The sequence below is a fragment of the Muricoccus vinaceus genome (genome assembly GCF_042433125.1).
Taxonomy (GTDB): domain Bacteria; phylum Pseudomonadota; class Alphaproteobacteria; order Acetobacterales; family Acetobacteraceae; genus Roseomonas; species Roseomonas vinacea.
On the sequence record NZ_JBHLVZ010000113.1, the window covers coordinates 1 to 55,623 of the forward strand.

57 protein-coding genes (1 of these 57 only partly in view) are annotated in these 55,623 nt (G+C 72.5%); 34 read left to right on the plus strand and 23 right to left on the minus strand.

Features of this window, described 5'->3' with window-relative positions; all coding sequences use genetic code 11:
- Together ACFFIC_RS28210 and ACFFIC_RS28215 are read left to right on the plus strand one after the other, a co-directional pair.
- On the plus strand, window positions 1-433 hold a 433-nt coding region (locus tag ACFFIC_RS28210; protein ID WP_377056735.1), incomplete at its 5' end, for a M48 family metalloprotease.
- Between the two features lie 72 nt (window positions 434-505).
- The gene (locus ACFFIC_RS28215) at window positions 506-709 is read left to right on the plus strand and encodes a hypothetical protein (RefSeq protein WP_377056737.1); all 204 of its coding nucleotides are present in this window, start codon (window positions 506-508) and stop codon (window positions 707-709) included.
- Window positions 710-767: 58 nt separating this feature from the next.
- Here the strand turns inward: ACFFIC_RS28215 and ACFFIC_RS28220 are convergent, their stop codons facing one another.
- Complete coding sequence (locus ACFFIC_RS28220) at window positions 768-2,255, minus strand: MATE family efflux transporter (protein WP_377056739.1); 1,488 nt, start codon at window positions 2,253-2,255, stop codon at window positions 768-770.
- Window positions 2,256-2,377: 122 nt separating this feature from the next.
- Here ACFFIC_RS28220 and ACFFIC_RS28225 point away from each other — a divergent pair, with 122 nt between their 5' ends.
- From ACFFIC_RS28225 to ACFFIC_RS28235, 3 genes are read left to right on the plus strand one after another with little or no spacing between them, the layout of a single operon-like run.
- The gene (locus ACFFIC_RS28225) at window positions 2,378-2,842 is read left to right on the plus strand and encodes a (2Fe-2S)-binding protein (RefSeq protein WP_377056741.1); all 465 of its coding nucleotides are present in this window, start codon (window positions 2,378-2,380) and stop codon (window positions 2,840-2,842) included.
- A gap of 11 nt (window positions 2,843-2,853) precedes the next feature.
- On the plus strand, window positions 2,854-5,145 hold the full coding sequence (locus tag ACFFIC_RS28230; RefSeq protein WP_377056743.1) for a xanthine dehydrogenase family protein molybdopterin-binding subunit: 2,292 nt from the start codon (window positions 2,854-2,856) through the stop codon (window positions 5,143-5,145).
- Window positions 5,146-5,161: 16 nt separating this feature from the next.
- Entirely contained in the window at window positions 5,162-5,428 is a 267-nt protein-coding gene (locus ACFFIC_RS28235; protein ID WP_377056745.1) for a hypothetical protein, read from the plus strand.
- 6 nt (window positions 5,429-5,434) lie between these two features.
- Here the strand turns inward: ACFFIC_RS28235 and ACFFIC_RS28240 are convergent, their stop codons facing one another.
- A complete protein-coding gene (locus tag ACFFIC_RS28240) occupies window positions 5,435-6,328 on the minus strand; it encodes a dioxygenase family protein (RefSeq protein ID WP_377056747.1) in 894 nt (297 codons plus the stop codon).
- Window positions 6,329-6,576: 248 nt separating this feature from the next.
- Complete coding sequence (locus ACFFIC_RS28245; protein WP_377056749.1) at window positions 6,577-6,699, minus strand: hypothetical protein; 123 nt, start codon at window positions 6,697-6,699, stop codon at window positions 6,577-6,579.
- A 39-nt stretch (window positions 6,700-6,738) separates the two neighbouring features.
- On the opposite strand from ACFFIC_RS28245, the gene ACFFIC_RS28250 reads away from it, so the two are divergent.
- Window positions 6,739-7,953, plus strand: coding sequence for a tripartite tricarboxylate transporter substrate-binding protein (locus tag ACFFIC_RS28250; RefSeq protein ID WP_377056751.1), 1,215 nt, complete (start codon window positions 6,739-6,741; stop codon window positions 7,951-7,953).
- Window positions 7,954-8,005: 52 nt separating this feature from the next.
- Here the strand turns inward: ACFFIC_RS28250 and pufC are convergent, their stop codons facing one another.
- The 12 genes from pufC to ACFFIC_RS28310 form a co-directional block, all read right to left on the minus strand.
- Window positions 8,006-9,070, minus strand: a complete 1,065-nt coding sequence (pufC, locus tag ACFFIC_RS28255) for a photosynthetic reaction center cytochrome PufC (RefSeq protein WP_377056753.1) — start codon at window positions 9,068-9,070, stop codon at window positions 8,006-8,008.
- Window positions 9,067-10,044 carry a photosynthetic reaction center subunit M gene (pufM, locus tag ACFFIC_RS28260; protein WP_377056755.1) on the minus strand — a complete coding sequence of 326 codons (978 nt, stop codon included), beginning with the start codon at window positions 10,042-10,044 and terminating at the stop codon, window positions 9,067-9,069. The genes pufC and pufM overlap by 4 nt, the downstream gene beginning before the upstream one ends.
- A gap of 13 nt (window positions 10,045-10,057) precedes the next feature.
- Entirely contained in the window at window positions 10,058-10,882 is an 825-nt protein-coding gene (gene pufL, locus ACFFIC_RS28265) for a photosynthetic reaction center subunit L (RefSeq protein ID WP_456306977.1), read from the minus strand.
- Window positions 10,883-10,996: 114 nt separating this feature from the next.
- Complete coding sequence (gene pufA / locus ACFFIC_RS28270) at window positions 10,997-11,203, minus strand: light-harvesting antenna LH1, alpha subunit (protein WP_377056759.1); 207 nt, start codon at window positions 11,201-11,203, stop codon at window positions 10,997-10,999.
- Window positions 11,204-11,216: 13 nt separating this feature from the next.
- Window positions 11,217-11,408 (minus strand): light-harvesting antenna LH1, beta subunit, encoded by a 192-nt coding sequence (pufB, locus tag ACFFIC_RS28275; RefSeq protein WP_377056761.1) that lies wholly within the window; start codon window positions 11,406-11,408, stop codon window positions 11,217-11,219.
- 30 nt (window positions 11,409-11,438) lie between these two features.
- Window positions 11,439-11,600 carry a hypothetical protein gene (locus tag ACFFIC_RS28280; RefSeq protein WP_377056763.1) on the minus strand — a complete coding sequence of 54 codons (162 nt, stop codon included), beginning with the start codon at window positions 11,598-11,600 and terminating at the stop codon, window positions 11,439-11,441.
- On the minus strand, window positions 11,597-13,051 hold the full coding sequence (bchZ, locus tag ACFFIC_RS28285; RefSeq protein ID WP_377056765.1) for a chlorophyllide a reductase subunit Z: 1,455 nt from the start codon (window positions 13,049-13,051) through the stop codon (window positions 11,597-11,599). Before bchZ ends, ACFFIC_RS28280 begins: the two co-directional genes overlap by 4 nt.
- Window positions 13,051-14,556: a chlorophyllide a reductase subunit Y gene (gene bchY / locus ACFFIC_RS28290; RefSeq protein WP_377056767.1), complete on the minus strand. Its 1,506-nt coding sequence runs from the start codon at window positions 14,554-14,556 to the stop codon at window positions 13,051-13,053. The genes bchZ and bchY overlap by 1 nt, the downstream gene beginning before the upstream one ends.
- A 2-nt stretch (window positions 14,557-14,558) precedes the next feature.
- The gene (locus ACFFIC_RS28295) at window positions 14,559-15,572 is read right to left on the minus strand and encodes a chlorophyllide a reductase iron protein subunit X (protein WP_377056769.1); all 1,014 of its coding nucleotides are present in this window, start codon (window positions 15,570-15,572) and stop codon (window positions 14,559-14,561) included.
- A complete protein-coding gene (gene bchC / locus ACFFIC_RS28300) occupies window positions 15,569-16,498 on the minus strand; it encodes a chlorophyll synthesis pathway protein BchC (RefSeq protein ID WP_377056771.1) in 930 nt (309 codons plus the stop codon). Before bchC ends, ACFFIC_RS28295 begins: the two co-directional genes overlap by 4 nt.
- Window positions 16,499-16,562: 64 nt before the next feature.
- Entirely contained in the window at window positions 16,563-17,711 is a 1,149-nt protein-coding gene (locus tag ACFFIC_RS28305; protein WP_377056773.1) for a methyltransferase, read from the minus strand.
- Window positions 17,712-18,581 (minus strand): polyprenyl synthetase family protein, encoded by an 870-nt coding sequence (locus ACFFIC_RS28310; RefSeq protein ID WP_377056775.1) that lies wholly within the window; start codon window positions 18,579-18,581, stop codon window positions 17,712-17,714.
- A gap of 92 nt (window positions 18,582-18,673) precedes the next feature.
- On the opposite strand from ACFFIC_RS28310, the gene crtD reads away from it, so the two are divergent.
- Window positions 18,674-20,161 carry a 1-hydroxycarotenoid 3,4-desaturase CrtD gene (gene crtD, locus ACFFIC_RS28315; protein ID WP_377056938.1) on the plus strand — a complete coding sequence of 496 codons (1,488 nt, stop codon included), beginning with the start codon at window positions 18,674-18,676 and terminating at the stop codon, window positions 20,159-20,161.
- Complete coding sequence (locus ACFFIC_RS28320; RefSeq protein ID WP_377056777.1) at window positions 20,158-21,099, plus strand: carotenoid 1,2-hydratase; 942 nt, start codon at window positions 20,158-20,160, stop codon at window positions 21,097-21,099. Before crtD ends, ACFFIC_RS28320 begins: the two co-directional genes overlap by 4 nt.
- 80 nt (window positions 21,100-21,179) lie before the next feature.
- Here the strand turns inward: ACFFIC_RS28320 and ACFFIC_RS28325 are convergent, their stop codons facing one another.
- Complete coding sequence (locus tag ACFFIC_RS28325; RefSeq protein WP_377056779.1) at window positions 21,180-21,617, minus strand: c-type cytochrome; 438 nt, start codon at window positions 21,615-21,617, stop codon at window positions 21,180-21,182.
- A 155-nt stretch (window positions 21,618-21,772) separates the two neighbouring features.
- Between ACFFIC_RS28325 and ACFFIC_RS28330 the strand changes: the two genes are divergently transcribed.
- A complete protein-coding gene (locus ACFFIC_RS28330) occupies window positions 21,773-22,303 on the plus strand; it encodes a TspO/MBR family protein (protein ID WP_377056781.1) in 531 nt (176 codons plus the stop codon).
- Between the two features lie 35 nt (window positions 22,304-22,338).
- Complete coding sequence (locus tag ACFFIC_RS28335; protein ID WP_377056783.1) at window positions 22,339-22,572, plus strand: hypothetical protein; 234 nt, start codon at window positions 22,339-22,341, stop codon at window positions 22,570-22,572.
- Window positions 22,573-22,584: 12 nt separating this feature from the next.
- Here the strand turns inward: ACFFIC_RS28335 and hemC are convergent, their stop codons facing one another.
- The 6 genes from hemC to ACFFIC_RS28365 all read right to left on the minus strand — a co-directional run bounded on the left by hemC (window position 22,585) and on the right by ACFFIC_RS28365 (window position 29,494).
- On the minus strand, window positions 22,585-23,610 hold the full coding sequence (gene hemC / locus ACFFIC_RS28340) for a hydroxymethylbilane synthase (protein WP_377056785.1): 1,026 nt from the start codon (window positions 23,608-23,610) through the stop codon (window positions 22,585-22,587).
- The gene (locus tag ACFFIC_RS28345) at window positions 23,610-24,791 is read right to left on the minus strand and encodes a geranylgeranyl diphosphate reductase (protein ID WP_377056787.1); all 1,182 of its coding nucleotides are present in this window, start codon (window positions 24,789-24,791) and stop codon (window positions 23,610-23,612) included. The genes hemC and ACFFIC_RS28345 overlap by 1 nt, the downstream gene beginning before the upstream one ends.
- A gap of 10 nt (window positions 24,792-24,801) precedes the next feature.
- Window positions 24,802-26,115, minus strand: coding sequence for a BCD family MFS transporter (locus ACFFIC_RS28350; protein WP_377056789.1), 1,314 nt, complete (start codon window positions 26,113-26,115; stop codon window positions 24,802-24,804).
- Window positions 26,112-27,023, minus strand: coding sequence for a chlorophyll synthase ChlG (gene chlG, locus ACFFIC_RS28355; RefSeq protein ID WP_377056791.1), 912 nt, complete (start codon window positions 27,021-27,023; stop codon window positions 26,112-26,114). Before chlG ends, ACFFIC_RS28350 begins: the two co-directional genes overlap by 4 nt.
- A 4-nt stretch (window positions 27,024-27,027) precedes the next feature.
- Window positions 27,028-28,458 carry a transcriptional regulator PpsR gene (gene ppsR, locus ACFFIC_RS28360; protein WP_377056793.1) on the minus strand — a complete coding sequence of 477 codons (1,431 nt, stop codon included), beginning with the start codon at window positions 28,456-28,458 and terminating at the stop codon, window positions 27,028-27,030.
- A 100-nt stretch (window positions 28,459-28,558) separates the two neighbouring features.
- Window positions 28,559-29,494, minus strand: coding sequence for a cobalamin B12-binding domain-containing protein (locus tag ACFFIC_RS28365; protein ID WP_377056795.1), 936 nt, complete (start codon window positions 29,492-29,494; stop codon window positions 28,559-28,561).
- A 261-nt stretch (window positions 29,495-29,755) separates the two neighbouring features.
- Between ACFFIC_RS28365 and bchF the strand changes: the two genes are divergently transcribed.
- Genes bchF through ACFFIC_RS28475 form a run of 22 tightly spaced genes read left to right on the plus strand, consistent with a single transcriptional unit; the run spans window position 29,756 to window position 53,847 of the window.
- On the plus strand, window positions 29,756-30,331 hold the full coding sequence (gene bchF, locus ACFFIC_RS28370; RefSeq protein ID WP_377056797.1) for a 2-vinyl bacteriochlorophyllide hydratase: 576 nt from the start codon (window positions 29,756-29,758) through the stop codon (window positions 30,329-30,331).
- Window positions 30,328-31,617, plus strand: coding sequence for a ferredoxin:protochlorophyllide reductase (ATP-dependent) subunit N (locus ACFFIC_RS28375; protein ID WP_377056799.1), 1,290 nt, complete (start codon window positions 30,328-30,330; stop codon window positions 31,615-31,617). Before bchF ends, ACFFIC_RS28375 begins: the two co-directional genes overlap by 4 nt.
- 2 nt (window positions 31,618-31,619) lie before the next feature.
- Window positions 31,620-33,155: a ferredoxin:protochlorophyllide reductase (ATP-dependent) subunit B gene (gene bchB / locus ACFFIC_RS28380; protein ID WP_377056800.1), complete on the plus strand. Its 1,536-nt coding sequence runs from the start codon at window positions 31,620-31,622 to the stop codon at window positions 33,153-33,155.
- Entirely contained in the window at window positions 33,145-36,732 is a 3,588-nt protein-coding gene (locus ACFFIC_RS28385) for a magnesium chelatase subunit H (RefSeq protein ID WP_377056801.1), read from the plus strand. Before bchB ends, ACFFIC_RS28385 begins: the two co-directional genes overlap by 11 nt.
- Entirely contained in the window at window positions 36,729-37,652 is a 924-nt protein-coding gene (gene bchL, locus ACFFIC_RS28390; protein ID WP_377056802.1) for a ferredoxin:protochlorophyllide reductase (ATP-dependent) iron-sulfur ATP-binding protein, read from the plus strand. Before ACFFIC_RS28385 ends, bchL begins: the two co-directional genes overlap by 4 nt.
- The gene (gene bchM, locus ACFFIC_RS28395; protein ID WP_377056803.1) at window positions 37,652-38,350 is read left to right on the plus strand and encodes a magnesium protoporphyrin IX methyltransferase; all 699 of its coding nucleotides are present in this window, start codon (window positions 37,652-37,654) and stop codon (window positions 38,348-38,350) included. The genes bchL and bchM overlap by 1 nt, the downstream gene beginning before the upstream one ends.
- Entirely contained in the window at window positions 38,347-39,771 is a 1,425-nt protein-coding gene (locus ACFFIC_RS28400; protein ID WP_377056804.1) for a BCD family MFS transporter, read from the plus strand. Before bchM ends, ACFFIC_RS28400 begins: the two co-directional genes overlap by 4 nt.
- Before the next feature lie 15 nt (window positions 39,772-39,786).
- On the plus strand, window positions 39,787-40,689 hold the full coding sequence (puhA, locus tag ACFFIC_RS28405) for a photosynthetic reaction center subunit H (RefSeq protein WP_377056805.1): 903 nt from the start codon (window positions 39,787-39,789) through the stop codon (window positions 40,687-40,689).
- Window positions 40,686-41,366 (plus strand): photosynthetic complex putative assembly protein PuhB, encoded by a 681-nt coding sequence (puhB, locus tag ACFFIC_RS28410; RefSeq protein ID WP_377056806.1) that lies wholly within the window; start codon window positions 40,686-40,688, stop codon window positions 41,364-41,366. Before puhA ends, puhB begins: the two co-directional genes overlap by 4 nt.
- A 7-nt stretch (window positions 41,367-41,373) precedes the next feature.
- Complete coding sequence (gene puhC / locus ACFFIC_RS28415) at window positions 41,374-41,814, plus strand: photosynthetic complex assembly protein PuhC (RefSeq protein WP_377056808.1); 441 nt, start codon at window positions 41,374-41,376, stop codon at window positions 41,812-41,814.
- Window positions 41,811-42,134 carry a hypothetical protein gene (locus ACFFIC_RS28420; protein ID WP_377056810.1) on the plus strand — a complete coding sequence of 108 codons (324 nt, stop codon included), beginning with the start codon at window positions 41,811-41,813 and terminating at the stop codon, window positions 42,132-42,134. The genes puhC and ACFFIC_RS28420 overlap by 4 nt, the downstream gene beginning before the upstream one ends.
- A complete protein-coding gene (gene acsF / locus ACFFIC_RS28425; protein ID WP_377056812.1) occupies window positions 42,131-43,207 on the plus strand; it encodes a magnesium-protoporphyrin IX monomethyl ester (oxidative) cyclase in 1,077 nt (358 codons plus the stop codon). Before ACFFIC_RS28420 ends, acsF begins: the two co-directional genes overlap by 4 nt.
- A gap of 2 nt (window positions 43,208-43,209) precedes the next feature.
- On the plus strand, window positions 43,210-44,235 hold the full coding sequence (puhE, locus tag ACFFIC_RS28430; RefSeq protein WP_377056814.1) for a putative photosynthetic complex assembly protein PuhE: 1,026 nt from the start codon (window positions 43,210-43,212) through the stop codon (window positions 44,233-44,235).
- A 51-nt stretch (window positions 44,236-44,286) separates the two neighbouring features.
- Entirely contained in the window at window positions 44,287-45,498 is a 1,212-nt protein-coding gene (gene hemA / locus ACFFIC_RS28435; RefSeq protein ID WP_377056816.1) for a 5-aminolevulinate synthase, read from the plus strand.
- Window positions 45,498-46,586, plus strand: a complete 1,089-nt coding sequence (bchI, locus tag ACFFIC_RS28440; protein WP_377056818.1) for a magnesium chelatase ATPase subunit I — start codon at window positions 45,498-45,500, stop codon at window positions 46,584-46,586. Before hemA ends, bchI begins: the two co-directional genes overlap by 1 nt.
- Window positions 46,583-48,328, plus strand: coding sequence for a magnesium chelatase subunit D (locus tag ACFFIC_RS28445; RefSeq protein ID WP_377056820.1), 1,746 nt, complete (start codon window positions 46,583-46,585; stop codon window positions 48,326-48,328). Before bchI ends, ACFFIC_RS28445 begins: the two co-directional genes overlap by 4 nt.
- A complete protein-coding gene (gene bchO / locus ACFFIC_RS28450) occupies window positions 48,325-49,209 on the plus strand; it encodes an alpha/beta fold hydrolase BchO (RefSeq protein WP_377056822.1) in 885 nt (294 codons plus the stop codon). The genes ACFFIC_RS28445 and bchO overlap by 4 nt, the downstream gene beginning before the upstream one ends.
- A complete protein-coding gene (locus ACFFIC_RS28455; RefSeq protein WP_377056824.1) occupies window positions 49,196-50,536 on the plus strand; it encodes a DUF3422 family protein in 1,341 nt (446 codons plus the stop codon). The genes bchO and ACFFIC_RS28455 overlap by 14 nt, the downstream gene beginning before the upstream one ends.
- Before the next feature lie 21 nt (window positions 50,537-50,557).
- Window positions 50,558-52,084: a phytoene desaturase family protein gene (crtI, locus tag ACFFIC_RS28460; protein WP_377056826.1), complete on the plus strand. Its 1,527-nt coding sequence runs from the start codon at window positions 50,558-50,560 to the stop codon at window positions 52,082-52,084.
- Entirely contained in the window at window positions 52,065-53,186 is a 1,122-nt protein-coding gene (locus tag ACFFIC_RS28465; RefSeq protein WP_377056828.1) for a phytoene/squalene synthase family protein, read from the plus strand. Before crtI ends, ACFFIC_RS28465 begins: the two co-directional genes overlap by 20 nt.
- Before the next feature lie 45 nt (window positions 53,187-53,231).
- Window positions 53,232-53,648, plus strand: coding sequence for a hypothetical protein (locus tag ACFFIC_RS28470; RefSeq protein WP_377056830.1), 417 nt, complete (start codon window positions 53,232-53,234; stop codon window positions 53,646-53,648).
- A gap of 22 nt (window positions 53,649-53,670) precedes the next feature.
- Window positions 53,671-53,847 carry a hypothetical protein gene (locus tag ACFFIC_RS28475; RefSeq protein ID WP_377056832.1) on the plus strand — a complete coding sequence of 59 codons (177 nt, stop codon included), beginning with the start codon at window positions 53,671-53,673 and terminating at the stop codon, window positions 53,845-53,847.
- Between the two features lie 57 nt (window positions 53,848-53,904).
- Here the strand turns inward: ACFFIC_RS28475 and ACFFIC_RS28480 are convergent, their stop codons facing one another.
- Window positions 53,905-54,696 (minus strand): DUF2189 domain-containing protein, encoded by a 792-nt coding sequence (locus ACFFIC_RS28480; protein WP_377056834.1) that lies wholly within the window; start codon window positions 54,694-54,696, stop codon window positions 53,905-53,907.
- Between the two features lie 357 nt (window positions 54,697-55,053).
- Here ACFFIC_RS28480 and ACFFIC_RS28485 point away from each other — a divergent pair, with 357 nt between their 5' ends.
- Window positions 55,054-55,254, plus strand: a complete 201-nt coding sequence (locus ACFFIC_RS28485; protein ID WP_377056836.1) for a hypothetical protein — start codon at window positions 55,054-55,056, stop codon at window positions 55,252-55,254.
- 295 nt (window positions 55,255-55,549) lie between these two features.
- Window positions 55,550-55,623: the 5' portion of a fumarylacetoacetate hydrolase family protein gene (locus ACFFIC_RS28490; RefSeq protein ID WP_377056838.1), read on the plus strand. 781 nt of this gene lie beyond the right edge of the window; only the first 74 of its 855 coding nucleotides appear in the window; it begins with the start codon at window positions 55,550-55,552; its stop codon lies off the right edge, out of view.

Genomic DNA, 55,623 nt, shown 5'->3' on the forward strand with positions numbered 1-55,623 from the left:
TGGCCACCCAAGCCCTACACACCGGACCGTGCCGGATTTTCCACCACCTCCGCGGACGCTACCTGGCACGGCGGCAGGTGTCGCGGTGGGCGCGCTGGCCGGAGCCCTGATCCCCTTCGGTGGGCTGGCCGCCTGGGCCATCGGGCAAGGGGCGGCGGAACTGGGTGCGGGCGCAGCCCAGCTGGCCTATTCCCGCGAGGAAGAGCGCGAGGCGGATTACCTGGCCGTCTTCCTCCTGGCCCGGGCCGCCTACGATCCGGCACAGGCTGGGGAGGTCTGGATCAGGCTTGCGCCGCGCGGCCGCGCGCAAACGGCGTCCGGCGTGCTGGATCGCCATCCCAGCGAGGCGGAGCGGCTGGCGGCATGGCGCCGCACCGTGCAGGAGGTGCGGACATCCCCCGGCCTGGTTCCCCGGCGCGACGTGGCGGGCTGACGAGGCCCATCGGTGGAAACCAGCGTTGCCTCGGGCGTTGCGGGGAAGCATCGTGAACGTGGGGGAGAGGCGATGAACGATCGTGACCTGCCGGCCCGGCAGCGCCACCCGGAGGAGATGCGGGCCAGCGTGCATCTCCGGGCGGGAGCGCTGGCCATCCGCGCGAGGGCAAGCGCCACCCCGGCCGGACTGGTGAGCATCGGAATTCTCGTCTCGACGATCCTGCTTTCCACGGCGGTGCTGGTCCGGGCAGCCCGCCAGCCGGTGCGGCGATAGGGGCGGAGGCTTCCGGGGCCGCTTTCGCGGCGTCGGTTGCGCCGACGCCGCGTCGGCGTCAGGTGCCGAGCCGGCCGGGTGCCATCGCGGCATCCGGGGCCTCTTCCAGCTTCCCGCCGGGCTGCGCGCTCAGCGCCGCCACGGCGGGGGTGCCGGACCCGGCCGGGGAAAGCTCGATGCCTTCCGTGCCTGCCGCTCCAGGCCGGCTGCCCAACCGCCCGACCACGCGGAAGGCGACCAGGGCCGCGGCGCTGCCGAACAGCGCGGCGGCCGCAACCTGGGCCACCAGCACGCCGCCGGGCCCGTGGGCCGAGCCCAGCATAACAAAGGGTATCGTCCCCAGCGTGGCCCTTCCCCAGTTGAACAGGGTGGAAAGCAGCGGCCGGCCGAGGTTGTTGAAGGCCGCATTCGCCACGAACAGCGCGCCGGTGAACAGAAAGCCTCCGGCCAGCCAGGTGCAGAACAGCCGGATCAGCGCCGCCGTCTCCCCCGCCGCCGAGAAGGCCGTCACCACGAGGTCCTGGCAGGCCCAGAGCGCCGCCCAGGCCAGCAGCACGGCGCCGACCACCACCGCCATGCTGTCACGCAAAACCGCCCGCACGCGGTCCGGACGCCCCGCGCCCATGTTCTGCGCCATGATCGGCCCCACCGCACCGCTCAGGGCATAGACGATGCCGAAGGCCACCGGAGAAAGGCGTTCGATGGTCGCCTGGCCGGCGATGGCGGCCGGGCCGAAGGCGGCGATGGCCTGCGTCACCCAGGCCGATCCCACGGGGGTGGCGAGGTTGGTCAGCACCGCCGGCGCCGCCACCGCCATCACCTGCCGGGCATCGGCCAGCAGCGCGCCGGGCTCGATCCGGCCCACCAGCCTGTGCCGCCGCGCCGCCCCGTGCCAGGCCAGCCCCACCAGCACGACGCGCGAGGCCAGCGCCCCGATCGCGGCACCATCCAGACCGAGGCCCATCGCGAAGATCAGCAGCGGGTCCAGCGCCGCCGTGGTGACGGCGGCGAACAGCGTCACGTTCATCGCCCGCCGTGCGTCGCCCACCGAACGCAGCAGCGCCGAGAGTCCCATTCCCGCAGCCAGCAGCGGCACCGAGGGCACGACGATCACGAGGTAGCGCGCGGCCAGGCGGTGCGTCTCCCCGGTGGCGCCCAGCCAGTTCAGCAGCGGATGCAGGGCCGCCACGGTTGCCATGGCGATCAGCACCATCACCAGCACCATCAGCGCGAGGCCGCTGGCGCCGAGCCGCCGCGCCGCCGCACGGTCCCCGGCCCCGATGGCGCGCGACACCACGGCGCCGAGCCCGATCGACATGCCGATCGCCACCGCGATCTGAAAGAAGCCCACCGCCCCCGCGAAGCCCACCGCCGCCGCCACAGGCTGCTCGCCCAGCCTGGAGATGTAGAAGAGGCCGAGCAGGTCCACGGCGAAGACCGCCACCAGCCCCACCGCGCCGGTGGAGGCCATCACCAGCACGTGCCGCAGGGTGGAGCCCGTGACAAAGCGCGGCGCAGCGGTCGTGGTCGTTCTTGATGGCTTCATGCCCGCCCATACCACGTCGCGCCCCGGTGGCCTCCCGGCCGAAGCGGCTTGTGCGCGGGCGAGGGCCGGTCCAGGCTTTGCCGAACAGGCGTGCCCAACGCGCCGGGACGGAGGAGAGGACCATGAGCACCCGGATCACGTTCCGCGTGGATGGGCAGGACCAGACCGTCACGGTCGATCCGGACATGCCGCTGCTCTACGCCCTCCGCGACGACCTCGGCATGAGCAACCCGCATTTCGGCTGCGGCCTGGCGCAGTGCGGGGCCTGCACCGTGCACCTCGACGGCGCGCCGATCCGCTCCTGCGTCACCCCCACCTCGGCCGCCGAGGGACGTCAGGTGACCACCCTCGCGGGGCTGGGCACGCCCGAGCACCCGCATCCGGTGCAGCAGGCCTATATCGACGAGCAGGTGCCGCAATGCGGCTACTGCATCAATGGCTGGATCATGACGGCAGCCGCCTTTCTGCGGGACAACAGGAACCCCAGCGAGGACCAGATCCGCGAGGCCCTGACCGGGCTGAAATGCCGCTGCGGCACGCACATGGCCATCCTCCGCGCCGTGAAGCGCGCGGCGGCGATCGGGTGAGGGGGCGGGCCATGGGCATCCAGCTTTCCCGCCGCGGGGCGCTCCGCTCCGCTGGCGTCCTTATCGTCTCGGCCGGGCTGCCCGTCTCGCTCGACGCCGTGCTCGCGGTGCGCGAGGCCGCGGCGCAGGGCGTGCCCGTGCCCCCGCTGCCGGGCCAGCTCGATTCCTACATCGCCGTGCACGCCGATGGCGGCGTCACCGCGTTCTTCGGCAAGATCGACGGCGGGCAGGGCCTGGACGTCGCGATCGCGCAGATCGTGGCCGAGGAACTCGACCTGCCGGCGGAGCGCGTGCAGGTCGTCATGGGCGACACGGCGCGGACGGTGAACCAGGGCGGGGCCAGCAACGCCTCGGGCGTGTCACAGGGTTCCATCCCGCTCCGCAACGCGGCGGCGGAGGCGCGGCTGCTTCTGGTGGAGATGGCCGCCGGGCGCCTGGGGGTGCCGGTCGCGGCGCTGTCCGTGGGCGATGGCGCGGTGTTCGTCGCGGCCGAACCCGCGCGGCGCCTCCCCTTCGCCGAGCTCGTCGGTGGCCGCACCTTCAACGCCGAGGTGAAGTGGAACGGCCGGTACGGCAACGACCTGAACGTGGAGGGCCGCGCGCGCCCGAAGGCCATCGCGGACTACAAGGTGGTCGGCACCGCCGTCCCCCGGCGTGACATCGCCGACAAGGTCTTCGCCCGCCACGATTACGTCACCGACATCAAGGTGCCGGGCATGCTGCACGCCCGCATGCTGCGCGCGCCGGTGGCCGGCGCCCAGCCCGTCTCCGTGGACGAAGCCTCGGTGCGCGACATTCCGGGGGCGCGCGTGGTCCGGAAGGGCGGCTTTCTGGCCGTCGCGGCGCCGCGCGAATGGGATGCCATCCGCGCCGCGCAGGCGCTGAAGGTGGAGTGGTCCGCCGCCCCGGCGCCCTTCCCGGACCAGGCCGGGCTGTACGACCACATCCGCGCCGCGCCCGTGACCAAGCGCGCGGTGGCGATGCAACAGGGCGACGCACCCGCCGCCATCGCCGGCGCCGCGCGCGTGATCGCGGCCGAATACGAGTGGCCCTTTCATTCCCACAGCAGCATGGGCCCGGGCTGCGCGGTCGCCGACGTGCGCGCGAACGGCGCGCGCATCTGGACGGGATCGCAGAAGCCCCATGCCGTGCGCGACGGCGTGGCGAAGTTCCTGGGCCTCCGGCCCGAAGCGGTGCACACGGTCTGGGTCACCGGCCCCGGCTCCTATGGCCGCAACGACGCCGGCGACACGCCCTTCGACGCCGCCTTCCTGTCGCGCGAACTCGGGGCGCCCGTGCGCGTGCAGTACATGCGCAACGAAGGGCATGGCTGGGACACGAAAAGCCCTGCCTCCGTGCAGCGCGTCCGCGCCGGGCTGGACGCCGGGGGGCGCGTCGTCGGCATCCAGTTCGAATCCAAGTCCTTCTCCCGCACCAACATCGCGACCAGCGAGGCCGACCCGCGCGACAGCCTGGCCAGCCAGCTCATGGGTGGCGGGCTGAACCCGCAGGACACCTACCTGTTTCCCGGCGACTTCGTGCCGACGGAACCCTATGCCTTCCCCGCCCGCCTGATGGCCTGGGAAACCATCCCGCCGCTGCTGGACCGTGCCTCGCCGCTCCGCACCTCCCACCTGCGCGACCCGCTGGGGCCGGAGCTGATCTTCGCGGCCGAAAGCTTCGTGGACGAACTGGCCTCCGCGACCGGCGCCGATCCTGTCGACTTCCGCCTGCGCCACCTGCGGGAGGAGCGCGACATCGCGGTGCTGCGCGCGATCACGGAAAAGGCCGGCTGGCAGCCCCGCCCCGCCGGCCCGCGCGGCATGCCCGGCGACGTGGCCAGCGGGCGCGGCGTTTCCCTGGCCCGGCGCGACGGCACGGTGGTCGGACTGGTGGCCGAGGTGGAGGTGGACCGCCGCTCCGGCAACATCCGCGTCAAGCGCATGGTTGTGGGCCAGGACTGCGGCCTGATCATCAACCCCGACGGGCTGCGCCGCTGCGTGGAGAACGCCCTGGTCTACGGCACCAGCCGCGCCCTGCGGGAGGAAGTGACCTTTGACCGCAACAACGTCACCAGCGTGGACTGGGCCACCTATCCCATTCTCGACATCACCGAGGCGCCGGAGATGGTGGAGGTCGTGCTGATCAACCGCCCGGACATCCGCCCGACCGGCGCGGGGGAGCCCGCCGTCCGCACCGCCGGCGCCGCCATCGCCAACGCCGTGTTCGATGCGACCGGGGTGCGCCTGCGCCGCGGTCCCTTCACGCCGGAGCGGGTGAAGGCCGCCATGGCCGGTGCTTAGGGCCAGGATGCACGCGATGCGCGCCGCCCTCGTCCTCCTGGCCGTCCTCCTGCCGGCGGTGGGCGCGGGCGCGCAGACCGCCGCGCGGCTGGGGGAGGGCGGGCCGCCAACCACCATCCTCACCCCAGGGCGCGAGACCCGCAGCATGGGCACCGGCGCCGCACCGACGACGCGCAGCCCGGTTTCCACCCCCGCCGCCTCCGCGCCCTCAGCGGGTGGGGAACGCGCGCCGGGCCGCGACCCCGGCACGGCACAGCGCCCGACGCCGGACCAGTCGCGCTAGGCGTCGCTACTTGATCGGCGGCTTCGGCAGCACCGCCTCGCCGGGCTCCATGGTGAAGGTGTGGTCGAGCGAGAACCACGGTGCCGTCACGTCGGGCCTGGTGGGATGCGGCTCTTCGTGGCGGCGGTAGTCGCCGATCAGCGCGCGCGTGACGCCGAACTGCACGTCCGTTTCCAGGTAGGGATCGTCGCCGACATAGACCTGCGAGGTGAGCGTCTTGAACCCTTCCTTGAACACCAGCGCGTGCACATGCGCGGGACGGAAGGGATGGCGGTCCTGCGCCTCCAGCAGCCGCCCGACCACGCCGTTCGTCGGGATGGGATAGCCGGCCGGCTTGATTGAGCGGAACCAGAACCGCCCTGACGCATCCGTGGTGAACTTGCCCCGCAGGTTCATGTCCGCCTGCTCCGGATCCTGGTTCTCATAGAGTCCGACAGGGGAGGAGTGCCACACGTCCACCTCCGCCCCGGGAATGGGCGCGCCCTTCGCATCCTGCACGCGCCCCGTCATGAACAGCGCCTCCCCGGGCGTGGGCGAGCGCAGAAGCGATCCGCCGTTCTCCATCCGCGGCGAGTTGAGCCGCCAGAAGGGCCCGAGCAGCGACTGCGAGGTTTCGGTGTTTCCGCGGTCGCCGTTGTTCAGCAGGCAGACCAGCGACGACACGCCGAGCGAGCCCGACATCAGCACCATCTCGTTGTGCGTGTCCGTGGTCAGCTGCCCGATCTCGTTCAGGATCGCGTTGGCCTGGCGGAACTCGGCCTCGCTCAGCCGCACGTCGCGCACGAAGCTGTGCAGGTGCCGCACGAGGGAGAGCATGATCTCACGCATGCGTGGGTCATGGGTGCGCTCCATGACCGCGAGGACGGCCGGGGTCACGTCCTCCTGGCGTTGCAGGATCATCGTTGCGTCTCCTCGCCCAGCGCGCCGCCCTGCGCCCGCGCTGGCATTGATACAGCGGTCGGCGAGAGCCGTGTAGCGTCGGGCTTCCCCCTGACGTTGCGCAGAGCGGAGGAAACGATGCAGCACGGCGCCACTGACCCCATGCCGGCCTGCCGTCCCGCCCACCTCCGGTGCGGTGAGGGGCGCCGTTCGTTGCTCGGCGCCGCGGCTGGGCTTCTGCTTCCGCGCCTGGCCGGTGCGCAAACCGCCTAGCCCAGCCGCCCCGTCAGCATCGTGGTGCCCTTCCCGCCGGGCGGCACGCTCGACACCCTGGCGCGCACGCTCGCGGAGAAGCTTCGCTCCGCGCTCGGCCAGCCCGTGCTGGTGGACAACCGCGCGGGCGCCCCGCGGGCAATGTGGGCGCGAGCCAGGTGGCGCGCGCGCAGCCCGATGGCCATACGCTGCTCTGCGCACCGCAGATGAGCTTCAACGCGGACCTGCTCTATTCCGACATCAACGACGACCCGCGGGGCTTCGAGCCCATGAGCGTGCTCGCCACCTATCCCAACGTGATCGTCGGCCGCCAGGACCTGCCCTTCTCCGGCGTGCCGGATCTGCTGGACGCCGCGCGCGCCCGGCCGGACGGCATCACCTACGGCTCGCAGGGCAACGGGCAGATCGCGCATCTCACCTTCAAGATGCTGGATGCCATGACGGGCGTGCGCATGGTGCACGCGCCCTATCGCGGCAGCGCGCCGCTGCTGACGGCCCTGCTTTCGGGAGAGGTGGACATCAGCGCCGACAACCTGCTTCTGATGAACCCGCAGGTCGCGGCCGGGATGCTGGCGGAGGGCCGCCTGCACCATATCGCCTTCGAGCTGCGTGACTGGGGAGCGGTGGAGGAAGCCTGCGACACCCTGGGCGCACGGCGCATCCCGTTGATCTGGGGCCCTGGCCGCCACACGGTGGGCCACAACGTCCACATTTGCCGCCTGGACCCGGACGGCCAGATTCTAGTTCTACACCGAACTGGACCCGATGAGCGACGAGGCCGCGGGTCAACGGGATCGGCGCCCATGGCACCAGGAAACACCCTTGCGCCCGCGGCGCTGGGAGATAGGCCCCTTCACCTCGAACGCCTCGGGCATCCCGACACCTTCGGGAGTCCGCGATGCGTGAAGGGCGGGGGCGAGGCCCCCGTCCGGGGTTCAGCGCGCCTCGATGCCGCTGCGTGTCGCCACGATCTCGGAGGTTTCGCAGATGTTCACGCGCATGATCTCCGCGCGCTCACCATTGGCCCAGACCACCTTGAAGTCGTAGTTGCCGCCACGACCACCGGGATTGTAGGTCACCGAACGGCCGGCGGGGACGACGTTTTCGCCCAGCCGGTCCCGGCCCCAATCCGACTGGGAGGAAGGTCCGAAGTAGAACTCGTTCACGGCTGCGCCGGAGCTGTTGCGCAGCGTGAAGCGGGTGTCGCATCCCTGTGCGAAGGCCGGGCCGGAGGCGACCGCCAGCAGGGTGGCAGCGATAGCAAAGCGACGGAACATCTGACATCCCTTGTCCATGATGCTGACGCGCTCTCCGGGAGGCGGGCGTCAGGTTGGCCACGTTACGACCTGCTCCTTAACAAATTGTTGCACTAAAAAAATAGTCTTAACGGGCCGCACCCGGCAGCGCTGACTTCCCCCTTGCGGGTCAGGGGGCGCGCATCTCGGTCGGATTTTGCGTCACGCGGTTGAGCTCCGGGTAGTCCCGCAGCATCGGGGCGCCGTAGAGCGGCTTGTAGGCGCCCTGATGGCAGGTGGTGCAGTTCGCCTTCAGCGGGTCTCCTTCCGGTCCGAGCCGGTGGGCGGGGAACACGGGCTGCAGCGTCTGGATGTAGTTCCTGTTGATGTCGCGCAACATGCCGATGCCGTGCCAGGCCGTCACCCGCTGCGGCGTGCTTTCCTCCCAGGACGAGAATTGCTGGCTGTTGTGGCAATTGACGCAGCCGACGCCGAGCGAGTTGGAGAAATGCATCATCAACGCATAGGTCCACTCCGTCTGCTTGGTGGATTGGTTGTTTCCCGAAGGCAGCGGCGTGCGGCCCTGGATGCGGATGGGCTGGTCGTCCAGCAGGAAAGGCGTGAAGGGATCGAAGGGCAGGGACGACAGGCCCGCCGCGCGGGATGGCCGGTTTTGCCCCGTCGCCACCTCGGCGAAGCCGCCCGCCCAGCTGGTGTTGGCGGGCTGCGTGGACCACACATTCTGCGGCACGGGATTGCCGCGATGGCAGGTGTAGCAGGTCACGCCGGTGAGACCGACATGGTTCGCGTACTGCGCGTTGATCTGCTGCGTCATCTGCAGCATCCGCCGCGCCACCACCTTGGTGTAGACCGAGTCCTCGGCGAAGTTCTCGAGGTCGTGGCAGTAACCGCAGCCGCCGCCCTCCACCTTGTCCTCCGGCGAAACCCAGGCCGTCATGGCCTGCATGATGCGCCCGAACTGCCCGGCGCTGAGGTTCCCCAGCACCTGCACGTTCTGGTAGATCTCGGATGCGCGCGGGTCCTCGTCGTCCGCGGGCTCGAGCACCTCCGGCAGCACCTGCAGGGCGGCCTGCACCTCCAGCATGCGCGGGTTGTAGACCAGCTCCATGCCCGTGCCGCGGAATCCCCGCTGCACGGTGAGGACGGGGGGGCGCTCGAAGGTCAGCAGCACCACCGTGGCGGCCACGAGGAAGGCCGCGCCCACCCCGATGCCCACGACCTGCCGGGAGTTCATCGACCGGCTCCCAGGACGGAGGCCGGGTCCGCCATCGGCGGATAGACGGCGGGATAGGAGGGCGCGTAGCCCTGCTTGATGGCCCAGAGATACCAGTTGTCGACCACCGTGCCGGTGAGCAGGATGCCGATCCCGCCCGCGATGGGGCAGAGGACGGCGAACCACCAGGCCCAGCGATGGACGGATTCGAAGGTGGCGTTGAAGCCCATGGTCCAACGCCAGAAGAGGGCGCAGCGCTCATGCGCCGTGCCGCGGTCGATCACCTGCTCCACCTCGCGCTCCGACCCGAAGCGCCCGGCCGCGAGGATGGTCGCGCCGTGCATGGCGAAAAGCAGCGTCGAGCCATAGAGGAAGACGATCGAGAGCGCGTGGAACGGGTTGTAGAACAGGTTCCCGTACCGGATCGAAAGCGCGGCCGTCCAGTCGAGGTGCGGGAAGATGCCGAAGGGCACCGCCTCGCCCCAGGAACGCATGAGCAGCGGGCGGAAGAAGCCGAGCACCAGGTAGAGCCAGATGGCCGCGCCGAAGGCCCAGGCCGTGTGCGTGCCGAGGCCCAGCTGGCGCGAGCGCCGGTAGATGCGGACCCACCACATGATGACGGAGGTGGTCAGGAAGAATCCCGCCAGCAGCCACCAGCCTCCCTCCGCCAGCGGCGGGAAGCTCAGTCCATAGCCCGGCGCCGGCGGCTCGAGCGCGAGCCAGGGTAGCAGCCGGATGAACTGAATGGGATCCCATCCCACCGAGGCCCACATGTTGAGCCCGATGATCTCGAAGGCGACGAAGCCGCAGATCAGCGAGACGAGGCCGCTCCAGCCGAGATAGATCGGCCCCACCTGCGCATCGCCCAGGATGCCCGCGAGGTGGGAGAAGATCGGCTTGCCCTCGCGCGGGCCGTCGCCCCTGGCGAAGGGCACGCCGGCATAGGCGGGTCCGCGCACCTGCACGCGGGTGAAGAGGTTCTGGTACTCGATCATGGTGTGTCCTCCCTCAGCCCTGGCGCCAGATCGGCAGGTTCAGCCACCAGCCCCACCATTCCGGCCAGCCGCGGGTCCAGAAGGGGCCGCTGATGACGATGCAGACCGCGCTCCAGAACCCCGCGCTGAGCGCCGCGAAAAGGCCGAGGCGGTGGATGCCGAGCGTACCGATCGAGTAGCCGATGATGTCCCGGTAGAAGGTGTTCTCGTGCTCCGCGGTCTTCACCGCCTGGCCCTTGCCCGGGTTGAGCGCGGCCAGCACCAGCGAGGCGTGCAGCGAGAGCGCGAGCGTGGTGGTGAAGAAGAAGGTCACCCCCAGCATGTGCGCGGGATTGTAGTGGAAGTGCAGGTACTGGTAGCCGACGTTCGACACCCAATCGAGGTGGCTCCAGATGCCGTAGGGAAAGCCGTGCCCCCAGGCGCCCATCAGCACGGGCCTGACGACCACGAGCGTGACATAGGCCAGGATCGCGAAGGAGAAGGCGACGGGGATGTGCAGCCCCATGCCGAGCTTGCGCGCGATCTCCGCCTGCCGCAGCGCCCATGAGGTGAAGGCACCGATCGCGCAGATCGTGATGATCTGCCAGAGCCCGCCCTCCTTGATGGGCGCCAGCGCGAGGCCGTAGGCCAGGTCGGGCGGGGCGATGCTGATCAGCCAGATGTTGAAGGTGCCCTGCAGCGCCGCGCCGTAAAGGATCAGCAGCGTGCCGAGCAGGCTGAAGAAGGCGGTCGTGACCCCGAAGAACCCGACATAGAAGGGCCCGACCCAGAAGTCGAAGAGGTCGCCGCCGACCAGCGTGCCACCCCTGACCCGGTATTTCTGTTCGTAGCTCAGCATGGCCATCGCCGAACCCTTCTCCCCGACACATCCCGCGGGCGCGGTGGCGCGCGTCGCGGCCGATGGGGCGGCGGGTGGGGACCATCGGCCCATCCGCCGCCCGGTCTCCGGCCCTCAGCGGGCCGGCGCAACGCCCGGCGCGGGCGCCGGGATAGGTGACATCTGCCCGATCGGGGCAGCCGCCCGCCGCGGGCCTTCCAGCCAGTTGAACCGGTCGGTGCTGAGCAGGATGAAGTGGATCAGCAGCGCCAGCGTCAGCAGGAAGGTCGCGAGCGCGACCAGCGCCCGGCGAGGATCGAAGAGCAGCCAGATGCGCCACATGGTGCTGGCCTCCTCAAACGATGAACGAGGTGAGCGTCGTCACCCCGTCGATCATGGCGCGGGCGTAGCCGTTCGGCCCGGGCAGCCAGGGCCGCCACTGCCAAACCAGGAAATGCGCCACGACGGCGATGACGGTGAAGATAAGGAAGCTCATCACGAAGATGCTGTGGAACTCCCTCGCCTCCGGCTCCGTCAGCCCGGACACGGACACATCCCTTCTTTCCATTTCGGCCATTCAGGCTCCCCTAGCTTTGGCGGACTTTCGGCCGCTCGCGCCGCGCAGCTCCCGCGCGGCCAGGATCGCCTTGGCATCGCTGCCGACGACGAGTGTGGGCCCGGCGCTCGCGCCCGGCATCGTTCCCCTGGCCGCGGCCGGGGAAGGCTCGTGGTCGCTCACGCGACCGTCTCCATCGCGGCCTCGGCCAGACAGCGTGCCGCGCGCGCCGCCGTGACGCGGGCCTCGCCCTCACGCCGTGCCGCGGCCTCAACGCGCTCGCGCCAGCGCTTGGCGGCTGAGATGCGGAGAAGGAAGGGCTCCTGCTCGACGCGCGCCTGCACGAGCGCGAGCGCGTCCGGGTCCCATGAATCGACCTGGGCCGCGCGGGCTGGCGTGGCGTCCACGCGATCGAGTTCGGTGCCCAGCGGCAGGATGTGGAAAAGCGCGTCGAACAGCGCGTTGCAGTATTCCTGCATGAGGTAGGTCGCGCCCGCATAGCCCATGAACGGCGTGCCGGTGGCGCGGCGGATCACCGCGCCGGGGAAGGAGGCCGGGATGTAGACGGCACGGCTTCGTGCTTCCGCCGCGTACATGCGCTCGTTGTAGGAACCGAACAGCACGAGTGCGGGCTTGCTCCGCACGGCATCGCGCACCGCGGCGTTGTCGGTCTTCTCGCCGGGCCTGCGGGCGAATGAGAAGGCGCAGGGCACGCCCATCTCCTCCTCCAGGAAGCGCCGGATCCCCCTTGCATAGGTTTCGGTCGCAACCACCGCGAAGGGCGCGGAGCCGAAGAAATCCTGCGTGACGCTGCGCCAGAGATCCCAGAGCGGCTTCAGCGTCGCGTGCTTCTCGCGCTCGATGAAGGGCTCGGGATCGACGCCCGCGAGTTCTCCCAGCGCGCGCAGGAAGCTGGTGGTGGCGAAGACCCCGATCGGCGCCTGGAGGTAGGGCTGCCCCAGTTCCTCGCAGAGCTTGCGGCCGAACTCGCGGTAAAGGCAGACATTCACCTCAGCGTCACCCAGGCGCGGGATGTCCTCCAGGTGCGAGCCGAGCGGAAAGGTGAGGTTCACCTCGCAGCCTATGCCCTCCACGAGCCGCCGGATCTCCGCGAGGTCGGAGGGCATGTTGAAGGTGCCGTAGATCGGCCCGATGATGTTGACGCGCGGCGTCGTCCCCTCCGGCCGCGGCTTTCTCACCTTCGGGCGCTTCTTGGCTCCGAATTCCGACCAGAGCCAGTTGATGGCCCGGTCCGCGCACTGCCACTGGTCCTCGTCGATCGTGCGCGGGATGAATCGCAGCAGGTTGCTGCCCTGCGGCGTCACGCCGCCGCCTATCATCTCGGCGATGCTGCCTGTCACCACCACGGCCGGAAGGTCAGGATCCTGCGTCGCGTTGGCGCGCCGCAGCGGGCCCTCGGTACCGGTCTTGGAGAGCGCGTCCTCGTCCAGCCCCGTCACCACCACCGGCAGCTCATGCGGCGGCAGCGCGTCGGTGTAGTGCAGCACGGCGGTCACGGGCAGGTTCTCGCAGCCCACGGGGCCATCGATCACCGTGCGCAGGCCGCGCACCGCGGTGAAGGCATAGACGGCGCCCCAGTAGCCGCCGGCCCGGTCATGATCGAGGACGAGCATCAGCTTCCCGTTGCCTCCTCGGCCTTGGCGCGGAGGACCCGCGCGCGCTTCATGCGGTCGCGGAATCCCGGCGGGTCCTGCGGCGGGGTTTCCCAGCCATAGCCGGCGCCTTCCTTCGTGCCGACGCCGCCGAAGAACGACACCATGCGCGAGAAGCGTTCGGCCCCGCGCGTCTGCGCGGTGACGATCCCCGCGAGCGCCCCAGCCCCCGCTGCGCCGAAGAGCGGCCGCGCGGAAACCATGTTGGTGAAGTAGAGCGCGGGCCTCCCTGCCTCCTTCGCCGCCTGCACCAGCGGCGTGGTGCCGAGCGCGAGGTCCGGGCGGACCTCGCGCATCGCCGCCATGTCCTGCTCCAGCGAGGCGCGGTACTGCACGTGCGCGCCGTGCGCCTCCAGCCATTCGCGGTCCGGGTCGCTCCACTCGGTGCGCGGGCAGGCGCTGCCGACATAGGGCACCTCCGCCCCCGCCTCGATCAGCAGCCGCGCGACGAGAAGTTCCGAGCCCTCGTAGCCGGATACCGTGATGCGTGCCTTGATCGGGCTGGCCTCCAGCGCCGCCCGGATGCCCGGCAGCGCGCGCGCCCTGGCATTGCCGATCGCCTCCGCGGGCACGTTCGCCGCGCGCCCGACCGCCTCCAGCCAGGCATCCGTGCCATCCACGCCGACGGGCCCGGACCCGACCACGGGGCGCCCCGCCGTCCGGAACTCCCGCACGGAGGCCGTGTAGAAGGGGTGCAGCGCCGCCGCGACGGTGCAGTCCAGCGCCCCGTAAAGGTCGCGCCACTCGCGCGCCGGCGTTTGCGGCGCGAGCGCCAGTCCCATGGGCGCCAGCAGCGCCCCGATCCCCGGGGGGTCGCCCGGAAACAATTCCCCGACCGGCGCCACCGTGGGCAGGCCCGGCACCTCCCCGCGCGGCCGCGCCACCGGCCCGGCCTCGGCCTCGGACCGCGCCCAGCGCAGCATGGCGGCGGCCAGCACGTCCTTTGCCTCCGCGTGCGTCGGCACGCCGAAGCCGGGCACGTCGATGCCGATCACCCGCACGCCGTCCACCTGCTTCGGCAGCAGGTCGAGCGGCACGCCGGAAGCGGTGGGAACGCAAAGGTTGATCACGACGATCGCGTCCAGCTCCTCCAGCCTCGCCGTGGCCATGACGGCATCGCGGATGTCCTCGAAGAGCTTGCCGGTCACCAGCGTCTCGGAGTTGAAGGGCACATAGCCCACGCTCCGCCGCGCGCCGTAGAAGTGCGAGGTGAAGGTCAGCCCATAGACGCAGCAGGCCGAGCCCGAGAGGATCGTCGCGACGCGCCGCATGCGGAGCCCCACGCGCAGGCTTCCGAAGGCCGGGCACATGGATTGCGGCTGGTCGTGCGGCCCGCGCGGGTAGTCCGCGAGCAGCCGGTCCATCGTGCCGCCCTTGCCGGCCGCGCGCGCCGCATTCTGGAAGGTCTCGCGACCTCCGTGGCAGGCGCCTTCATCGGGTGGGGCGGAGGAGGGGAGGGCGTCCATCGTCAGGCCCCCTCGTAGATCACTTCGAGGGAAGGCTTGATGAGCAGCTCCGTGCCGCACATGTCCTCCATCGTCGCCGGTTGCAGAACGACGCCGCGGCCGACCGCCTCGCCCTTGAACAGGCCGAGCAGCGCGTCCTGGGTGAGGGGCGCCGGCCGGATCGGCGGCGCATCCGCCACCTGCCGGGCCAGTTCCTCGAACACGCCAGCCCATGGACTGCCGGGGGTGCCGATGATCTCGTAATTCGCGCTCTTGCGGCGGATGTCGTCGTCGGCCGGAATGGCCGCGAGGACGGGGATGCCGACCGCGTCCGCGAAGGCCTGTGCCTCCCCCGTGCCGTCGTCCTTGTTGATCACGAGGCCGGCAACGCCGACATTGCCGCCCAGCTTGCGGAAATAGTCCACCGCCGAGCAGACGTTGTTCGCGACATAAAGGGATTGCAGGTCGTTCGAGCCGACCACGATCACCTTCTGGCACATGTCGCGCGCGATCGGCAGGCCGAAGCCGCCGCAGACCACGTCGCCCAGGAAGTCCAGCAACACGTAGTCGAAGCCCCAGGAATGGAAGCCGAGCTTCTCCAGCAGCTCGAAGCCGTGGATGATGCCGCGGCCGCCGCAGCCCCGCCCGACCTCCGGCCCGCCCAGCTCCATGGCGTAGACGCCGTCGCGCTTGAAGCAGACGTCGCCGATCCGCACGGTCTCCCCGGCCGCCTTCTTGCGCGACGAGGTCTCGATGATCGTCGGGCAGGCGCGCCCGCCGAACAGCAGGCTTGTCGTGTCGCTCTTGGGGTCGCAGCCGATCAGCAGCACGCGCTTGCCCTGCTGCGCCATCATGTAGCTCAGGTTCGCCAGGGTGAAGGACTTGCCGATGCCGCCCTTGCCGTAGATCGCGATGATCTGCGTCTGCTTCTTCGGCGGTTCCGTGGAGGGGGCGTCCGGCCCGATCGCCGCTTCGAGGCGCAGCGCTTCCGTCATGTCCACGGCCGTTGTGCCGGCGGGGCGCGTCTGGGCGTTCATGCGGCGTCTCTCCAGTCGAGGACCATCTTCAGGCAGGCAGCGTCTTCAAAGGCGGTGCGGTAGGCATCGGCGGTGTCGGCGGCATCCCGCCGATGCGTCACGAGCCCATCCAGCGAGAGGCGGCCCGAGGCGACCAGCGAGACCGCGGCGGCGAGGTCCTCCGGCTTCCATTCGGCCGAGACGCGCAGCCGCGCCTCGCGCAGGAAGGCGGGGGCGAAGGCGAAGGAGAGCGGCTTCGCGTAGAAGCCCGCCAGCACCACCTCACCTTGCGGCCGAAGCCGGCCGATGAGGTCGCCCAGCCCATCCGCGTCGCCGCTCGCCTCGTGGATCCGGCCGTAGTCCCGGCAGGTGTCTTCGTCGGGGTGCAGGACGGCGTAGCCCTGCGCCCCCCCGAGGCGGCGGGCGCTCCGCTCCCAGACCGTCGGCGTGCCCCCGGCAAGCACCGTCATGCGTGCCAGGAGGCGGCCGAGCACGCCGTGCCCGACGATCAGCTCCGGCAATCCGCCGGCCAGGGCATGCCGCGCGGTCGCGGCCAGCGCGAGCAGCACGCCGCGCTCCCCCAACCCCTCCGGCAACGGCACGGCACGCGGGCCGGGAACCACCAGCCGCGCCGCGGTGCCGCCGAAGAGGCTCCGCACGGCGCCGAAGCAGCGTGCGCCCGCGACGAACACGCTTTCGCCGGCACGGCGGCCGGAAAGCGGTCCCGCCCGCACGACACGGCCGACCGATTCGTAGCCGGGAACCAGCGGATAGCCCATGCCCGGAAAGTCCGGCATCGCGCCCGACCACAGCAGCCGCTCCGTGCCGCTGCTGATGCCGCTGAAGGCCACGTCCACGACCACGTCGGCCTCCACGGGCCCGGAGAGTTCGAGGCGTTGGACCCCGATCCGGTGCGGGCTGTTGAGGATGACGGCTACGGTGTCCACGTGGGGACGCCCCTCCTGGCTTGGCCGTAAGTTCAAACTTACATTTACAAATGTCAACCAAAAATTACAGTGGAGACTCCCGCTCCGCCACCACCGCGCGCACCAGCAGGGGCAGGCGTGTTCGCCGCGCGGTGACGCGCGCGAAGCCTGCCTGGGCAAGGAACCCGCGCAGCTCTGCCTCGCTTCGCGGCCGCCCCGATCCCATGGCGAGAAGGTAGAAGCCGAAATACGCATCCCCCATGGGCTCGGCGCCCGGCGTACCGGCCATGGGTTCCGCAAGCAGCAGCCGGCCCCCCGCGGGCAGGGCGCGGTGCGCCGCGCGCAACAAATCCATGGCGGCCGCGTCGTCGTGGTCGTGCAGCACGCGGATCAGCGAAATCAGGTCCGCACCCGATGGCAGCGGGTCCGCCCGGAAGTCGCCGCCCACCGCCGTCGCGCGCCGGCCCAGCCCTGCCAGCCGTGCTTCGGCGCGCGCCGCGACCTCCGGCAGGTCGAACAGTATGAGTTGCAGCGAGGCGGCGCGCGCGGCAGCGGCGGCCAGGAAGGCACCATCTCCGCCACCCACATCCAGGAGGCACCGGTGGCGCACGACCTCGGGGAAGGCGTCCAGCACCTCCTCCGCGATCATCTCCTGCGACGCGGCCATGAGCACGGAGTAATCGGCCACCTGGTCGCCGCGCAGCGTTGCGGGGAAGGGCGCGCGCGCGTAGGCCCAGTAGCGGGACAGCGCCGTCTCCTCGCCACTGCCGCGCAGCAGCGCCACGGGATCCGACAGGTCCGCGTAGAGCATCGCGTGATGCTCGATCATGGCGGCGAGCCCTGCGTTGCCGGGCATCGCGGCGCCCAGCGGCCCCAGCCCGAAGCGCCCGCCCCCGCGCCGGTCCAGCAGCCGCAGCGACACCGCGGCGCCGAGCAGGCGCGCGGTGGCCTCCTCCGGCAGCCGTGTCCGCGCCGCGATGTCGGCCAAGGGAAGGGGGCCCTCGCGGAGCATGTCGAACAGCTTCAGCCGGACGCAGGCCAGCAGCACCTGCGAGTAGACGAAGCCCGCGCAAAGATCGAAGAGCGCGCCGGCCCTACGCCGCGCCAGCGCGCGGGTGGGCGGGAAGCGCGCCGCCCAGCGGCGGAAGCGCGGCTCCGCCACCAGCCGGTCCCGGAGCGCCAGCGCCCGGTCGCGCCAGGAGGCCCGCCCGGCAGCAGCCATGGCGAAGTCCATTCAGGCCGCCACCCGAGGCACGCGCAGCGGCATCAGGCGTTTCACCTCCTGCCGCACCAGGGCGCGCAGGGAAGCGGCCCCCGGACAGGCGGGCACAGCCTCCGCCGCCAGCGCCGCCATGTGCTGCAGCCGTGCGACCGCGCCGTCCACACCGAAGGAGCGAACCGCGTTGGGCCGCCCCAGCGCCGCGTCGCGGCCGACGGGTTTGCCAAGCTCCTCCTCCTCCGACAGTGCGTCCCGCAGGTCGTCCGCCACCTGATAGGCCTCGCCCAGCGCGGCGCCGAAGGGCCGCCAGACCTCCTCCGGAACCCCGCAGGCGGCCGCGCCGGCGACGGCGGCCGCCGCAAAGAGCGAACCGGTCTTCTGCTGCTCGTAGACGGACAAGTCCGCCTCGGGCTCGCATTCCCATGCCTGCCCCGCGGCGATGCCAAACGGGACGCCGGAGGCGCCGCAAACCACGTCCAGCAGCACCGGCAGGCGCGCGGGCGCCGCCGCCGCCCCCTGGAGCAGCGCCTGGAACGCCAGCACGATCAGGGCATCGCCCGCCAGCACCGCCAGCGGCTCCCCGAAAGCGCGGTGCACGGAGGGGCGCCCGCGCCGCGTGGCCGCGTCGTCGAAGCAGGGAAGGTCGTCATGCACGAGGGAGGCGCAGTGCAGCAGCTCGATCGCGGCCGCGGCGGCCTCGGCCAGGCCGGGCACCGCCCCGCCATTGGCATCGGCCACGGCGAGGCAGAGCCGTGGCCGCACGCGCGCGCCGCCCGGAAACACCGCGTGGTGCATGGCCTGCGCCAGCCCCGGCGGGCAGCCGCGCGCCCGCGAAAGCCCAACCGCCGAGGCCAGGCTGCGCTCGATCCGGTTCGCTGCGTCCAAGGTCGCCTCCTCCTGCCACAATCGTCCAAACGAGTTGTCAATATGAGTGTCAATCTGTATTGACGGCGTGGTCAACAAGGATCGGTGGCTTGGTGGATCGCGTCGCGGTGATCGGGGCAGGGATCGGCGGGCTCTCGGCCGCCGCGCTGCTCGCGCGGCAGGGCCTCGCGGTCACGGTGCTGGAACGCGCGGCCGCCCCCGGCGGCAAGCTGCGCGAGGAGCATGTCGGTGGTCGCCGCCTGGATGCCGGGCCGACGGTCTTCACCATGCGCTGGGTGTTCGACGAGCTGTTCGAGGCGCTCGGCACCGCGCTCGATTCCCACGTCACCCTCGCGCGCGCCGATGTGCTGGCCCGCCATGCCTGGAGCGCCGCCGAGCGCCTCGATCTCTTCGCCGGACCTGCGCGCACGGCCGAGGCGATCGCCGCCTTCGCCGGTCCCGCCGAGGCGCGCGGCTTCCGCGAGTTCTGCGCGCGCGCGCGCAGCACATACCGTACGCTGGAGGGCCCCTTCATCCGGGGGATGCGCCCCACCCCGCTTTCCCTCGCCGCCTCCGCGGGCCTGTCGGGCCTGGGCGGGCTCTGGCGCATCGCTCCCTTCACGACGCTGTGGAAGGCGCTGGGCGAGCACTTCACCGATCCACGCCTGCGACAGCTCTTCGGCCGCTATGCCACCTATGTCGGCGCATCCCCCTTCCTGGCGCCCGCGACGCTGATGCTGATCGCCCATGTGGAACAGGAGGGCGTCTGGCTCGTGAAAGGCGGCATGCACCGCATCGCCGCCGCACTGGCCGCGCTGGCCGAGGCGGAGGGCGCCACCTTCCGCTACGGCGCCGAGGTGGCGGAGGTGACCGTGCGGGGCGGCCGCGCCGCCGGGGTCCGGCTGTTAAACGGCGAGGCGGTCCCGGCGAATGCCGTGGTCGCCAATGCCGATGCCGCGGCGCTCTCGGCCGGCCTGTTCGGCGCGGGCGCGGCCCGGGCCGTGCCGCGCCCGGGCGGGCGCTCCCTTTCCGCCGTGACCTGGGCCATGGTGGCGGAGGCCGGGGGCTTTCCGCTGGCCCGCCACACCGTGTTCTTCTCCGCCGATTACGCCGCCGAGTTCCAGGACCTCCTCGGGCGCGCGCGCCTGCCCGCCGCCCCGACCGTCTATGTCTGTGCCCAGGACCGAGGCGACGACGCTGCGCCGCCCGCGGGGCCGGAGCGCCTGCTGGTGTTGGTGAACGCGCCGCCGACCGGCGATGCGAACCCATTTCCCCCCTCGGAGATCGCACCGTGCGAGACAGCCGCCTTTGGCCTGATGGAGCGCTGCGGCCTCACGCTGCGGCGCAGCGGCTGCACGGTGACGACCCCGGCCGGCTGGGCGAGCCGCTTCCCGGGCACGGGCGGGGCGCTCTACGGGGCGCCGCCGCATGGCTGGGCGGCGAGCTTCAGCCGGCCGGGTGCCCGGACGGCCCTGCCGGGCCTCTACCTGGCGGGGGGCAGCACGCATCCGGGGGCGGGGGTGCCCATGGCCGCGATGTCCGGCCGGCTGGCGGCCGCGAGCCTGCTGTCGGACAGGGCGGCGGGGGGCAAGGCCCGGTGACGCCCCTCGACGGTCTGGACTTCGGCCGCCCCGTCGCGCCTGGCGGCTATGCCTGGTGGTACATGGACGCCCTCAGCGACGACGGCCTGCACGGGATCACGGTCATCGCCTTCCTCGGCAGCGTCTTCTCGCCTTGGTACGCGCTGGCCCGGCGCCGCGGCCTCCTGGCCGACCCGCTGAACCACGCCGCGGTGAACGTCGCGCTTTACGGCACGAAGCGGCGCTGGGCGATGACGGAGCGCCCGCGCCGGGCGGTGCAACGCGATGCGCAACACCTTTCCATCGGCCCCAGCAGCCTGGAATGGGACGGCACCGCCCTGATGATCCGGATCAACGAGGTCGCGGCGCCCATCCCATCCCGCCTGCGCGGGACGCTGCGCGTTCTTCCGGCCGCGCTGAACCGCCGGGCCTTCCACCTGGACCCCCGGGGCTGCCACCGGTGGTCTCCCCTCGCGGCCGTCGCGCGCGTGGAGGTGGAGCTGGAACGGCCTGCCCTCCGCTGGTCGGGGGCGGCCTATTTCGACACCAACGAGGGCGATGCTCCGCTGGAGCGGGACTTCGTCGAATGGGACTGGTGCCGTGCGCCCGGGCCGGACGGCACCGCCATCCTCTACGAGGCGCTGCGGCGCGACGGGAGCCGGCGCTGCCTGGCGCTGCAAACCTCGCCATCGGGCGAGGTGGCCGAGGTGCCGGCGCCGGAACCGGTCGCGCTTCCACCCACCCGCATCTGGCGCATGCCCCGCCGCACCCGCTCGGAGAGCGAGGCGCGGCTTGCCGGAACGCTTGAGGACACGCCCTTCTACGCCCGCTCCGTTCTTTCCACGCGACTGCTTGGGATGGAACGGATGGCGGTGCACGAGAGCCTGTCGCTGGACCGCTTCCGCATGCCCATCGTGCAGGCCATGCTGCCCTTCCGGGTGCCCCGGGCCAGGCGGTAGTTCCAGGGCGCTGCGCCGTGCGCGACGAGCGGCGCGAACCGGGGCGCACGAGCAGCGCGCCCCGGCGGCCCGGGGATGGTTCAGCCGCCGGCGGGTGCGGCCGGTGCCGCGCCGGCCGGGGCGGCGGCCGAAGCGGACTTCAGGTAGGCGATCACGTCGGTGAGCTGCTGCTCCTGGCGAAGGCCCGGAAAGGCCATGCTGCCCTGCGGGGCGACCGCCTTGGGGTTGGCGAGATAGGCGCGCAGGTTCTCTTCCGTCCAGGTGTACCCCTCTCCGCCCAGCTGCTTGAGGTTCGCGGAATAGCGCGTGAAGCTCTCGCGGGATGCGGCCCGGCGGCCCACCACCCCATACAGGTTCGGCCCCACCCCGTTGCGGTCGGTGGCATCGACGATGTGGCAGGCCCGGCACTGGCCGAACACGCGCTGCCCGGCCGCGACGTCCTGCGCCTGGGCGCCTCCGAGCGGAAGGGCCGTCAGGCCGAGGAGCAGCGAACCTGCGATAAGCGGAAGGCGAGTCATTCTTGCGGATCCTTTGTCCTGGACGAAGCCGAGCCCCGGTTGCCCGACCGGCGTGGCCGAAGCATGGCGCTGCGCCTGAGCGCGGCCACGCCCCGCAACCTGGGTGTGGTTAAAAAACTTGGTAGGCGAGCGGCACAACCGAACGAGGCGACGGAATGAAGAACAAAACGGGCAGCCCGGCGGAGAGCCGGTACCCCCATGCCTACCGTAAGGACCGCCGGCCCGTCATGGTTGCCAGCGCCGCGGCGGTCGGGGTGGGGCTCGCCGGCGGGCTCGCGACCGAGATCGGCCCCTGGTACGTCTCGCTCCGCAAGCCGTCCTGGCAGCCGCCGAACTGGCTCTTCGCCCCGGCCTGGACGATCATCTTCGCGCTCACCGCCGCCGCCGCCGTCCGCACCTGGCGCGCGACACCGGATCCCGCCGGGCGCCGCGGCCTCCTGGCGGCCTTCGCCACCAACGGCGCGCTGAACATCGCCTGGAGCGTCCTGTTCTTCCGCCTGCGCCGCCCCGACTGGGCGCTGGCGGAGGTCGTCGCGCTCTGGCTCTCGATCCTGGGCCTGATCGTGTCCTGCGGCCGGCGCTCCCGCCTCGCGGGGTGGATGCTCTCGCCCTACCTGGCCTGGGTGACCTTCGCCTCGGCGCTGAACCTCAAGATCGTGCAACTCAACCGGCCCTTCGGCCGCTGAGCCTGCTCCAGTCCCTCTTTGCCAGCGGGCGGATCGTGGATCTGCTGCTGGCGCTGATGCTGGCCGAGGGCCTGTGGCTGGCGGCCCGGCGCCGCGCCGGCCGGTCCTCGCCAGGGAATTGCTGGCCCTTCCTGGCGGCGGGGGCGGCCATGCTGCTCGCCCTCCGCCTTGCCCTGACCGGGGCGTGGTGGGGTTGGATCGCGGCCTGCCTCGCGCTGTCCGGCGTCGCCCACGTCCTTGATCTCGCGGTGCGCTGGAGGCGCGGGTGAACCGCCCGTCCTTCAGCCGAGAACATCGGCCGGAGCGTCTCGCCAGAGGCTTTCGCCCAATGCCCGGCCAAGCGCCGCGGCATCGTCCGAGGTGCCGGTGAGGGACCGCCGGAGAAGGAAGGTGCCATCGGCGCGCGCGATCAGCCCCTCCACCTGCAACCGCCCGTCCGCCAGCCGCCGCGCATGGCCGCCCACGGGTGTCCGGCAGGATCCGTCGAGCGCGCCGAGCAGGGCGCGCTCCGCGGTGGCGACGGCGCGGGACTCCTGGTCCTCGATCGCGCCGAGCAGCTCATGCAGCTCCACGTCGTCCGCGCGGCAGGTGACGCCGACGATGCCCTGGCAGGCGGCCGGCAGCATGGCGTCCGTGCCGATCACCACGCCCGCGCGATCCTCGAGCCCCAGCCGCCGCAGCCCGGCGAGCGCCAGGAGGGAGGACGAGAACCGCCCGCCCGCGACCTGCGCCAGCCGTGTCTGCACGTTGCCGCGGATCGGCCGCACCCGCAGGTCCGGCCGCGCGTGCAGAAGCTGCGCCTGCCGCCGGACGGAGGCGCTGCCGACCAGCGCGCCGCGCGGCAGGCAGGCCCATGGATCCGCCTCCGCAGCGCCGCCGCATCCCTCGCCCAGAACCAGCGCGTCACGGTTGTCCTCCCGCCGCAGGACGCAGGCCAGCACGATGCCGGGCGGCAACTGCGTTTCCAGGTCCTTCAGGCTGTGCACGGCAAAGTCCACGCGCCGGTCCAGCAGCGCCTCGTGGATCTCCTTCGCGAAAAGTCCCTTGCCGCCGATCTCAGCCAGCGGCCGGTCCTGCACGAGGTCCCCCGTGGTGGCGATGACCTCCTCGCGGAAGGCCTCGAAGTGGCGCAGCACCGGGCAGAAGCGTGTGATCAGCGCGATGAAGTCGCGCGTCTGCCACAAAGCCAGCGGCGAACCGCGCGTGCCCACGCGCAGCGGCAGGGCGCGCCCGTGCCGGTGGACCATCGCGCCATCGGGCGGGGCAGGTCGGGCGACGGCATGCCGCAAGGGGGCCAGGGTGTCCATCAGGCTCGCGCCAGGCCCAGAAGATGGGCCAGGTCCTTGAAGAAGATCTTCACGTGCGCCACCGGCTTCGCGCGCACCAGTTCCTTGTTCATGTAGGACTCCCAGGTCAGCCGCTGCACGTCGGGGTCGCCGCACATCTTCACGAAGCGCTCCCGGGTCCAGTCGCTGCGGTACCAGAACCATTGCATGATCCCGAGGATCAGGAAGACGCGGCCGTGCTCGCGCATGAAGCGCTTTCGCGCGCCGGCCAGCGCGCGCGCGTCGCCCGTCGCGAGAAGCGCCTCCACGGCGTCCGCCGCCAGCCGGCCACCGAGCATGGCATAGTAGATTCCCTCGCCGGATGCGGGCGCGACCACGCCCGCGGCGTCGCCCGCCAGCACAACATCGCGTCCGTTGTCCCAGCGCCGGTGGGGGCGCATCGGAATCGGCGCACCCTCCCTTCGAACCGTTTCCGCACCCTCCAGGCCGATCCTGCGGCGAAGCGCGGCCACGGCCTCGCGCGGCGCATAGCCCTTGCGCGCGGAGCCGGTGCCGATGCTCGCGGTGTCGCCATGCGGGAAGACCCAGGCATAGAAGTCCGGCGAAAGCCGCCCGTCGTAATGCACGTCGCAGCGGGCGCCGTCGTAATCCGGCGTGCCCGGGCGCACGCGGACGATCTCGTGGTAAGCGGAAACGAGCGGCGTCCTGCGCGTCTCCGGCACGCACTGCCTGCCGACCGCCGAGAGCGCGCCATCCGCGCCGACCACGCTCCGCGCGCGAAGCCGCGCCAGGGTGCCGTCGGGCGGCGTGAACTCCACCACGGCCATGCCGTCCGTGTCGCGCGACACCCGCTCGAACCGCCCCGTGCGGCGCGCCGCCCCGGCGCCGGCGGCGCGCCCGCGCAGCCATTCGTCGAAGGCCTCGCGATCCACCATGCCGACATAGCCATCCCCCTCGATCGGCATCGGCACCTGACGGCCGGAAGGCGCCACGATCCGGGCGGAGCGGATGCGCGCCACGATCAGGTGGTCGGGAATGGCGAAATCCCGAATGGCACGGGGAGGAACCGCGCCGCCGCAGGGCTTGATCCGCCCGGCCCGGTCCAGCAGCACCACGGATCGCCCACGCCGGGCCAGGTCGTCGGCCGCCGTGGCGCCGGCCGGTCCGCCGCCCACCACCACCACGTCAAAGGTCGGGTCCATCTGTCCCTCCTCAACCATGAGCGGGCGCCAGCCCGCGGCGACCGGTGGCGCGGCCGATCCCGGCGGCCAGCAGCGCCGAGCCGAGGAACAGCGCCGCGTCGGCCGCGAAGACGACGGCATAGGCCAGGGGCGCCGAGCCCAGCGCCCAGCGGGCCGCATCCACGCCCAGCGTTCCCGCCAGCCCGCCCAGGGCAAAGGCGATGGACTGCGCCGCCCCCCAGAGACCCAGCCGCACGCCCTCGCGCGATGCGCGTCCCTGGCCGGCCAGTTGCATCATCGAGGCGATGGCCGAGGCCGCGAAAACCCCGTTCGCCAGCCCCAGCAGGAAGCAGGCGGGCCCGATCGGGAAGCCTGCCCCCGCGAAGGGCGCCGCCACCAGCACCAGCATCCCCGCCGCCGCGGCCACGCATCCGCCCACGGTCAGGCCGCGCGGCGGTCCCTCGAAGCGGCCACCGACCAGCGCGACCATCACCATGCCCGCCAGCACCCCCGCGTGCTGCACCGAGGAAAGCCGCGTGGTCTCGCCCAGCGAAAGCCCGAACACCGCGCCCGCGAAGGGCTCCAGGATCAGGTCCTGCGCGGAATAGGCGAGCATGGAAACAAAGACAAAGACCGTGAACCGCCGCGCCTCCGGCTCCGCCCACACCTGCGTCAGCGCCTCGTAGAAGGCGGGCTTCGCCGCGGCCGGCAACGCGGCACCCGGCGGCGCGGCGGCGGGCTCCATGCCCCGGACCGCCAACAGGGCAACAAGAAAGGCCAGCGCCGAAACCAGGGCCGAGACAGCGACCAGCCGCCCCGGCGAATAGGGATCGAGCAGCCGCCCCGCGCCCGCCGTGGTGGCCACGAAGCCCGCGATCATCATGATCCAGACCACCGACGCCGCCGCCGGGCGCCGCTGCGGCGCCGTCCGCGCCGCCAGCAGCGCCAGCAGGGAGGTTCCCGCCGATCCCACCCCGAGCCCGATCATCAGAAAGGCCGCCACCGCCGCCACGGTCCCGGCCAGGACGCTCGCGTGCATCAGCGCCGTGGCGCCCGCCGCACCCACACCGCCGAGGGCCAGGAGCGCCATGCCCCCGGCGATCCAGGGCGTCCGGCGCCCGCCCTGGTCGGAGCCGTGGCCCATCCGGGGCCGCATCATCTGCACGGCGTGGTGCAGCCCCACCAGGAACCCCGGCAGCGCCGCCGGCAGCGCAAGCTCGATGACCATCACGCGGTTGATGGCGGAGGTGGTCAACACCACCACCGCGCCCAGCGCCGCCTGCACCAGCCCGAGGCGGACGATGCCCCACCACCCCAGCAAGGGCGCGGCGGGGCCGGGGGTCACGCCCCCGCTCCCGCCCGGAGCGCCAGCGCCGCGGCCATCATCCCCGCGACGTAAAGGGTCACGCCCGTGCCGTTGTACCAGGGTGCCAGCCCGCGCGGATCGCCCAGCATCCGCCGCATCAGCACCACCTGGGCGGCGAGCAGAACGGCCACCACCACGCCCTGCCAGGCCGCTCCCCAGAACAGCAGCAGCCCGGCCACCGCCACCTGCGGCGCCGCCATGAACAGGCAGGCGGCCCGCGCCGCCCGTGCCGGCCCGAGTTGCACCGGCAGGGTGTGGATGCCGAAGCGCCGGTCGCCCTCGATCGACTTGAAGTCGTTCAGCGTCATGATGCCGTGGGCGCCGAGGCTGTAGAGCCCGGCGATCGCGAGCGTCGCGGCCGAGGGCGCCCCGCCGGCCATGATGGCCGCCGCCGTGACCCAGGGCAGCCCCTCGTAGCAGGCGGCGCAGGCGAGGTTCCCCCACCAGCCGTTCCGCTTGAGCCGCAGCGGCGGTGCGCTGTAGGCCCAGGCCAGCGCGATCCCCGCCACCCCCGCGGCGAAGCCCCACGCGCCCAGCGCGGCCGCGACGGCGAGGGACAGCACGGTCCAGGCGGACGCGATCCAGAGCCCCCACCGCCCGGGCACCCGGCCGGAGGGGATCGGCCGCCCTGGCTCGTTCACCGCGTCCACATGGCGGTCGAACCAGTCGTTCACCGCCTGGCTCATGCCGCAGACCAGCGGCCCTGCCAGCAGCAGCCCCAGCAGCGCGGGCGGCCAGCGATCCGCCGGCTGCGCGCCAGCCGAGACGATGCCGCAGCCAAAGGCGAAGCAGGGCGGAAACCAGGTGAGGGGCTTCAGCAACTCCAGCACCGCGCCGGCCTCCGGCAGGCGCCGGGAAACAGGGGCGGTGAGGAGCGCGTCGCCCATCGGATCAGTCCTCGCCGTCGCCGTCGCCGTCACCGTCGCTGCCCAGCCCGTAGCGGCGGAGCTTCACGTAGAGGCTCTGGCGCGACAGGCCGAGCATTTCGGCCGCCTGCGCGCGGTTGTCGTCCGTCAGCTGAAGGGCCGCCTCGATCGCCATGCGCTCGATGACGTCGGTGGTCTCGCGGACCAGCTCCTTGAGGGGAACCCGGCCGACCAGTTCCGTCAGCTGCTCCACGGGGCGGGGCAGGGGAGGGCCCCCGGCCGCCCTTGGGGCGAGCCGCGCCCCGACATCGCGGATGGCAAAGCCGTAGCCCAGGTTCCCACGATGCGCGAGCGGCACGGCGGAAACCTCCACCTCCACCGCGGTGCCGTGCTCGCCCTGCAATGTCGTGCCGAAGAGGCGGACGGCGCCGCGGGTGCGCAGCGTCGCCACCAACACCTCGAATTCGAGCCCGGGCCGGCCGAGCCACCGCTCCAGCGGCTGGCCCGCCGCCTGTTCCTCGGCGTCCAGCTGCGCCAGTTCCAGGAAGGCGGCGTTGGCCGAGATCACCCGGCCGTCCTGCCCCGTCACCACCATCGCGTCGGGCGCATCCTCGGCGAAGCGCAGCATGCCGGCGCGGGAGGGCTGCATGGCGGCGGCCCGGCCGGCGCCCTCACCCGGCAGCAGCCGAACGAGCAGCAGCGCCGCCCTGTCCTGGCGGAAGGGGGAGGCGGAGACCGTCAGCATCTGGGCGGAACCCACCCCGAGCCGCGCCTGCACCTGGCTGGTCCGCCCGGCGAAGCGCACCTCCGCGAGCATGGAGCCCACCGCGGCCGCGTCAGCCCCATGGAAGCTGTCCAGCAGGGACTGGCCTGCCAAGGACTTGCCGCCACAAAGCTGCTCGGCCGCCGGGTTGGCCTCGACCACCGCGTGGCTGATCGCGTCGATGATTGCGACCGCCTCGGCGGAAAGCTGGAACAGCACGCGGTAGCGCGCCTCCGCATGGCGCAGGCGGGCATATTCCCGCTCCATCGAGTGCTGCGTGTCGATCAGGCGCTGGTGCAGGGATGATACGAGGCGCTGGTCGCGGCCGATCACCGCGACGCGGCCGTCGCCATCGAGCAGAAGGGTGCTGTAGAGCACGGGCAGGGCCGCCTCCGCCACCGTCCGCTGGTTCACGTGCCGCCACCGCGTTGCCTCGCCCGACCTGGCGTCGTGCAGCAGGGCCTCCACCTTGGGGCGGCTGTCGGTCATCACCGTGTCGATCCAGGGTCGCCCCGGCCAGCCGCTGACGTCGCCGAGGTCGGCGGCCAGTGCGTCGTTTCCGATGGCCATGTCGCGGACCACGCCGGTTGCATCCAGAATCAGGGTGATGTCAGCGGCCGTCGCGAGAAGGGTGCCGATCGCCTTGGCGTCGAGCCCTCCCAGCGACTTCCTTGCTGTCTTGAACAGCTTCACGTGAGACAGGTTCCCTCAATTCAAACGCTCCCCATAGCTCCACTTCTTCCAGGCCCCAATGCCTGCAGCCGATTTCCCGCGGCCATCCGCCCGGGCCTGCTCAGTGCCCCGCCCCGAGAAGGCCCAGGAGGCTTTCCGCTTGGCGGACCGCATGGCGGGCATCGAGGGCAACCGCGTCGGCGCCCACGCGCAGCGCGCCCTGCGGCTGCTGCGTGAAGACGTATCCGCCCACCATCACGCCGATCGCCTGGCCCCCAGCCGCGCGCCGGATGCCCGCGATCAGCGCGGCCATGGCCGTCAGGTCGTCGGAGCAGCCGGCGGAAAGGCCGACAATGGCGAAGCGCTCGCGCCGGACGCGGCGCGAAAGCTCCCCGCCCGTCGCCGCGGGCTCGTTGCACACCTCCCAGCCGGAAAGGCGGAGAAGGCCGGCCACGATGTCGGTGCCGAAGGAATGGTCCTCCCCCGGCATCGCGACGATGAGGGCGCGGCGATGCTCGCCGCGCGCCGGATCCGATTGCGGCTGGAACACCGGGCTCAGGCCGCGCAGCAACTGTTGCAGCCGCCAGACGCCGAGCGTCACGTCCGTATAGGTGCAGTCGTCGTCCGCCCACATCTCGCCCAGCCGCCGCGCGACCGGGGCCATGAGGTCCAGGCTGACATGCTCCAGCGTCGCGCCACGGCTGCGCACCTCCTCGACCCGGGCGGCGGCGGCCTCCGTGTCATGGGCCAGGAGGCTCGCCGCCAGGCGCGTGATGTCCTTGGCACGGACCGGCGGCGTGCGCGCCCGGGAAAGCGAAGGCGGCGCCCGGTGCACGAGCACGAGCCGCGGCACCACCTCCGTCTCGATCGTGCGCGCCAGCAGGACCAGCCGCTGGCCGAGCGCAACGGCCGCGTCGCGAACCACGCCGCGGGCGGGCGCTTCCCCTGCTTCCGTGTCGGAGGCGTAAAACGCCGCATCGTCCGGAGCGTGGTGCCGGCCGCCGCCGGTTTTCCCGGCGATCTCTGCTGTGCCCGGTTCCATTGGCTTTTCACCCATGTCCGTTCCCCCCCGACCGATTAATGCGCTCAGCCGTCACTGTCAACTTCAGATGACGTCAATCTCCATTGACATTCAGTTTCGCGGCCTTCTACCGTTCGGGAACAAGGCCGCCACCAGAGCGGCCTCGAACCAGGAAACGGGATCGGCCCCGCCAAACACGCGCTGAAACCGGGAACTCTTCCGAAAGGACCGCGCCCGGACACGGCCGTGACGACACCGGGCGATAGCCGGCCCGCCGCAAGGGGAGCTTGTCAAGAAATGAGTGCCTCCAGCCTCATCGACCGCTTCGTCGGCCGCTTCGACTGCTGCCCGTGGGGGACCGTTGCAGGCCGCCGTGCCCTGCGGGACGCGCCGCCCCGCCCGCTCTACACCGCCGAGGAAAGGCGGCGCCGCGACGCCTCGGGCTGGACAACCGTCCAGGGCGTGCTTGCCCCCGTCCAGTTCCTCGTCTTCCTCGTCAGCCTCACCCTCGTGCTCCACACGCTCGCCACCGGCGAAGGCCTCGCGGCCGCCACGGCCTCCGTCGTCCTCAAGACGCTCACGCTCTATGCGATCATGGTCACCGGCGCGATCTGGGAAAAGCAGGTCTTCGGCCGCTATCTCTTCGCTCCCGCCTTCTTCTGGGAAGACGCCTTCAGCATTCTCGTTCTTGCGCTGCACACCGCCTATCTGGCGGCTGTCGCGGCCGGATGGGGCAGCCCGCGCGCCCAACTCCTCCTCGCGCTGCTCGCCTACGCCGCCTACGTCATCAACGCCGCCCAGTTCCTGGTGAAGCTGCGCGCTGCCCGCCTGCAGGCTGCCCGGCACGACACCCGGTTCGGGGCCGCAAGGTGAACGCCCTCTCAGCCGCCCCCCGTGCCGGCGATGCCGGCTGCACGGTGGCGTCCGTCCTGCGGGAGCGCGGGCAGCGCGAGGTCTTCTGCGGCCTCACCGGCATCGTCTGGCTCCACCGCAAGATCCAGGACGCTTTCTTTCTGGTCGTTGGCAGCCGCACCTGCGCGCACCTCATCCAGTCCGCCGCCGGTGTCATGATCTTCGCGGAACCACGCTTCGCGACCGCCATCATCGAGGAGCGCGACCTCGCCGGCCTTGCCGACGCGAATGAGGAACTGGACCGCGTGGTGGCGCGCCTGCTGGAGCGGCGCCCCGACATCCGCCTTCTCTTTCTCGTCGGATCCTGCCCGTCCGAGGTCATCAAGCTCGACCTTTCCCGTGCCGCCCAGCGCCTGTCGCGCCGCATCCACCCCGACGTCCGGGTGCTGAACTACTCGGGCAGCGGAATCGAGACGACCTTCACCCAGGGCGAGGACGCCTGCCTCGCCGCCCTGGTGCCGGTGATGCCGGCGGAGCCCGCCACGGCGCCGCCCTCCCTGCTCGTGGTGGGCGCCATGGCCGAGGTGGTCGAGGACCAGATGCGGCGCCTCCTGGACGCCATGGGCATCGCCCGCGTCCATTTCCTGCCGCCCCGCCGCGCGGGCGAACTCGCCCCGGTCGGGCCCAACACCCTCATGCTGCTGGCCCAGCCGTTCCTGGCGGAAACCGCCCGCACCCTGGCCGGGCGCGGCGCCCGCCGCCTTCCCGCGCCCTTCCCACTCGGCGCCGAGGGCACGACCCTGTGGCTGCGCGCCGCAGCGGAGGCCTTCGGCGTGCCCCCCGCCCGCTTCGCAGCCGCCACCGACGCGGGGGAGGCCCGCGCCAGGGAGGCGGTCGCCCGCCACCGCGAGCGCCTCGCCGGGCGCCGGATCTTCTTCTTCCCGGACTCCCAGCTCGAAGTCCCGCTCGCCCGCTTCCTGTCGCGCGAGCTGGGCATGGAACTCAGCGAGGTCGGCTCCCCCTACCTCCACCGCGAGCACCTGGCGGAAGAGCTCGCGCTGCTTCCCGAGGGCACCTCGCTCAGCGAGGGCCAGCACCTCGACCGCCAGCTCGACCGTTGCCGCGCCGCCCGCCCCGACCTCGTCGTCTGCGGGCTCGGCCTCGCCAATCCGCTGGAGGCCGAGGGAACGGCCACCAAGTGGTCCATCGAGCTCGTCTTCACGCCCATCCAGGGCTACGAGCAGGCCGGCGACCTGGCCGCCCTCTTCTCCCGCCCGCTCACGCGCCGCGCGAAGCTGGAGGTCTGACGATGAAGCTCGCCGTCTGGACCTATGAGGGACCGCCCCATGTGGGCGCCATGCGCGTCGCAACGGCGATGGAGGGCCTGCACTACGTCCTCCACGCGCCCCAGGGCGACACCTATGCGGACCTGCTCTTCACGATGATCGAGCGGCGCGACCGCCGCCCGCCCGTCACCTACACGACCTTCCAGGCCCGCGACCTCGGCGGCGACACCGCCGAACTCTTCAAGACCGCCGCGCGCGAGGCGGTCGAGCGCTTCCGGCCCCAGGCCCTCCTCGTCGGCGCCTCCTGCACCGCCGAGCTCATCCAGGACGATCCCGGCGGCCTCGCACGCGCTCTCGGCCTGCCGATCCCCGTGATCGCCGTGGAGCTTCCCTCCTACCAGAAGAAGGAGAACTGGGGCGCCGCCGAGACCTTCTACCAGCTCGTCCGCGCCATGGCCGGCCCCAGCGTCCCGCCGCCCGGCACCGCCCGCGCGCCGCGCGCCCCCCACCAGCCGCCCCGCTGCAACATCCTCGGTCCCACGGCCCTGGGCTTCCGCCACCGGGACGACCTCCGCGAGGTCCGCGCCCTTCTCGCCCGCATGGGCGTCGAGGTTCTCGTCACGGCCCCGGAGGGCGCCGCCCCTGCCGATCTCGCCCGCCTCGGCGAGGCCGACTTCAACGTCGTCCTCTACCCGGAAACAGCGGGGCTGGCCGCCGCCTGGCTGTCGCGCAGCTTCGCCCAGCCCGCAACAAGGGTCGTTCCCATCGGGGTCGGCGCCACGCGGGACTTCATCGCGGAAGTCGCCGCGCTCGCCGGCATCGACGCGGCGCCGCTGCTGGACCGGGAATCCTCGCGCCTCCCGTGGTACTCGCGCTCCGTCGACTCGACCTATCTCACGGGCAAGCGGGTCTTCATCTTCGGTGACGCCACCCACGCCATCGCGGCCGGCCGCATCGCGGCGGAGGAGCTCGGCCTCGAGGTTGTCTGCCTGGGCACCTATTCCTGCGAGTTCGCCCGCGACATCCGCGATGCGGCCGCGCGGCTGGGCTGCGCGGCGCTGGTCACCGATGACTACCTCGAGGTGGAAGCCAAGGTCGCGGACCTCCGCCCCGAACTCGTCCTGGGCACGCAGATGGAGCGCCACGTCGCGAAGAAGCACGGCATTCCCTGCGCCGTCATCTCCGCGCCCGTCCACGTGCAGGATTTTCCCGCCCGCTTCTCGCCGCAGATGGGCTTCGAGGGCGCGAACGTCATCTTCGACACCTGGGTCCACCCGCTCATGATGGGCCTGGAGGAACACCTCGTCGCGATGTTCCGCGACGACTTCGAATTCAACGACACCGCTCCCTCGCATCTCGGCCACGCGGCGACGCCGCGCGCGACGGTCGCGCCGGATGCCGTCGCCTGGGCCGCCGGCGCCGAGCGCGAGCTGCAGCGGATCCCCTTCTTCGTGCGCGGAAAGGCCCGGCGCAACACCGAGGCCTTCGCGCGTGAACGTGGCCTGTCCAGCATCACGGTGGAGGCGCTCTATGACGCGAAGGCCCATTATGCCCGCTAGCGCCATCCCCATCCGGGTCGTCGTCGTGACGATGGACAGCCACCTGGCGGGCGCCGCCGCCGCGGCCCAGGCGGGCCTGCACCGCGAGCTGCCGGGCCTCCGCCTCGACGTCCATTCCGCCGATGAATGGGCGGAAGACCCCGCGGCCCTCGCCCTCTGCACCGGCGACATCGCCCGCGCCGACATCGTGGTCGCCACCATGCTCTTCATGGAGGACCACATCCGCCCCGTCCTCCCCGCCCTCGCCGCGCGGCACGACCAGTGCGACGCCATGCTCTGCATGCTCTCCGCCGGCGAGGTCATGCGCCTGACCCGCCTCGGCCGCTTCAGCATGAGCGGTGAGGCGCACGGCCCCCTGGCCCTGCTCAGGCGCCTGCGCGGCGGCAAGGGCAGGGGGGGCGGTGTTTCCTCCGGCCAGAAGCAGATGCGGATGCTGCGCGAGCTGCCGCGCCTGCTCCGCTTCATCCCCGGCGCCGCGCAGGATGTCCGCGCCTACTTCCTCGCGTTGCAATACTGGCTCGCCGGCTCCGAGGAGAACCTGGCCAGCCTGCTCCGGATGCTGGTGCAGCGCTACGCCGCCGGCCCGCGCGCCCTGCCGGCCAACACGCTGCGCGCCGCGCCTCCGATCCACTACCCCGAGGTCGGCCTTTACCACCCCCGCGCCCTTCGCCGCATCACGGAGCGCGCGCAGGATCTTCCGGCAGCCGGTGCCGCCGGCACCGTGGGCCTGCTCATCATGCGCGCCTATGCCCTCGCCGGAAACGCCGCCCACTATGACGGCGTGATCGAGGCGCTCGAAGCGCGCGGCCTCCGGGTCATCCCCGCCTTCGCGAGCGGGCTGGACCAGCGCCCGGCGATCGACCGCTTTTTCCGCCGCAACGGCACCGCCTGCGTCGATGCCGTCGTCTCGCTCACCGGCTTCTCCCTTGTGGGCGGCCCGGCCTACAACGATGCCCGCGCGGCCGAGGAAGCGCTCGCCTCGCTCGACGTCCCCTATCTCGCCGCCCACCCCCTCGAGTTCCAGACCATCGAGCAGTGGAGCGGCGATGCGCGGGGCCTCACTCCGGTGGAAGCCACGATGATGGTCGCCATCCCGGAACTGGACGGCGCCACCGGCCCGATGACCTTCGGCGGCCGCTCCTCCGCGGCGCCCGGCAACGGCCGCCGCGACATGGCGGCGCATCCGGAACGCGCCGCGACGCTGGCCGCCCGCGTCCTGAAGCTGGTCACGCTCCGCCGCAGCGCCCGCGCCGGGCGCCGCGTCGGCATCGTGCTCTTCAATTTCCCGCCCAATGCCGGCAGCGTCGGCACCGCCGCCTATCTTTCGGTCTTCGCCTCCCTGCACAACACGCTGCGTGCGATGAAGCAGGCCGGCTACGACGTCGCCCTTCCCGAAACCCCCGCGGATCTCCGCCACGCCATCCTCGATGGCAACGCGGCCCGGCACGGCACCCTCGCCAACGTCGCCGCGAAGATCCCCGCGGACGCGCATGTCCGCCGCGAGCCCCACCTGGCGGAGATCGAGCGCCAGTGGGGCCCGGCGCCCGGGCGCCACAACAGCGATGGCGCCAACCTCCTCGTCCTCGGGGCGCATTTCGGCAACGTCTTCGTCGGCGTCCAGCCCGCCTTCGGCTACGAGGGCGATCCGATGCGCCTGCTCTTCGAGCAAGGCTTCGCCCCCACCCACGCCTTCTCTGCCTTCTACCGCTGGCTGCGCGAGGACTTCCGCGCCGACGCCGTGCTCCATTTCGGCACACACGGCGCGCTCGAGTTCATGCCGGGCAAGCAGGCCGGCCTGTCCGCCGCCTGCTGGCCCGACCGTCTGATCGGCGACCTGCCCAACGTCTATCTCTACGCCTCCAACAATCCTTCCGAGGGCGCGCTGGCCAAGCGCCGCGCCAATGCCACCCTGGTCAGCCACCTGACCCCGCCCGTCGCCAGCGCCGGCCTTTACCGTGGCCTGCTGGACCTCAAGGCCTCGCTCGACCGCTGGCGCAGCCTTGGACCGGACACCTGCGGCCGCACCGATCTCGGCGCTCTCATCCAGGCCCAGGCCGCGGCCGTGGACCTCGTGCCGGCCGAGCCCGCTTGGCAGGCGGATGCGGTGGACGCGGAGATCCTGCAACTCGGCGCCGCCCTGCTGGAGCTCGAATACACGCTCATCCCGCACGGCCTGCACATCGTTGGCCAGCCGCCCGATGCCGGACAGCGCTCCGCGACGCTCGACGCGGCTGGCGTGACCGACCCCGGGCGACGGGCCGCGCTCGACGCGCTTCTCGCCATCGACCACGAAACGCCCGCCCTCATCCGCGCCCTGGACGGCCGCTACATCCGCCCTGCCCCCGGAGGCGACCTCCTTCGCACGCCGGAGGTCCTTCCCACGGGGCGCAACCTGCACGGCTTCGACCCTTTCCGCCTGCCCAGCGCCTTCGCCGTTCAGGACGGTGCCCGCCAGGCCGAGCGCCTGTTGGCCCGCCACCTCGCCGAGCGCGGCACCCTGCCCGAGACCATCGCCGTTGTTCTCTGGGGCACTGACAACCTCAAGACGGAGGGTGGCCCCATCGCCCAGGCGCTGTGGCTCATGGGCGCCGAACCCCGCCACGACAGCTACGGCCGCCTCTGCGGCGCGAGCCTTGTTCCGTTGGAGAGGCTGGGCCGCCCCCGCATCGACGTGGTGGTCACCCTGTCCGGCATCTTCCGCGATCTGCTCCCGCTGCAAACCCGCCTGCTGGCCGAGGCCGCGCTGCTGGCGGCGATGGCCGATGAACCCCCCGGGCTCAACCATGTCCGCGCCCATGCCCTCGCCTTTGTCGCGGTGAACGGTGGCACGATGGAAGGCGCCGCGCTCCGCGTCTTCGGCAACGCGGAAGGCGCTTATGGCGCCAACGTGAACCACCTGCTGGAGAATGGCGGATGGGAGGGCGAAGACGAGCTCGCCGACACGTATCTCCGCCGCAAGGGCTTCGCCTATGGCGTCGACGGCCGCGCGAAGCCGGCCGGCACCGTTCTCGGCCACGCTCTCTCCAGTGTCGAGGCCACCTATCAGAACCTCGACTCCGTGGAGCTCGGCATCACCACGGTGGACCATTACTTCGACACGCTCGGCGGCATCAGCCGCGCCGTCAGCCGCGCCCGTGGCCAGGACGCGGACGTCTACATCGGCGACCAGACGCGCGGGGAAGGCTCGGTGCGCACGATCTCGGAGCAGGTCGCGATCGAGAGCCGAACCCGCACGCTGAACCCCAAGTGGTACGAGGCCATGCTCGCCCATGGTGCGGAGGGCGTACGCCACATCGAGGCCCAGGTGACCAACACCATGGGCTGGTCGGCGACCACCGGCGCGGTTGCCCCCTGGGTGTACCAGCACGCCGCGCAGACCTTCATGCTGGACCCGGAAATGCGCGAGCGCCTGGCGGCGCTGAACCCCGCCGCGTCGTCCCGCATCGCGAACCGCCTGATCGAGGCGCATGAGCGGCGATACTGGCAACCCAGCCCCGATGTGATCGAGCGCCTCCGCCAGGCCGGCGAGCAGCTCGAGGACCGGATCGAGGGCATCGGCGCGGAGCTGGCGGCATGAGCGAAGCGCCCACGATCACCCGGACCAGCCACATCCGTGGCGCCTTGCCACGCCCGGACGGGGAGGGGAGCGTGCAGGTGAAGCCCGACCCCGCGCTGCGCATCGGCAACGCGAAGGTCTTCGCCGTCTACGGCAAGGGCGGCATCGGGAAGAGCACCACCTCCTCCAACCTTTCGGTCGCCTTCTCCAAGCTCGGCAAGCGCGTGCTCCAGATCGGCTGCGACCCCAAGCACGACAGCACCTTCACCCTGACCAAGTGCCTGGTGCCCACCGTGATCGACGTGTTGGAGACGGTGGAGTTCCATTCCGAGGAGCTGCGCGCCGAGGACTTCGTCTTCCCCGGCTACAACGGCGTCATGTGCGTCGAGGCCGGCGGCCCGCCCGCCGGCACGGGATGCGGCGGCTATGTCGTCGGCCAGACCGTCAAGCTGCTGAAGGAGCACCACCTGCTGGAGGACACGGACGTCGTGATCTTCGACGTCCTCGGCGACGTCGTCTGCGGCGGCTTCGCGGCTCCCCTCCAGCATGCCGACCGCGCGCTGATCGTCACGGCGAACGACTTCGACAGCATCTTCGCCATGAACCGCATTGTCGCGGCCATCCTGGCCAAGTCCAGGAACTACCCGGTGCGGATGGGCGGCGTGATCGTCAACCGCAGCGAGGGCCGGGAACAGGTGGACCGCTTCAACGGCCGCGTCGGCCTCGACGTTCTCGCCCATTTCCCCGACCTCGACGATATCCGCCGCTCCCGCCTCAAGAAGGCCACCCTGTTCGAGATGGACGACACCCCCGCGCTTGCCACGGTGAAGGAGGAATACCTCCGCCTCGCCGCCCGCCTCTGGGCCGGCGCCGATGGGCCGGGCGTGGCGCCGACGCCGCTCAGGGACCGGGACATCTTCGACCTGCTGGGCTTCGACTGATGAGCGACACCACCTACAGCCGTCGCCGCGGCGAACTCGAGACCTACTTCGACCGCACGGCCGTCCAGGCCTGGATGCGCCTGACCTCGGATGCTCCCGTTGGCCGCATCCGCGCCACGGTCCGTGCGGGGCGGGACGCCATGCGCGCCCATCTCCTTTCGCTGCTGCCGGTGAACCTTCTCGGGGCGCGCATTCTCGATGCCGGCTGTGGCACCGGGGCACTCGCCCTCGAGGCCGCCGCGCGCGGCGCGACCGTGGTCGCGACCGACCTCTCCCCCACCCTCGTCGGCCTCGCGCGGGAACGCGCCGCCGGCATGCCCGGAGCCACCCGGGTTGCCTTCCATGTGGGCGACATGCTCTCGGCCGATCTCGGCGCGTTCGACCACGTCGTCGCCATGGACAGCCTGATCCATTACCACGCCGCCGACGCGGTCCGCGCGCTCGCCGCCTTCGCGCCGCGCACCGGGCGATCCATCCTCTTCACCTTCGCGCCCTGGAACCCGGCTCTCGCGGTCATGCACGCCGCCGGGCGCCTCTTTCCCCGCGCGGACCGCGCGCCGGCGGTGGAGCCGGTGCGCGAGGCAACCCTCCGCCGCCGCATCGGCGGCGAAGCCGCGCTGGCGGGCTGGCAGCCCGGTTCTGGCCGCCGCGTCAGCACGGGCTTCTACATCTCCCAGGCCATGGAGCTGCGGCGGTGAGCCGCCTCGCGCAGGCCTGGATGCGACTTGGCCCGGGGCTGCTGCCCTTCGCCGACGCCACGACCGCCGAGCTTCCGCTCGGCCGCCTACTCCGGCTTTCCCTGTTCCAGGTCACGGTCGGCATGTCGGCGGTGCTCATGATCGGCACGCTGAACCGGGTGATGATCGTGGAGCTGGGCGTCGCCGCCGGCCTCGTCGCGGCCATGGTCGCGCTTCCGCTGGTCTTCGCCCCGCTTCGCGCGCTGATCGGCTTCCGCTCGGACCATCACCGCTCCGCGCTGGGCTGGCGCCGGGTTCCCTATCTCTGGATGGGCACGCTGCTGCAGTTCGGCGGCCTTTCCATCATGCCCTTCGCCCTCATCCTCCTGTCCGGCGACACGGACGGGCCCGCCTGGATCGGCCAGCTCGCCGCCGCCGCTGCCTTCCTCCTGGTGGGGGCCGGCCTGCACACGGTGCAGACCGTGGGCCTCGCGCTCGCCGCCGACCTCGCTCCGCCCCGCGCCCTGCCGCACGTGGCCGCGCTGCTCTCGGTCATGCTGATGCTGGGCATGGTTGGCGCGGCGCTGGGGCTCGGCGCCGCGCTGCGCGACTTTTCCCAGATCCGCCTGATCCAGGTGATCCAGGGCACGGCGCTGGCCACCATGGTGCTCAACTGCATCGCCCTTTGGCGGCAGGAGAGCCGTGTTCCCGGTGGACGCCGCGGCGACACGCCAGGCTTCCGCGAGAGCTGGCGCGCCCTGCGCACGCAAGGTCCCTGGACGCGCCGGCTCGTGGCCACCGGCCTCGGCACGGCCGCCTTCTCCATGCAGGACATCCTGCTTGAACCCTATGGCGCCGAAATCCTCGGCCTGTCCGTTTCCTCCACCACCCTGCTGACGGCGCTGGTCGCCGGTGCCGGGATCCTCGGTTTCGTGCTGGCCGCGCGCGCCATCGGCCGGGGGGTGGAGGCGCACCGGGTCGCCGCATCCGGGTTGCTGGCGGGCATCGTCGCCTTCACCGCCGTGATCGCCGCCGCGCCCGCTGCCTCCGCCGCCGTCTTCGCGGGCGGCGTCGCCCTGATCGGCTTCGGCGGCGGCCTCTTTGCCCACGCCACGCTCACCGCCTGCATGCAGCTCGCGCCGGCCGGGCAGGCCGGCCTGGCCCTTGGCGCCTGGGGCGCGGCCCAGGCCACGGCCGCGGGCTTCGCCATCGCCCTCGGCGGCCTGCTGCGGGACCTCCTCATGCGCCCGGCCACGGCCGGCGCCCTGGGCGAGGCCCTGGCCAGCCCCGCCACGCCCTACGGCGCCGTCTACCTGATCGAGATCGCGCTGCTCTTCGCCACCCTCGCCGCCCTCGGTCCCCTGGCGCAGCACGCCGCCGGGGCCGCACGGCGCGCGGCAACCAGCACCGGGCTCGGCACCGCCGCGCCCGGCCAGGCCTGAACGGAAGGGAACCCCATGCCCACCGCCGCCTTCACCAGCACCTTCGATGTCGCGGAGCTGGTGCTCTACGCCTTTTTCCCCTTCTTCGCGGGGCTCGTCGTCTGGCTCCGCCGCGAGGACAAGAGGGACGGCTACCCGCTCGTCTCCGACCGCAGCCCGCATGTGAAGGTCCAGGGCTGGCCCTCCATCCCCAGCCCCAAGGTCTTCATCCTGCCCCATGTCGGGCCCGAGATCGTGCCGCGCACGGAGCGCGACCTCACGGGCATCATGGAACCCGCCGCGCGCTGGCCGGGCGCGCCGATGGAGCCGCTGGGCGACCCCATGCGCGACGGCGTCGGCCCCGCCTCCTACGCCCAGCGCGCGGAGGAACCCGACCTCACCTTCGACCAGATGCTGCCCAAGATCGTGCCGCTTCGCGCCGCGCCGGGTTACTACCTCGCTCCCGAAGACCCGGACCCCCGCGGCATGGAGGTCTTCACCGCCGACGGCGTCATGGCCGGCGTGGTGAACGAGGCTTGGGTGGACCGCTCCGAAACCTTCGTCCGCTACCTCGAGGTCACCGTCGCCGCCCCCCGCGAATGGCCCGTCGTGCCGCCCGTGGCCGACCGCGCGGAACTCGTGCCCACCATGCCCATCGCCCCCGGCGCGGGCGGCCAGCCCGCCACCCCGAAGGCCGTGCCGATCGAGGACGCGCTGAGCACCGGCTCCCGCCGCGTGCTGGTCCCCATGCAGCTCGTCCGCATCGATCCCGAGCGCCGCCGCATCCGCATCAAGTCCGTCCTCTCGCACCACCTAGCCGCCGCGCCCGGCATCGCGAGCCCCGACGTGATCACGCTCCGCGAGGAGGACCGCATCTCCGGCTACTTCGCCGGCGGCCACATCTACGCCACCCCCGGCCGCTTCGGACCCGTGCTGTGAGGCCCGCCGCGATCCGCCCGGAGGTCCGGGAACACGAGGGCGAGCCCATCCCCGGCCTGCCCGAGGCCCTGCCCCCCGGCGAAACCATCCTCTGGCAGGGAGCGCCGGACTGGCGCCTCCTGGCCCGCCGTGCCTTTCACCTGCGGGGCCTCGCGGCCTATTTCGCCGTCCTTGCCGCCTTCCGCGCGGGCACCACGCTCTCGGAGGGCGCGGGCATCGTCTCGGCTTTCGGCGGCGGCTCCCTCACGCTCCTGATCGGCGCGGCGCCGATCGCGATCCTCGCCGCCGTCGCCGTGCTTTCGGCGCGCTCCACCCTTTACACCCTCACGGACCGCCGCTTGGTGATGCGCGTCGGGATCGCCCTTCCGATGACGCTGAACATCCCCTTCGACGTCGTGGCCAGCGCGGGCGCGAAGATCCAACCGAACGGCGCGGGAGACATCATGCTCTCGGTGCTGCCGCCACACCGCATCTCCTGGGTGGCGCTCTGGCCGCACGCGCGGCCCTGGCGCTTCGCCCGGCCCGAGCCGATGCTCCGCTCGGTCCCCGATGCCCGCGCGGCCGCCACCCTGTTGTCGCGCGCCCTGGCCGCGCAGGCCGCCCAGCCCGTCCCCTCCCTTGCCGCCGCGGGAGCCACGAAGGCGGGTTCCGCCGGCCCCGCCGTGGCGGCGGCCTGAGGCGGCCATGGCACAGCGCGCCTCCCTCCACGGCCCCTTCATCGGCCTCGTGCTGCTGCTCGGCCTCACCATGGCAGGCGCCGCTACGGCGCGCCTCTGGTCCGTGCCCGACCCCGCGCCGCGGACGCCCGTCGCCATGGCCCGCGACCTCCTGTTCACCGACCGGGACGACGGCGCGGTGGCCGTGCACGATCCCGCGGGCGCGCTGGTCGCGATCCTGCCGCCCGGCACGAACGGCTTCGTCCGCGGGGCGCTGCGGGGCCTCGCGCGGGAGCGCCGGCGGGGGGACGCCCCCATCGCCGCGCCCTTCCACCTCACCGAATACATCGACGGGCGCCTGACCCTGGAGGACGCCGCCACGGGCCGGCGGCTGGACCTGCGGGCCTTCGGCGCCACCAATGCAGGGGCTTTCGCGCGGCTCCTGACCGCCCGGGAGGACCAGCCATGAGCAACGACGCCCCGCCTCTCCTCTGGCGCCTGTCGGGCTCGCGCAGCATCGAGGTGCCCTGCACCGTCGAGATCGAGCGCAGCTTCAACAGCCTGCACGCCCACGCCATCCCCGAGGGCGTGGAGCTGCGCCCCGGCGACCGCGTGGTGGTGCACGGCGCGCCCTCCTCCATCCCGGACGGCATGGTGGCCACCCTGCGCTGCCGCGCCACCGTCCACCGTGCCGGCTGGGCCGAGCGCAACTGGACGATGGCCGCGGCCCTGTTCGAGCTGACCGAGCTTTACCACTGCGGCTTCGAAGCGAAGGAGCATGCCCCGTGAACGCCGTGACGCAGAACCAGGCCGCCCGCTCCCTGAACGGGACCACCCGGGAGGCCGTGAAGGACACCGTCCTCGCGCCCCGCTTCTACACCACCGACTTCGCCGCGATGGACCGCATCGACGTGGAGCCGGTGCGGGCACAATGGGACGCGCTGATGGAGGAGTTCCGGCGCGACCCCAACAAGGGCCACTTCACCCGCAACGAGGCCTTCGACAGCTTCCGCATGGAGGCGCTGCCGCCCGGTCTGCAGAAGGAGCTGCTGGACTTCCTCGTCAGCTCCGTCACCGCCGAGTTCTCGGGATGCGTGCTCTACGCGGAGATCAGGAAGCGCGTCACCAACCCAGACATGAAGGCGCTGTTCGGCTACATGAGCCGGGACGAGGCCCGCCATGCCGGCTTCATCAACGACACGCTGAAGGATCTCGGCGTCGGCGTGGACCTCGGCTTCCTGACGCGGGCGAAGAAGTACCACTACTTCACGCCGAAGTTCATCTTCTACGCCACCTACCTTTCCGAGAAGATCGGCTACGCCCGCTACATCACCATCTTCCGCCAGTTCGAGCGCCACCCGGAGCTTCGCTTCCACCCGATCTTCCTGTGGTTCGAGAAATGGTGCAACGACGAGTTCCGCCACGGCGAGGCCTTCGCGCTGCTGGTGCGCGCCAACCCCCACTTGGTCGCCGGCCGCAACAGGCACTGGGCGCGCTTCTTCCAGCTCGCGGTGTTCGCCACGATGTACGTGCGCGACCATGCCCGCCCCGCCTTCCACCAGGCGCTCGGCATGACGCCCGCCGAATACGACATGACGGTGTTCCGCATCACCGAGGAGATCTGCCGCCAGATCTTCCCGGACACGCTGGACGTGGAGCACCCCGGGTTCCTCGCCGGGCTGGAGCGCCTCCGCCGGATCAGCGACCGCATCGGCATCGCCAAGGCGCAGCCCGGCCTCCTCGGCAAGGCGCGTCGCGCGGGCCTCTCCGCCGCCGCGGCCGCCGCCTTCGCGCGCCTCTACCTGCGCAAGCCCCGGCGCGGGACGCCGGCCGCCGACGTCCGGCTCTCCCCCGCCTGGTAGCCATGGCCGAGCACCTCCTCCCCGCGGCGCTGGCGCTGTTCCTGTGGTGGTTCACCACGGGCGCGATCCTCTACCTCGACGGCATGCGCCGCGAGACCTTCCGCGTGACGCTGGTCGCCGCCACCGCCGTGCTGGCGCTCTCGGCCTGGAGCCTGCACGCGACGGCGCGGGACGCCACACCCGCCGGCGCCGTGCTGGCCTTCTGCGGCGGGCTGCTGGCCTGGGGCTGGCTGGAGCTGACCTTCCTCACCGGCTTCCTTACGGGGCCGGAGCGCCGGCCCTGCCCGGCGGGGCTGCGCGGCTGGCCGCGCTTCCGCCGCGCCACCCTCGCCCTGCTGCACCACGAGGTCGCGATCCTTCTGGTCGCCGCCGGTTCCGCGGCGCTCACCTGGGACGCTCCCAACCAGGTCGGCCCCGCCACCGTGGCGGTGCTCTGGGGCATGCGGGTCAGCGCGAAGCTCAACCTCTTCCTCGGCGTGCGCAACCGCAACGCCGAGTTCCTGCCGGACCACATGCGCTATCTCGGCAGCTATTTCGGCGCTGCATCCTCCAACGCGCTGCTCCCGGTTTCGCTGATCGCCGCCACCGCCACGGCGACGCTGCTGCTGGCGCAGGCCTTCGCGCCGGGCGCCGACCCCTTCCGCGCCACCGCCTGCACGCTGCTCGGCACCTTGGCCGCGCTGGGAGCGCTGGAACACCTGCTGATGGTGGTGCCCCTCCCGGCCACGGCCCTCTGGGGCTGGGGCTTCCGCTCCCGCGCCTGGAGCACGGAGCTGGAGGGAAGCTGCGACCCGAGCGGGTTGGAGCGGCTGCTGCAGGCCGTGGCCCACGGCAGCTTCGGCCGCGTGGACCGCCTGCAGGGCGAGGCCCGCGCGGGCAACGGATGGGTGCGCTTCGACGTCGCCGGCGGCCGGCCCAGCCTGGCCGCCATGGCGCCGCGCGACGACGGCGCGCAACGGGTCTTCGCGGTGGGGCGGGTGGACGGGGCGCGCCTGCGCGCGGCCTTCGAGGCCTGCACCGCCGCGTAGGAACAACAACGCGGCGAAGAGGGCCGCAGGTGAGAAGGGTAGGGGACGCACATGGACCACGAGAGCTTCTTCCGCCGCCAGATCGACGGGCTCCGCCGCGAGGGCCGCTACCGCGTCTTCGCGGACCTCGAGCGCCGCGCCGGACGCTTCCCCTCCGCCGCCCACCACCACGACGGCACGCAATCCGACGTCACGGTCTGGTGCTCCAACGATTATCTCGGCATGGGCCAGCACCCGGTGGTGATCGGCGCGATGCACGCGGCGCTCGACGCCTGCGGGGCAGGGGCGGGCGGCACGCGCAACATCGCCGGCACCAACCACAACCACGTCATGCTGGAACGCGAGCTCGCCGCCCTGCACGGCACCGAATCCGCGCTGCTGTTCAACTCCGGGTTCATGTCCAATTGGGCCTCGCTCTCCACCCTGGCCGGGCGGATGCCGGGCTGCGTGGTGCTGTCCGACGCGCTGAACCACGCCTCCATGATCGAGGGCATCCGCCACAGCCGCGCCGAGGTGCAGATCTTCGCGCACAACGACCCCAAGGATCTCGCCCGCCGTCTTGCCGCGATCGACCCGTCCCGGCCGAAGCTCATCGCCTTCGAATCCGTCTACTCCATGGACGGCGACATCGCCCCCATCGCCGAGATCTGCGACGTGGCCGACGAGTTCGGCGCCATGACCTATCTCGACGAGGTCCACGCCGTCGGCCTCTACGGCCCGACCGGCGGCGGCATCGCCGAACGGGAGGAACTGTCGCACCGCTTGACGGTGATCGAGGGCACGCTCGCCAAGGCCTTCGGCACCATGGGCGGCTACATCGCCGGCTCCGCCGCCATGTGCGACTTCGTGCGCTCCTTCGCCTCCGGCTTCATCTTCACGACGTCGCTCCCCCCGCACGTCGCGGCCGGCGCGCTGGCCAGCATCCGCCACCTCCGCGCCAGCGGCGCCGAGCGCGCGCGCATGCACGACCGCGTCGCCCGTCTCCGCGCCGGTCTGGACCGGGCGGGCGTGCCGCACCTGCCGAATCCCAGCCACATCGTGCCCGTGATGGTCGGCGATCCCGTCGCCTGCAAGCGCATCAGCGACGTGCTGCTGGAGGACCACGGCATCTACGTCCAGCCCATCAACTACCCCACCGTGCCGCGCGGCACGGAGCGCCTGCGCCTCACGCCCTCGCCGCTCCACGCCGACGCCGACATCGACCACCTCGTGGGCGCGCTCGCCGGGATCTGGGGCGCCTTCAGCCTGCGGCGCGCCGCGTGATGGACGGCTTCGCCGAGCGCCTTCCCAAGGGGCGCCCCCGCCGGGCGCGCCCGCCCCCACCGGCGACGCCGCCCGCGCGCGCCGTGTTCCCCTTCTCCGCGATCGTGGGCCAGGACGAGCTGCGGGACGCCCTGCTGCTCTCCGCCGTCGATCCCGGCATCGGCGGCGTCCTCGCCCTCGGGGACCGCGGCACCGGCAAGTCCACCGCCGTGCGCGCGCTCGCCGCCCTGCTGCCGCCCATGATGGCGGTGGCGGGCTGCCCCTACCACTGCGACCCCGCCCGCCCCGCCGCCCTCTGCGCCGCCTGCCGGGCGGGCGCCATCCGCGCCGTCACCGTCGCCGTCCCCGTGGTGGACCTCCCCCTCGGCGCCACGGAGGACCGCGTGGTGGGCGCGCTCGACATCGAGCGGGCGCTGGCCAGCGGCGTGAAGGCCTTCGAGCCCGGCCTGCTCGCCCGCGCCCATCGCGGCTTCCTCTACGTGGACGAGGTGAACCTGCTGGAGGACCACATCGTGGACCTCCTGCTGGACGTCGCTGCCTCCGGCGAGAACGTGGTGGAACGGGAAGGCATCAGCATCCGCCACCCCGCCCGGTTCGTTCTCGTCGGCAGCGGCAATCCCGAGGAAGGCGACCTCCGCCCGCAGCTGCTGGACCGCTTCGGGCTGGCCGTGGAGGTCCGCACCCCCACAGACCTCCGCGCCCGGGTCGAGGTCGTCAAGCGCCGCGACGCCTTCGACCGCGACCCCGAGGGGATCGCCGCCGCCTGGGGCGCCGAGGAGGCCGCGCTCCGCGCCCGCATCGTCGCCGCGCGCGCCCGGCTGGAGGGCACGGCCGTCCCCGACGCCGCCATCGAGGACGCCGCCCGCCTCTGCATCGCCCTCGGCACCGACGGCCTCCGCGGCGAACTCACCCTCATCCGTGCCGCCCGCGCCCTGGCCGCGCTGGAGGCCGAGCCAGGGGTCACGCGCGCGCATCTCCGCCGCATGGCCCCCGCCGCCCTCCGCCACCGCCTGCGCCGCAACGCGCTGGACGAGGCGGTGGCGACCACCCGCGTGGAGCGCGCGATGGAGGAGGTGTTCGGCGCGTGAACGATCCCGCCGCCTCGGCCGAAGCCCCTTCCTGGGCGGATGCCGCCCTGGCCGCCTGCCTGCTCGCCGTGGACCCGGCCGGCCTGGGCGGCGCCTGGCTGCGCGCCCGGCCCGGGCCCCTGCGCGACCGCTGGCTCGCCATCCTGCGCGAACGCCTCCCGCCCGAACTCCCCCTGCGCCGCCTCCCGGCCAATGCCCCCGACAGCCGCGTCCTCGGCGGTTTGGACCTCGGCGCCACCCTGCTTGCCGGCCGCCCGGTGGTGGAGCGCGGCGTGCTCGCCGAATGCGACGGCGGCATCGTCGTGCTCGCCATGGTTGAGCGGCTGGAGCCGGGCGCCGCCGCCCGCATCGCCGCCGTGCTCGACACCGGCGCCGTGGCGCTGGAACGCGACGGCCTCGCCCGCCGGCTGCCCGCCCGCATCGGCGCCGTGGCGCTGGACGAGGGCCTGGCGGACGAACGCCCTCCCGCCGCCCTCACCGAGCGCCTCGCCCTTCCCGTCGCGCTGGAGGGCATCGCCGGCCCGCTGGACGACCCGCCGCATAGCCCCGCCGCGATCGCCGCCGCCCGTGCCCTGCTGCCGCATGTGCGCGCCGCCGCCGTCGTGGCCGAGGCCCTCTGCAAGGCCGCCGCCCAGCTCGGCATCGCCTCCCTCCGCCCGCCGCTCATGGCGCTCCGCGCCGCCCGCGCCCTGGCCGCGCTGGGGGGGCGCGAGGATGTCACCGCCGCCGATGCCACGATGGCGGCCGCCCTCGTGCTCGCCCCCCGCGCGCTCCCCACCGCCGAGGCCACGCCGCCTGAGCCCGCCCCGGAGCAGGACGGCGCGGAACCGCAGGACGCCATCGGGGAGGAGAACGAGGCCACCGGCGCCCTGGCTGAATCCGTCGTCGCCGCGGCCCGCGCCGCCATTCCGCCCGGCCTTCTCGCGGCCATGCCCTTCGCCGCCGCCTCCCGCGGCCCCGGTGCCGCCGGGCGCAGCGGCCAGCCCCGCCGCGCCGCCCGCCGCGGCCAGCCCATCGGCACCGCCCCCGGCGAGCTTCGCCCGGGCGCGCGCATCAGCCTGGTGGAAACCCTCCGGGCCGCCGCCCCCTGGCAGGCGCTCCGCCGCCGCACCTCGGACGTGCCCGGCCTCCTGCTGAGAAAGGAGGACCTGCGCCTCACCCGCTTCCGCCAGCGCACGGAAACCACCGCCATCTTCGCCGTGGACGCCTCCGGCTCCTCCGCCCTGCACCGCCTCGCGGAGGCCAAGGGCGCGGTGGAGCTGCTGCTGGCCGATTGCTACGCCCGGCGCGACCGCGTGGCGGTGATCGCCTTCCGCGGCACCGCCGCCACCCTGCTGCTGCCGCCCACCACCTCGCTCACCCGCGCCAGGCGGGGACTGGCCGGCCTTCCCGGCGGCGGCCCCACCCCGGTGGCCTCGGGCATCGACGCCGCCGTGGCTCTCGCCGCCTCCGAGCGCCGCGCCGGCCGCACCCCGCTGGTCGTTCTGCTGACCGACGGCCAGGCCAACATCGCCCGCGACGGAACCGCCGGCCGCGCGCGCGCGACGGAGGACGCCACGGCCGCCGCCCGGGGCCTCCGCGCCCTCGGCATCGCCGCCCTTCTCGTGGACACCGCGCCGCGCCCCCAGCCCGTCGCCGCCCGCCTCGCCGAGGGAATGGGTGCCCGCTACGTCCCGCTTCCCCATGCGGGCGCCGCCGCGCTGTCCGGCACGGTGCGCGCCGCCAGGGGGCAGACCCGGTGAGCGACCGCCCCGCCTGGGAGAAGGAGGGCCGCGACTGGCCCAACCGCGCGAGCAGCCGCTTCGTGTCCGCCGCCGGGCTGCGCTGGCACGTCCAGGTGATGGGGCAGGGGCCGGTGGTCCTGCTGCTCCACGGCACCGCCGCCGCCACCCATTCCTGGCGCGACCTCATGCCCGCGCTGGCCCGCCACTTCACCGTGGTCGCGCCCGACCTTCCCGGGCACGGCTTCACCGCCCCCCCCAGCCCGCAGGGCCTCACCCTGGCCGGCATGGCCGCCGCCATCCGCGCCCTGCTGGACACGCTGGGCCTGCGCCCGGAGGTGGTCGCCGCCCATTCCGCGGGCGCCGCCGTGGCCCTCCGCCTCGTGCTGGACGGCGCCATCGCCCCCCGCCTCGTGGTCGCCCTGAACGGCGCCCTTTCCCCCATGGGCCGGGAGAACGCCGACTTCTTCACCCGCACCGCCCGCCTGCTGGCCGGCCTGCCCTTCGTGCCGCAGCTCTTCGCCTGGGGCGCGGGCAACCGCAACGTCGCCTCCCGCCTGCTGCGCGACACCGGCTCCGCCATCTCCGCCGAAGGGGTGGAGTTCTACGCCAGCCTGCTCCGCAAGCCATCGCACCTCGCCTCGGCGCTGGGCATGATGGCGTCCTGGGATCTGCGCCCCCTCCTGCGCGACCTGCCCGGCCTCAAGGCCCGGCTCGTCCTGGTGGTCGGCGCCAACGACCGCGCCATCCCGCCGTCGGAGGCCGAGCGCGTGCGCGCCGTGCTTCCCGCCGCCCGCATCATCACCATGCCCGGCCTCGGCCACCTCGCCCACGAGGAAAGCCCGGAGGAAACCGCCCGGCTGATCCTGGACCTCGCGGAGGGTGGCCGTGCAGCCGCCTGACGCCCTTCTCCTGCCGCCCGCGCACCCGCAGCGCCTCGCCCTGAACGACGAGGCCCATGCGCGCCCTTCCGCCCCGCTCTCGGCGCCGCTCGACATCTCCTACATCGCCCTCCTCGGCGAGCAGGACGCGCGGGACGGCGTCCTCGCCGCGATCCGCGACCTCGCCCGGTCGTCCGGCGCCCCGCCGCCGGAGGAGGGCGCGGACCACTACGCCGGGGATTTCGGCCGCTTTCACCTGCGCTGGGAACGCCACACGGAGTTCTCCCGCCTCGCGGTCTCCGTCCGCGCCCGGCCGGAGGCCCCGGCCTTCGAGCGGCATGCCGCGACGGCCCTTCCGCCGGGCTGGCTGCCCGCCCTTCCGGGTCAACTCCTCGTCGCCGTCCACCTTGCCCTCCGCCGCGCGGGGGAGGCCGCTGACGGCGGAGCCGGGGCGGGCGTCGCGGAGACCGTCCTCGCCGCGCGCCATTTCCCGGGCAGTGAGGCCATCGGCGGCCATGTGCTGGAAGGCCGCGGCGCCGCCTTCACGGACTTCCGCATCGGGCCTGACGGCTTTTCCCGCGTGCTGTTGCTGGACCATGCCATGACCGCCGCCCAGGCCGGCCGCACCGCTCAGCGCCTGCTGGAGATCGAGACCTACCGCCTGCTCGCCCTTCTCGCCTTTCCGCTGGCGCGCAACCTCGCCCCCTTCCTCCACGCGCGGGAGCGGGAACTGGCCGGGATCGCCGCCATCCTCGGCCACGCGCGCCCGCAGGACGAGGCCGCGCTGCTCGGCCGCCTCACCGCGCTTGCCGCCGCGATCGAGGCGGAGGAGGCGGCGCACCTGCACCGCTTCAGCGCCTCCGCTGCCTATTACGACCTGATCCGCCGCCGCATCGCCGAGCTGCGCGAGCGCCGGATCGAGGGCTTCGCCACCTTCGACGAATTCGTCGAACGGCGCCTCGCGCCCGCCATGGCCACCTGCGCCTCCGTCACGGCGCGGCACGAGGCGCTGTCCCGCCGCGTCGCGCGCGCGACCCAGCTTCTGTCCACCCGCGTGGAACTGACACGGGAAGAACAGTCCCTCGCCGTCCTGGCCTCCATGGATCGCCGCGCGCGCATGCAGCTCCGCCTCCAGCAGACGGTGGAGGGCCTCTCGGTCGCGGCGATCACCTACTACGTCGTGGGCCTGATCGGGCAGGTCGCGAACGGGCTGGGCCCGGCGCGCCTGGGCCTGTCGCCCGCGGCGGTGACGGCGGCGGCCGTGCCCGTGGTCGCGCTGCTCGTCGCCTGGGGCCTGCACCGCTCCCGCCGCCACATCACGCTCGGGCGGGGCAGGGCCGATGCCTGAGCAAGAGGAAAGGGCGCCCGCATGGACGCGTTGACGGACCTCGCGCCGGCGGCCCTGCGCCCGGGACGGCCGCATGCCGTCGTCATCGGTGCCGGCCTCGGCGGCCTCGCGGCCGCCATCCGCCTCGGCGCCCGCGGCTACCGCGTGACGGTGCTGGAGCGGCTGGAAGCCCCGGGCGGGCGCGCCTTCACCCACCACCAGGACGGCTTCACCTTTGACGCCGGTCCCACCATCGTCACCGCCCCCTTCCTGCTGGAGGAACTCTGGCAACTCTGCGGCAGGCGGATGGCCGACAGCATCGACCTCCGCCCCGTCTCCCCCTTCTACCGCATCCGCTTCCACGACGGCGAAACCTTCGACTACTCCGGCGACCGCGCCGCCATGCGCGCCGAGGTGTCGCGCCTTTGCCCGTCCGACCTCGGCGGCTTCGACCGCTTCATGGCCCACAGCGCCGAGGCCTGCCGCATCGGCTTCGAGCAACTGGGCCATCTTCCCTTCGGCCGCGTGTCCGACATGCTGCGCGTTGCCCCGGCGCTGCTCCGCCTCGGCGGCCTCGGCAGCGTCCACCGCCTCGCCGCCCGCTTCTTCCGCGACGAACGGCTCCGCACCGTCTTTTCCTTTCACCCGCTCCTGATCGGCGGCAATCCCTTCACCGCCAGCGGCCTCTACGCGCTGATCCCCGCACTGGAGCAGCGCTGGGGGGTGCATTGGCCCATGGGCGGCATGGGGCGCGTCGTGGAAGGCCTGGCCAGCCTCATCGAGGGCCAGGGCGGCACGCTCCGCTGCGGCGCAGAGGTGTCGCGGATCACGCTGGAACAGGGCCGCGCCACCGGCGTGCGCCTGCGCAGCGGGGAGCATATCCGCGCCAGCATCGTCGTCTCCAACGCCGACGCCACCTTCACCTACCGCCACCTGTTGCCGGAGGGCGCGGAGCCGCGCTGGTCCCACCGACGGGCCGGGCGCGCCCGGCAGTCCATGGGCCTCTTCGTCTGGTACTTCGGCACGCGCCGCCGTTTCCCGGCGGTGGGCCACCACACCATCCTGCTCGGCCCGCGCTACCGCGGCCTGCTGCGCGACATCTTTGCCCGCAAGGTGCTGTCGGAGGATTTCAGCCTCTACCTGCACCGCCCCGGCGCCAGCGACCCTTCCATGGCGCCGCCGGGCCACGACAGCTTCTACGTCCTTTCCCCCGTTCCGAACCTTTCCGGCGGCACCGACTGGGAAAAGGAGGCGGAGCCCTATCGCCGCGCCGTCGCGAGGCGTCTTTCCGAAACGGTCCTGCCGGGCTTCGAACGCGAGATCGTCACCTCCCGCGTCGCGACCCCGCTCGATTTCCAGTCACGGCTCCTGGCGACGCAAGGCTCGGGCTTCGGCCTCGAACCGGTGCTCTGGCAAAGCGCCTGGTTCCGCCCGCACAACCGCAGCGGCGGCGTGCCCAACCTCTTCCTCGTCGGCGCCGGCACGCATCCCGGCGCGGGCGTCCCCGGCGTGCTCTCCTCCGCCCGCGTCCTCGACACGGTGGTGCCCCATGCCGACGCGCTGGTCTGACGATTCCGCCGCGGCGCGCGCGGACCTCGCCGCCTGCCGCGAGCTGCTGCGCCACGGCTCGCGTTCCTTCCACGCGGCCTCCCTGCTGCTGCCCGCCCGCGTGCGCCTTCCCGCCTCAGCGCTCTATGCCTTCTGCCGCAGCGCCGACGATGCCGTGGACATCGGCGATGCCAGGGCAGGCCTTGCCCGCACGCGGGAACGCCTGGCCTTCGCCTATGCCGGCACGCCTCTGCCGCATCCGGTGGACCGGGCCTTCGCCCGCACCATCGCCCGCCACGCCATTCCGCGCGCCCTGCCGGAGGCCCTGGTCGAGGGGCTCGCCTGGGACGCCGAGGGGCGCCGCTTCGAGGACCTGCCCGCGCTCCGCGCCTATGCCGCCCGCGTGGCGGGCTCCGTCGGCGCCATGATGTCGCTGGTGATGGGCGCGCGCGGCGCCGAGGCCCTGGCCCGCGCCTGCGATCTCGGCGCGGCCATGCAACTGACCAACATCGCCCGCGACGTTGGCGAGGACGCCGCGGCCGGCCGCCTCTACCTCCCCCTTTCCTGGATGCGCGAAGCCGGGATCGATCCCGAGGACTGGCTCGCGCGGCCCGTGCCCGGCGAAGCCCTGCGCGGCGTCATCCGCCGGCTGCTGGACGAGGCCACGATCCTCTACGCGCGCGGGCGCCAGGGCGTCGCGCTGCTGCCACCGGGCTGCCGCCCCGCCATCGCCGCGGCAGCCGCCGTTTATGCCGAGATCGGGCGGGAGGTGGAACGCCATGGCCATGACAGCGTCACCATCCGCGCCGTGGTGCGCGGCCGCCGGAAGATGGCGCTCGTCGCAGCCAGCCTGGGCGCCGGTTTGCCCGCAAAGGCCTCTCGCCCGGCGCAGAACGGCCCCGAGGCGCTTCCCGAGATGCGCTTCCTGGTGGAGGCCGCGCAGAACAGCGCCGTCGCCGCGGCGCCGGCGCGCCCGTGCGGCGCGGCTTGGTGGGACCTCCGTGCCCGGCTGCTCTGGCTGCTTGACCTGTTCGAGCGCCTCGACCGGCGCGACCGTGGCCTGCGGCAGGCCTGGCCGCCCGGTGGCGCAAGGCCGGGATGGTCGCGCGATGCCGTGCGCTGAGGAAAGGGAAGGGGCCTGGCGGCGGATCGGGCAGGAGGACAGGCCATGCGGCACGTGATGGGCGTGGTCCTGCTGGCGGCGGCGGCCTGTTTCTTCTGGTCGGCCCTGGAACGGCGCCGGCGGGCGGCCGAGGCGGCCAGGGCGGGGCAGCAACCGCCGCCCCTTCATCCCTCCCTCGTCCTCATGGCCGATCTCGGCCCCTCGGTCGTCGTCTTCGGCCTGGCCGTGGCGGGTGGGCAGGTGGCGCTGGCCTTCTGGCTGACCGGCGGCGGGGGCGTGTTCTCCCTGCTCGACCTCGCGGGCTTTGTCGCGCTGCTTGTTGCCTACGGCACCTGGGTGAAGGCAAAGGGCAGGTACCGCTTGCCCGACAGCGCCAGCATCCGCGGGGTGCCCGTGAATTCCCCGGCACAGCCGGCCCGCGAAGGGCAACCGCACCGGCCGGCCGGCGGTTTAGATCGTTAACCCTGGCGCGGAGGCGCATCCGATGGGCTCGTCGAACAACCTCATCTTCTGGCTGTTTGCCTTCACGCTGCTTGCGGCGCTGGCGGTGGGCCTCTGGCAGTGGCGCGCGATCAAGCGAAGCCGCGCCGCGCGCGGCGAGCACGGGCATGTCAGCCATCCACCGCCGGACTCCGACACGCCGCGCAACACACCGCCCTGACAACGCGAGAACGGGGGGAGACGGGGATCGCAGTCCTCGTCTCCCCATCCTGTCGGATCAGGCCACGACCTTGCGGTAAAGATGCCAGGTCGCGTGTCCGAGCACGGGCATGACAATGGCCAGCCCGACAAAGAGCGGGATGGATCCCGCGAACAGCAGCACGGCGACCACGAAGCCCCACAGCGCCATCGGGCCGGGGTTCGCGGCGACGGCGCGCACCGAGGTGCGGATCGCCGAGACCGGCCCCACGTCGCGTTCCAGCAGCAGCGGGAGGGACACCACGCTGACGGCCAGCGCCACCACGGCGAAGACGAACCCCGCGAGGTTGCCCATGAGCATCAGCCGCCTGCCCTCGGGCGTTCCGGTGGCCAGCCGCCAGAGATCCGACAACGAACCGGGCTGCGCCGGGCCGATGGTGGTCTGGTAGATCCAGTGCGCCGTCGCGATCCAGGCCACGAACAGCGCGAGCAGCACGATGCCGACCCCGATGATCGAGCCGATCCCGGCGGAACGGAACACGTCGAAGCCGTTCGCCCAATGGACGGGAAGTCCCCGCTCGCGCCGCCGGCTCATTTCGTAGATGCCGAGGGCGGCGAGCGGCCCGAGCAGCGCGAAGCCGGCGGTCAACGGCCATATCAGCGACAGCATGTCGCCACCCGCGGCCGCGAAGCCGAGCACAAGCCCGAACACCGGGTAGATGATCGCGAGAAAGATAAGCTGCGTCGGGAACTCGAGGAAATCGCGCCAGCCCTGCGCGAGGGAATCCCAGACATCCGACATGCCGATCTGGCGCACCCTTGGCTCGGCCTCGGCGTGGATCTGGGTAACGGGTGTCGAAAACTGGACCATGGTCGTGCCATCCTGCGGCCGCATCTGCGTCGGCCTTGTCGCGGCGATCCCGAGGCACGGCCCTTGGCTGGCCGCCATCGGAACCTGACGCTATCGCAACTGGCAGGGTGCGGCGGGTTTTCGTAGGCGTGTCACGCAAGCGTGTAAGGAGGCGGGGTTGGAACACGCCGGGCTGATCGAGGTGGGGCTGATCTTCGGCCTGGTGATCGCGCTCTGCCTGTGGGAGCTGTGGTCGCTCCACCGGGACCGGCGCGCCAGCCGCCGGGAACAGTCGGGCCGTCCCGCACGCAACGCCCCGGCCCGGCCCGACGTTCCCACGCCACCGGCCTTGCAGCCGCACAAACCCCGGGAGGTCTCATGTCCGACGCCAACGCAGGCACGCCGTCCGGCGACAAGGGCACCGAACGCTTGAATCCCGGCGACGACGCCCCGCCCGGCACGCCCGGAACCGGCGAGAACGTCTGCCCGGAGTGCCAGGGCAGCGGCAGGATGTCGGGCGCGGAGTGCCCGAGCTGTGGCGGAACCGGCATCGTCATCGAGGGCATCGCCGGCGGCTGATGGCGGCGTCGCCCTCGCCCCTCTCGATCACGCCGGGCCTGACCGCCAGATCCTGACGGGACGTCGGCTCTGGCAGCCGCCGGGCCACCCCTCGGGGCTGGATTTCTGCCGAGCGGCGATATCGGGTTACGCTCCCGCGCCGTGAAGCGCCCAGCCACGCCGCTTGCCTCCCGCACGACCGTCCGGACCGCCTTGCGGCCCTGATGCCGTGCCGGTGGCGGCTGCGGCCAGGCGCCGAACCCCGACGATCTGCGGGCGCAGGCCGGCGCGCCCCGACGACCAGGAGGACCGACCGATGAAGCTTGTTTCCTTTGAGACCACCAAGGGCCCGGGCTTCGGCCTGGTGCAAGGCGAGCAGGTTGCCGACCT

Coding starts and splice junctions, on each gene's coding strand:
- ACFFIC_RS28365 (WP_377056795.1), bottom strand. CDS start 29,494: ATGGGTGAAAAGCCAATGGAACCGGGCACAGCAGAGATCGCCGGGAAA.
- bchI (WP_377056818.1), top strand. CDS start 45,498: ATGGACGGCTTCGCCGAGCGCCTTCCCAAGGGGCGCCCCCGCCGGGCG.
- ACFFIC_RS28480 (WP_377056834.1), bottom strand. CDS start 54,696: ATGGTCCAGTTTTCGACACCCGTTACCCAGATCCACGCCGAGGCCGAG.
- crtI (WP_377056826.1), top strand. CDS start 50,558: ATGGACGCGTTGACGGACCTCGCGCCGGCGGCCCTGCGCCCGGGACGG.
- chlG (WP_377056791.1), bottom strand. CDS start 27,023: ATGGGCGACGCGCTCCTCACCGCCCCTGTTTCCCGGCGCCTGCCGGAG.
- bchL (WP_377056802.1), top strand. CDS start 36,729: ATGAGCGAAGCGCCCACGATCACCCGGACCAGCCACATCCGTGGCGCC.
- bchZ (WP_377056765.1), bottom strand. CDS start 13,051: ATGCTCGTCCTCGATCATGACCGGGCCGGCGGCTACTGGGGCGCCGTC.
- pufL (WP_456306977.1), bottom strand. CDS start 10,882: ATGCTGAGCTACGAACAGAAATACCGGGTCAGGGGTGGCACGCTGGTC.
- ACFFIC_RS28345 (WP_377056787.1), bottom strand. CDS start 24,791: ATGGACCCGACCTTTGACGTGGTGGTGGTGGGCGGCGGACCGGCCGGC.
- ACFFIC_RS28420 (WP_377056810.1), top strand. CDS start 41,811: ATGAGCAACGACGCCCCGCCTCTCCTCTGGCGCCTGTCGGGCTCGCGC.
- puhC (WP_377056808.1), top strand. CDS start 41,374: ATGGCACAGCGCGCCTCCCTCCACGGCCCCTTCATCGGCCTCGTGCTG.
- ACFFIC_RS28215 (WP_377056737.1), top strand. CDS start 506: ATGAACGATCGTGACCTGCCGGCCCGGCAGCGCCACCCGGAGGAGATG.
- ACFFIC_RS28225 (WP_377056741.1), top strand. CDS start 2,378: ATGAGCACCCGGATCACGTTCCGCGTGGATGGGCAGGACCAGACCGTC.
- bchB (WP_377056800.1), top strand. CDS start 31,620: ATGAAGCTCGCCGTCTGGACCTATGAGGGACCGCCCCATGTGGGCGCC.
- ACFFIC_RS28385 (WP_377056801.1), top strand. CDS start 33,145: ATGCCCGCTAGCGCCATCCCCATCCGGGTCGTCGTCGTGACGATGGAC.
- ACFFIC_RS28485 (WP_377056836.1), top strand. CDS start 55,054: ATGTCCGACGCCAACGCAGGCACGCCGTCCGGCGACAAGGGCACCGAA.
- hemC (WP_377056785.1), bottom strand. CDS start 23,610: ATGGACACCCTGGCCCCCTTGCGGCATGCCGTCGCCCGACCTGCCCCG.
- pufC (WP_377056753.1), bottom strand. CDS start 9,070: ATGAACTCCCGGCAGGTCGTGGGCATCGGGGTGGGCGCGGCCTTCCTC.
- ACFFIC_RS28230 (WP_377056743.1), top strand. CDS start 2,854: ATGGGCATCCAGCTTTCCCGCCGCGGGGCGCTCCGCTCCGCTGGCGTC.
- puhA (WP_377056805.1), top strand. CDS start 39,787: ATGCCCACCGCCGCCTTCACCAGCACCTTCGATGTCGCGGAGCTGGTG.
- ACFFIC_RS28470 (WP_377056830.1), top strand. CDS start 53,232: ATGCGGCACGTGATGGGCGTGGTCCTGCTGGCGGCGGCGGCCTGTTTC.
- ACFFIC_RS28330 (WP_377056781.1), top strand. CDS start 21,773: ATGAAGAACAAAACGGGCAGCCCGGCGGAGAGCCGGTACCCCCATGCC.
- ACFFIC_RS28240 (WP_377056747.1), bottom strand. CDS start 6,328: ATGATCCTGCAACGCCAGGAGGACGTGACCCCGGCCGTCCTCGCGGTC.
- pufA (WP_377056759.1), bottom strand. CDS start 11,203: ATGTGGCGCATCTGGCTGCTCTTCGATCCTCGCCGGGCGCTGGTCGCG.
- ACFFIC_RS28325 (WP_377056779.1), bottom strand. CDS start 21,617: ATGACTCGCCTTCCGCTTATCGCAGGTTCGCTGCTCCTCGGCCTGACG.
- ACFFIC_RS28220 (WP_377056739.1), bottom strand. CDS start 2,255: ATGAAGCCATCAAGAACGACCACGACCGCTGCGCCGCGCTTTGTCACG.
- pufM (WP_377056755.1), bottom strand. CDS start 10,044: ATGATCGAGTACCAGAACCTCTTCACCCGCGTGCAGGTGCGCGGACCC.
- bchY (WP_377056767.1), bottom strand. CDS start 14,556: ATGGACGCCCTCCCCTCCTCCGCCCCACCCGATGAAGGCGCCTGCCAC.
- bchF (WP_377056797.1), top strand. CDS start 29,756: ATGAGTGCCTCCAGCCTCATCGACCGCTTCGTCGGCCGCTTCGACTGC.
- ACFFIC_RS28475 (WP_377056832.1), top strand. CDS start 53,671: ATGGGCTCGTCGAACAACCTCATCTTCTGGCTGTTTGCCTTCACGCTG.
- puhE (WP_377056814.1), top strand. CDS start 43,210: ATGGCCGAGCACCTCCTCCCCGCGGCGCTGGCGCTGTTCCTGTGGTGG.
- ACFFIC_RS28235 (WP_377056745.1), top strand. CDS start 5,162: ATGCGCGCCGCCCTCGTCCTCCTGGCCGTCCTCCTGCCGGCGGTGGGC.
- ACFFIC_RS28295 (WP_377056769.1), bottom strand. CDS start 15,572: ATGAACGCCCAGACGCGCCCCGCCGGCACAACGGCCGTGGACATGACG.
- bchM (WP_377056803.1), top strand. CDS start 37,652: ATGAGCGACACCACCTACAGCCGTCGCCGCGGCGAACTCGAGACCTAC.
- ACFFIC_RS28465 (WP_377056828.1), top strand. CDS start 52,065: ATGCCGACGCGCTGGTCTGACGATTCCGCCGCGGCGCGCGCGGACCTC.
- hemA (WP_377056816.1), top strand. CDS start 44,287: ATGGACCACGAGAGCTTCTTCCGCCGCCAGATCGACGGGCTCCGCCGC.
- ACFFIC_RS28305 (WP_377056773.1), bottom strand. CDS start 17,711: ATGGACTTCGCCATGGCTGCTGCCGGGCGGGCCTCCTGGCGCGACCGG.